The following is a 55,029-nucleotide window of genomic DNA, read 5'->3' as shown; positions in this document are numbered from 1 at the left end:
CAATGCAAGGTTCAGAGAGAAAATCATCCAACAGAGTTGATGACACAAGAACGAAAGGCCGGTGACACACGATGGTCAAAGCTTGTTGCTTTGTCAGCATCAAGACCGGGCAGCTCGCGCCGCCCGGTCTTCGTTTCTATTAATGGCCTCAGCCTTAGGCAGCCAGATCGCGCAGCACCGTCTGCAGGATGCCGCCATTGTTGACGTAGGTGAGTTCGTCGAGCGTGTCGATCCGGCAGAGGATCGGGACGTCCTTGACCGTGCCGTCGGCGAAGGTGACCTTGGCGATCTTGTGCTCGCGCGGCTTGATGTCGGCGAGGCCTTCGATCGAGACGGTCTCGTCGCCCTTCAGGCCGAGGCTTTCCCATGTCGCGCCATCCTCGAAGGTGAACGGGATGACGCCCATGCCGACGAGGTTGGAGCGGTGGATACGCTCGTAGCTTTCGGCGATCACGGCGCGCACGCCGAGCAGGTTGGTGCCCTTGGCCGCCCAGTCGCGCGAGGAGCCGTTGCCATATTCGCCGCCGGCGAAAATGACGAGCGGAACGCCTTCCTTCTTGTATTCCATGGCCGCGTCGAAGATCGACATCTCTTCCTTCGACGGATAGTGGATGGTGTAGCCGCCTTCCTTGCCGTTCGGGCCGAGCATGTGGTTGCGGATGCGGATATTGGCGAAGGTGCCGCGCATCATCACTTCATGGTTGCCGCGGCGTGTGCCGTACTGGTTGAAGTCGGCAACGCCGACGCCGTGGCCGATGAGATATTCACCGGCGGGCGACTGCGCCTTGATCGAACCGGCCGGCGAGATGTGGTCGGTGGTGATCTTGTCGCCGAAGAGGCCGAGAATGCGGGCATCCTTGATGTCGGAAACGGCCGTCGGCGTCTTGCCCATGCCGACGAAGTAGGGCGGGTTCTGGACATAGGTCGAGTTGTCGTCCCAGGCATAGGTCTGGCCGTCGGGAATCTGCACCGCCTGCCAGTTCTCGTCGCCCTTGAAGACGTCGGCATATTTGGTCTCGTAGAGTTCGCGGGTGACGTATTTCTCGATCGTCTCCTGAACCTCCTTCGAGGACGGCCAGATGTCCTTGAGGTAGACCGGGTTGCCGTCCTTGTCCTCGCCGAGCGGCTCGGTGGTCAGGTCCTTTCTGACCGTGCCGGCCAGCGCATGGGCGACGACCAGCGGCGGGGAGGCCAGGTAGTTGGCCTGAACGTCCGGCGAAATGCGGCCTTCGAAGTTGCGGTTGCCGGAGAGAACGCCGGCGGCAATCAGGCCCTTGTCGTTGATGGTCTTGGAGACCGGGCCCGGCAGCGGACCGGAATTGCCGATGCAGGTGGTGCAGCCGAAACCGACAAGGTTGAAGCCGAGCGCGTCGAGATCCTTCTGCAGGCCGGCCTTTTCCAGATATTCGGCGACAACCTGCGATCCGGGCGCGAGCGAGGTCTTCACCCAGGGCTTGGTCTTCAGGCCCTTGGCGACGGCGTTGCGGGCGAGAAGCCCGGCAGCGATCAGCACCGTGGGGTTGGAGGTGTTGGTGCAGGACGTGATCGCGGCAATGGCGACATCGCCATGGCCGAGATCGTAATCGGCGCCTTCGACGGCATAGCGCTTGTCGATCTCGCCCTTGTCCTTCTTGTACATGTCGACCATCGCTTCGGAAAAGCCGGAGGCGATGTTTTCCAGCGCGATGCGGCCTTCCGGACGCTTCGGACCTGCCATCGACGGCACGACGTCGCCGAGGTCGAGTTCCAGCGTGTCGGTGAAGACCGGATCCTCGCCGCCCGATTCGCGGTACATGCCCTGCGCCTTGGTATAGGCATCGACCAGCGCGATGCGCTCCTTGGTGCGGCCCGACATGTCGAGGTAACGCAGGGTTTCGAAGTCGACCGGGAAGAAGCCGCAGGTGGCGCCGTATTCCGGACCCATATTGCCGATTGTGGCGCGGTCGGCGAGCGTCATCGAATCAAGGCCGGCGCCGAAGAATTCTACGAACTTCGAGACGACGCCCTTCTTGCGCAGCATCTGCACGACGGTGAGCACGAGGTCGGTGGCGGTGACGCCTTCCTTGAGCTGTCCGGTAAGCTTGAAGCCGATCACTTCCGGCAAGAGCATGGAGACCGGCTGGCCGAGCATGGCGGCTTCCGCCTCGATGCCGCCGACGCCCCAGCCGAGAACGCCGAGACCGTTGATCATGGTGGTGTGGCTGTCGGTGCCCACACAGGTATCGGGATAGGCGACTTCCGCGCCGTCCTCTTTCTTGGTCCAGACGGTCTGGCCGAGATATTCGAGGTTCACCTGGTGACAGATGCCGGTGCCGGGCGGAACCACGCGGAAGTTCTTGAACGCCTGCTGACCCCATTTCAGGAAGCGGTAGCGTTCGCCATTGCGCTTGTATTCATATTCCACATTGTGGGCGAAGGCCTGCGGCGTGCCGAATTCGTCGACGATGACCGAGTGGTCGATGACCAGGTCAACGGGCACCAGCGGGTTGATCTTTTCCGGATCGCCGCCGAGATTGACGATGCCGTCACGCATGGCGGCGAGGTCGACGACGGCGGGAACGCCGGTGAAGTCCTGCATCAGCACGCGGGCCGGGCGATAGGCGATCTCGGCGCCGGCCGTGCCCTTGTCGTTGAGCCACTTGGCGACAGCGAGGATGTCGTCCTTGGTGACCGAGCGGCCGTCTTCGTTACGCAGAAGGTTTTCAAGAAGCACCTTCATGGAGAAAGGCAGCTTCGAGACGCCCTCGAGCCCGTTCGCTTCAGCCTTCGGCAGGCTGTAATAGACATACTCTTTTCCGTCCACATCAAGTGTGGAACGACATTCAAAACTGTCCAGTGATTTAGCCACGGATAAAACCCCGCTCATTCTGATTGGCCTAGACCAGCCGTGCGAACGCCCATGTACTTACGACATCAGGATGCGGGTACGACCATTTCCGCTGTCCGCACGTGGGACAAATGCCCCAGGTTCGGCGCAAGGATGTGATTCACGCCGGCCGCTGGCGTGGTTGCGCATCTTATAGATAATTTCTAAGAAAGGTGCCAGATCAACTGTGTTGAAATTTGAAATTTTTTTAAATTTGCCGTTCGGGCGGCAGAGACGGCTCCAGGGATAGAGACATCATGACAATTGCCGTCAGGGCCGATGATCTGACCGTGAGCCGGGGCGACATGCTGATCTTCAGCGGGCTTTCGCTGTCGCTTGCGGCCGGTGAGAGCCTAGTGTTCACGGGCCCGAACGGGGCGGGAAAGTCGACTGCGTTGAGGGCAATGCTGGGGCTGGTCGGCGGGGCTGAGGGCAAGGCCTCGTTCCTTGCCGGGGAGGGCGCCGAACCCCTGCCGCTGGCCTTCGCCGCCCACTATCTTGCCCACCTGAACGCCATGAAGCCGGAGATGACCGCGCGCGAAAACCTCGTCTTCTGGAAGGCGCTGACGGGCGATTTCGGCGACGGCGCGGGCGTGGCGGTCGATGATGCCGCCGATGCGGTCGGTCTGATCGACGTGCTCGACCTCCCCTTCGGCTTCCTCTCCGCGGGCCAGAAGCGACGGATCGCCTTTGCGCGACTGCTCAGCAGCCATCGCCCGGTATGGCTGCTCGACGAGCCGACCGCAGCACTCGACAGCGCGGCGAAGACGCTGTTTTCCGGCCTCATGAACGCGCATCTTGCCGCGGGCGGGATCGTGATCGCGGCAACGCATGAGCCGCTCGATCTCGCGCATGCGAAAGAAATGCGCTTTGCCGGCCCGGTGCGTCTTGCCGCCGATCCGTTCATGGATGCGGAGGCTTAGGCGATGTGGGCGCTGTACCGCCGCGATGTGCTTCTGTCTGTCCGTGCCGGTGGTGGCGCGCTGGTGGGGCTGTTGTTTTTCCTGTCGGTGGTCGCGGTGGTGCCCTTCGGGGTCGGTCCCGATCTGGCGCTGCTTGCGCGGATCGGCCCGGCCATGGTGTGGATCGCCGTCCTGCTGTCGACGCTGATCGGGCTCGACCGGATGTTCCGCGCCGAGCGCGACGACGGCTCGCTCGACATTCTGAAGATGCGCGACGAGCCGCTGGTGCTGATCGTGCTGGTCAAATGTCTGGCGCACTGGACGGGCTATGTGCTGCCGCTGGTGATCCTGTCCCCGGCCATGGGGCTGTTGATGAATATCGGCCCGGCCGGGCTTGGCGCGGCCTTCGTCACGCTTCTCGTCGGGTCGCCGGCGATCACCTTCATCGGCGCTGCGGGGGCGGCCATCGCGGTCTCGCTGCCGCGCGGTGGGCTGCTGGTGCCGATCCTGATCCTGCCGCTTGCAATCCCGGTGTTGATCTTCGGCGTCGGCGCGAGCTATGCGGTGACCTCCGATATCGATCCGTTCCTGCCACCCTTCCTGCTGCTTGTCGCGATCACATTGTTTTTTGCGGTGGTCGGCCCGGTTGCGGCGGCTGTGGCCTTGCGCCAGGCGGATGATTGAGCGAAACCATGATCGACAGCAAGCGGTGACGGCGATGAACCAGACGACGGTAAAGGGCGGAATGTTTTCGGGGCTTGCGAACCCGACCCGGTTTCTGGGCCTCGTCCGGCGCGTGCTGCCGGCCATGATCGCCGTCACGGTCGCGCTTTTCGCCGTCGGGCTCTGGCTCTCCTTCACCTCTGAGGCCGATTACCAGCAGGGCGACACGGTGCGGATCATGTATATCCACGTGCCAGCCGCCTGGCTTTCGATGATGTGCTATATGGTGATGGCGATTGCCGCGCTCGGCACGCTGGTCTGGCGCCATCCGCTGGCCGATGTCGCGCATAAGGCCGCAGCCCCGATCGGCGCCGCCTTCACCTTTCTGGCGCTGCTGACCGGCTCGCTCTGGGGCAAGCCGATGTGGGGCGCATGGTGGGTGTGGGATGCGCGGCTAACCTCGGTGTTCATCCTTTTTCTGATGTATCTCGGCATTATCGCGCTGCACCGCGCGGTGGACGAACCCCAACGCGCCGCCCGCCTTGCGGCGATCCTGATTCTCGTCGGCGTCGTCAATATCCCGATCATCAAGTTCTCGGTCGATTGGTGGAACACGTTGCATCAGCCGGCAAGCGTGATCCGGCTGGACGGGCCGACGATCGACCCGGTGTTTCTCTGGCCGCTTGCCGTGATGGCGCTCGCCTATACTTTCGCCTTTTTCACCATGCATCTTGCCGCCATGCACAACGAGATCCTGCGCCGCCGTGTTTCCGCCATGCGCCGGGTCGCGGCCAGCCGGGCGGAAGCGCCGAGGATGACCAATTGAGCCACGCCTTCTTCATCTACGCCGCCTATGGCGCGACCGCGCTGGTATTCGCCGCGCTGGTGCTGTGGCTGCTCATCGACGGCCGCGCCAGACGGCGCGAGCTTGAAGCGCTGGAAAAGGCGGGCGCCGCCCGCCGCAGCGCCCGGGGGCGTTCATGAGCGAAAGCAGGAAGGGCAGAGCGCGCCGCTATCTGGTCGCGGCGATACCGCTGATCGTGGTCGCCGGGCTCTTCGGCGTGTTCGGCTGGCAGTTCGTGTCGGGGCATGACCCGTCGGAAATTCCCTCCGTTCTCATCGGCAAGCCCGCGCCGGCGATCAATCTCCCCCCGCTTGAAGGCAGCAATCGCCCCGCGCTCAACGATGGTGAGATCGAGGGCAAGTTCACGCTGGTGAACGTCTTCGCCTCATGGTGCATCCCGTGTCGCGCCGAGCACCCCTATCTCATGGAACTGTCGAAGGACCCGACGATCAACCTCGTCGGCATCAATTACAAGGACAAGCCCGCCAACGCGCTGAAGTTTCTGAACGAACTCGGCAATCCCTATGCCGCGATCGGCGTTGACGAGAACGGCGCGGAGGCGATCGACTGGGGCGTCTACGGCATTCCCGAGACCTTCGTGGTCGGCGCCGACGGCACCATCATTTTCAAGAAGATCGGCCCGATCGACCAGGCGTCCTTTGATAAGGAAATCCTGCCCGTCATCAATCGCAGCATCGGGCCGGCATCGCGGCTGATGAACTGAGGCTTCAGCCCTCTTCCGCTTCTTCCTCCACCGGGTTAACCGTATGCCGGTTGATCAGCGGCATCTGGAAGAGCGTGAAGGCGATGGTGATCGGCATCGTGCCCCAGACCTTGAAATTGACCCAGAAATCGGCGGAGAAATTGCGCCAGACCACCTCGTTGAGCACGGCGAGAAACACGAAGAACAGGCCCCAGCGGAAGGTCAGCTTGCGCCAGCCCTCGTCATCGAGCCGGAAGGCGGAGTGGAACACGTAGCCGAGCAGAGAACGGCCAAAGACCAGCCCGCCGAGCAGCACGGCGGCGAACAACCCGTTGACGATGGTCGGCTTCATCTTGATGAAGGTTTCGTCCTGCAGCCAGATCGACAGCGCCCCGAACACCATCACCACCGCGCCCGAAACCAGCGGCATCAACGGAATATTGCCGAGCACGATCCGCGAGCCGATCAGCGATATCACGGTCGCGATCATGAACAGCGCCGTTGCCACCAGAAGCGGCGTGCCGAACACGGAAAGCGCCGGAAAGGTGTTCATCAGCCACTCACCGCGGAAATTGGCGAAGAAGAACACCATCAGCGGGCCGAGTTCGAAGGCAAGCTTCAGGAACGGTTCTTCCTTCTGCTCCGTGGTCAGTTTTTTCGTGGTGTCGGTCATCGTCCAGCCGGTTTATTGATCGTGATCTGCTAAGTGGCCTGTCGGCCACGCCTCATCAACCCCAAAAACGGCAAATTTCGGGGCGTTGAACGAAAAGCGACGCCTCAATCCTGCTCTTCCACCTGCCGGCCGGCGATTGCCTCGGCGAATTCCGCGGCTTCGAAGGGTTCAAGGTCGTCGATGCCTTCGCCGACGCCGATGAAATAGACCGGCAGCTTGTGCTTGGCGGCGATCGCCACCAGAATGCCGCCGCGCGCGGTGCCGTCGAGCTTTGTCATGACGAGGCCGGAAACCCCGGCGATATTGCGGAAGATCTCGACCTGGTTCATGGCGTTCTGGCCGGTGGTGGCGTCGAGCGTCTGCAGCACCGTATGCGGGGCGTCGGGATCGAGCTTGCCGAGCACGCGCACGATCTTGGCAAGCTCGTCCATCAGCTCGGCCTTGTTCTGAAGCCGGCCCGCGGTGTCGATGATCACGACATCGGAGCCGTTTTCCTGGCCGCGCTTGAAGGCGTCATAGGCAAGGCCCGCCGCATCCGCGCCCAGCTTGGTGCCGACGAATTCCGCGCCGGTGCGCTCCGACCAGATTTTCAACTGCTCGATCGCGGCCGCGCGAAACGTGTCGCCGGCGCCGAGCGTCACCTTCAGCCCGGCGCGGGTCAGCTTGGCGGCGAGCTTGCCGATCGTGGTGGTCTTGCCGGTGCCGTTGACGCCGACCACGAGGATTACGTGCGGCTTGTGCGACAGGTCGAGCTGCAGCGGTGTGGCGACCGGGGTCAGCACCTTGGTGATCTCGCCGGCCATGATGCGCACGACGTCGTTGCCGCTGACGTCCTTGCCGTAGCGCTCCGAAGACAGCGTATCGGTGATCCGCATTGCGGTCTCGACGCCGAGATCGGCCTGGATCAGCAGGTCCTCCAGCTCCTCCAGCGCGTCCTCGTCCAACTTGCGCTTGGTGAAAAGGGCTGCGATCTGGCCGGAAAGCTGCTGCGAGGTGCGGAACAGCCCGGCGCGCAGGCGCTGGAACCAGCTCTGCCGCTTTGCCGGCTGCGGGGCAGGGGTTTCGACCGTTCTGCCGGTGACGATCTCGAAGCCCTGATTGCGCACAGCGGGCTGTTCAGCGGGCGCTACAACCGGCTCGGGCTCGGCAGGGCTTGCGGCTGCCGGAGCGTCGGCAGTCTCCGCGGTGGGCGCTTCAGCGGAGGCGGTCTCCGCCGGCTCCGCATCCGGAGCGTCTTGCGGCTCTGGCTCGGCCTCATGCGTCTCGGCGACCGGTACGGGCTCGTCCTCGGCCTCCGGCTTGCTGCCCGGGCCGACCACGCCGCCGACAATGCTGTCATCGTCCCAAGGATCGGCGCTCTTCGCCTCGGCAAGCGTTTCCGGCGTTGCGGGCGTTTCTGCGGCGGGAGCAGCCTCGGCGTCTTCGCCGGCTGCAATCGCCTCCGGTTCATCCGGCGCGATTGCGTCTTCCGGCTTGCTCTCCTCGGCGGTCTGTTTTTTGCCGAAGGTGAAGACGTTTTTCATGAAGCCAAGGGCCATGGGAATATTTTCCTGTTTGTTTCAAGCCGGCGCGCCCGCATTGCCCCTATATCCGTGCTGCGGCGGAGGCTTGTCAACGCGTGGCGGCCAAAACCCCTCTCAGACGGGGCTGAAATCCGCGATCAGCCGCTTGCCGTCATGGCCGGTGATGCGGGCGGCCACGAACCGGCCCGGTTCGAGGCCGGGGGTGGCGACCGGCGCGAAATTCTCGGTATGGCCATTGTCGCCGCGTTCGGTGAGCACGGTTGCGGTGCTGCCGATCATGCCGTCGAGATGCCGCGCCCTCAGCTTCTCGCCGGTCTCGCGCAGAAGCCGCGCCCGTTCCTTCACCAGCCCCCGGTCGAGCTGCGGCATGCGCGCTGCCGGCGTGCCGGGGCGGGGGCTGTAGGGGAACACGTGAAGCTGGGCGATATCGGCCTCCTCGGCGAAGCGCACGAGATTATCGAAATGCGCCTCGGTTTCTGTCGGGAACCCCGCGATGAAATCCGCGCCGAATGCGATGCCGGGACGCAGCTCCCGCGCCTTTGCGATGAAAGCCAGCGCATCGGCCGACAAATGCCGCCGCTTCATCCGCTTCAGGATCAGATCATCGCCATGCTGGAGCGAGAGATGCAGATGCGGCATGAAGCGCGGTTCGTCGGCCAAGAGATCGAGAAGATGCCGGTCGACCTCGATGCTGTCGATCGAGGACAGCCTGAGGCGGGCGATCTCCGGCACCTGTTTCAGCAGCGTCTTTGCCAAGAGCCCGAGTGTCGGCTCGCCGGGCAGGTCCGCGCCATAGGAGGTGGCGTCGACCCCGGTCAGCACGACCTCGCGATAGCCCTGCTCGGCAAGCCTGCGGGCCTGATCGATCACTGCGCCCATCGGCACGGAGCGCGAATTGCCGCGGCCATAGGGGATGATGCAGAAGGTGCAGCGGTGGTCGCAGCCGTTCTGCACCTGCAGGAAGGCGCGCACATGGCCGTCAATGCTTTCCACCATCTGCGGCGCGGTATCGCGCACGCTCATGATGTCGTTGACGATAAGCTTTTCCTCCGCCGAAACGCCGAAATCGGGCAGATCGCGATAATGCCGCGCTTCGAGCTTTTCCGCATTGCCGAGCACCGCGTCGACTTCCGGCATGCCGGCGAAGGTCTCCTTTTCGGTCTGCGCAGCGCAGCCGGTGACGACGATGCGCGTGCCCGGGTTTTCCCGCCGCGCCCTGCGGATCGCCTGCCGCGCCTGGCGCACCGCCTCGCCGGTCACCGCGCAGGTATTCACCAGGATCGCATCCTCAAGCCCGGCCTCGGTCGCGGCCTTGAGCATGACTTCGCTCTCATAGGTGTTCAGCCTGCAGCCGAATGTCAGGGTACGGACGGTCATTTCTCTCGGGTTCCGGTTTGCCCGCTATATGGCGCAACCGGCCGCGAAATGAAAGGGTGTCCGCTGGAAAGCGCCTTGAATCAGCGCCGCTCCCACTCGCCCGTTGCCGGATCAACCCGGCCGGTCCATTCGTGCTCCGCGGGGCCGGTCATGATCACGTGGTCGTCGTCCTCGCGCCAGTCGATCTCGAGCGCGCCGGCCGGCACGTAAACCGAGACCTTGCGGCCGGTGCGGCCGGTGCGGGCGGCGGTGACGGCGGCGGCGCAGGCGGCGGAGCCGCAGGCGAGCGTCAGTCCGGCGCCGCGTTCGAAGGTCTTCAGCGATAGCGAGGACGGCGAGGTCACTTGCGCCAGCGAGATATTGGCGCGCTCGGGAAACATTGGATGATGCTCGTAGCGTGGGCCGAAGGCGAGGAGGTCATAGCTGCCGACATCGCGCGGGACGAAGAACACCGCATGCGGATTGCCCATGGAGGCCGCGGAAAAGCGCTGCAGCGCCGGATCTGGCTCGAAGGGTTCGGAGAGCGCGATATGCTTGGTGTCGCCGGGCGAGCCGGCGAGAGGAATCTTTTCCCACGCGAATTCCGGGGGTCCCATGTCCACCGCGATCCGGCCGTCCTCGAACCGGTCGGCGACAAGCGGACCGGCGATGGTGCGGAAATCGAAATGGCTGCGCCCGTCAGCGGAAAACAGGTAGTCGACGACGCATCGCGTGCCGTTGCCGCAGGTCTGCGCCATCGAGCCGTCGGAGTTCAGAATGTCGATCCAGCCGTCGGGCGCATCCGCGCGCGGGTCGTAGATCGCCATGATCTGGTCGAAGGCGGTATCGGGATGGGCATTGAGGCGGATCGCGGCCTGCGGCGTCACCTTGTCGGTCCGTCCGCGCATGTCGATCACCAGGATCTTGTTGCCAAGCCCGTTCATGCGCATCAGCGGCGCCCAGTGTTCGCGATCTTCCATGCCCGGCACTCCTGTCAGTTCCGCGATCTTATATGGGCATATCGGCGCGTCGTCACCAGTCTTGCCGATGAAGACCGGAAAAATCCGCAGACGGAACCGCATAGGCGGTCACCGGCCTTTGCCAAGGCGGCGTTTCATGATTAGGTTTGGCGATAACATGCTGCGTTCCGCCGTTATTGCGGGCCGCGCCGCCTTCGAAAGTCCACTCACCATGCCCATTCGCCCTTCCGGTTCGATGAACCCGCCAGCCCCGGCGCGCAACGCCTGCGCATACACGCCCGGGCGCAGCGCCGGAATGCCGGCATGAGGGTGTCGGGCATTCTGCTGGCCTTTGCGGCGGTCACGATCTTTTCCGCGCAGGATGCGATCACGCGCCATCTCGGCCCGCTCTATTCGCCATTCTTCATCGCCATGGTGCGGTTCTGGGCGTTTGCGGGCTTCGTCGTCGTGCTGGCGGCGCGCCGCCCGGGCGGCTTTGCCGCCGCGATCCGGACGGAGCATCTCGGTCTCCAGATCGTCCGCAGCCTGCTGCTCATCGCCCAGATCCTGATCGCGATCTTCTCCTTCGCGATCGTCGGTCTGGCGCAAAGCCAGGCGATCTTCATGGCGGCCCCGCTGGTCGTGGCGCTGCTATCGGTGCCGATCCTGGGCGAAAGGGTCGGCTGGCGGCGCTGGCTGGCGATCATCAGCGGCCTCGTGGGTGTGATGATCATCATCGATCCGCTCGGCGAACGGTTTTCGCTGGCGACGCTGATCCCGGTGTCGAGCTGTTGCGTCTTCGCGCTCTACTCGCTGCTGACGCGGCTTGCCGGCCGTTATGACAGCGCCGATGTCAGCCTGTTCTATACCGGCGTCGTCGGCATGGCGGTGACCAGCCTGATCGGGCCGTTCTTCTGGGAGAACCCGCTGGCGATTGACTGGTTCTGGCTGACGGCGCTCTGCTTTACCGGGATCGCCGGTCACTACTGCCTCATCCGCGCGTTGGCGATCACCGAGGCGGTCACGGTGCAGTCCTTCATCTATCTGCAGCTTGTCTACGGCCTTCTTTTCGGCGTGCTTTTGTTCAACGAGACGCTGACGATCAACATGCTGGTGGGGGCCGCGATCGTGGTCGGCGCCGGTTTCTTCACCATCTGGCGCGAGCACGCCCTGAAGAAACGCGAGATCGCGGCGTCCACGGGCGCCTCGCTGGCGGGCCGGTGAGATATGAATCGGAGATTTAGAGATGCTGTCACGCAATTCCTCGGCGGATGCCGTCCTGGCCGCTCTTGAGGCAAACGCCGATCCGGCGCTGATTGCGGGCATGGACCGCGTCGGCATAAAGACGGAACACGCCATCGGGCTTTCCAATCCGGCACTGCGCCAGATCGCCCGCGAGATCGGCGTCGATCACGCGCGGGCCTTTCAGCTATGGCAGAGCCCGGTGCGCGAGGCGAAGATGCTGGCGCTGCTGACATTCGATCCCGACAGTCTGACGCCCGATGAGATGTTCGCGCTCGCCGGTGATTTCACCTCCTGGGAAATGGTCGACATGGCCGCCGACCTGTTCGTGGAGGTTGGGCTCGATCCGGCGCTGATCGCGCGGTTTGCCGCCGACGACCGCGAATTCGTGCGCCGCACGGCCTTCGCCATGATCGCGGGCGCGGCGGTTCACTGCAAGAGTGAGCCGAATGAAACCTTCATCGCCTTCCTGCCGCTGATCGAGGCTTATGCCGGCGACGACCGCAATTTCGTGAAAAAGGCGGTCAACTGGGCGCTGCGCAATATCGGCATGCGGAACAGGGCCTGCCATGCCGCCGCCCTCGCGCTGGCCGAAAAGCTGGCGGGAACGGATGACAAAACGAGGCGCTGGGTCGGCCGCGACGCGGTCAAATATCTGAGCGACCCGAAACGCGTGGCGCGGCTGAAGGACTGATCTCAGTCGGTTTCGGGCACGTCGAAGGCCTCGCCGGGTTCGAGCGGGCGGAACCGGTCTTCGGCAATGCCCGCATCCGATAGCGCCGATTTCAGCAGTTCGACAGGGGCGTCGCGTCCCTCGTCGGTGAGCTGGAACGTGCCGAAGTGGTGGCCACAGGCGTGAGCGGCGTTGCAGAGCTGGAAGCCGCTGACGGCCTCGACGGGGTCCTGATGCTCGTTCTTCATAAAGTAGCGCGGCTCATAGGCGCCGATCGGCAGGTTGGCGAGCCGGAAGCCGCCATATTTCTTCGCCGCCGCCTCGTAATTGCGGCCCTCGTGAAAGCCGGTGTCGCCGATATGGTAGATCAGGCCTACCGGCGTCTCGATCACGAAGGCGGACCACAGCGCCATGCGCCGGTCGGCGACCCCGCGCGCCGACCAGTGATGGCAGGGCTCGGCAAAGACCCTGAGGCCGCCTGGCAGCGGCGCCTGCGCGCCCCAGTCGAGCACGGTGATATCGGCCTCGCGCACCTTGGTGCGGATGATCGTGTCATTGCCGAGGGGCGTGACGATGCGCGGCTTGTGGTCCTTGTGCAGCCGGGCGAGCGTTGGCAGGCTCAGATGGTCGTAGTGGTTGTGGGTAACCAGCACGACATCGATCGGCGGCAGATCCTCGAAGGGGACGCCGGGCGCGCACACCCGCTTGGGGCCGGCCGCCTCGAACGGGCTTGCCCGTTGCGTATAGATCGGGTCAGTCAGGATATTGATTCCGGCAACCTGGATCAGCAGCGTGGCATGTCCGATCATGGTGACCCGCAAGCTGTCGCCGTCGACCCGTTCATCGGGCTTGGCGGGCGTGAAGGCGCATTCGACAGTCTTCGGCCAGAGCGACTTCTTGTTGTTGATCTGCCATTTGATGACTTCGCGAAAGCCGGGCGGATTCATCCCGTCGGGGTTGAAAAACAGGGTTCCGTCGAAATGGTCGCTTTTGGGGCCGGTGTAATAGCGGTTCTTCGTCTGCAAAACGGATCTGACCGGAATCATGTAGCGCTTGACCTTCCTTCGCCGGGCGATCCCGGGAGCGTTGCCGATAGCATTATATGCTGTCGGAGCGCGGAAAGTTCCATGGCACGTTGCCCCGGCAGGCTTGACTTTGCCGCAATCTTCCTGTTTATCCGCCCTCAATCAGCTGACAGCGAGACGCTCAGCAGCCGACCGGGGCCCGTGAAGGTATAAAGAGAGCCCGGAGGTCAACATCCGACAGCGCGATGCGCCCTCGGATGGATTTTTGGTTTGCGTCTTGTATTTGCCGGCTGCTGTGCCAACGTTTCGACCTGACGACAAGCCGAAACGAAAAGGGAATGGGCCATGTTTGAAAACCTCCAGGACCGCCTTGGTTCCGTCCTCAAGGGACTGACCGGTCGCGGCGCGCTTTCGGAAGCCGATGTTTCGGCTGCGTTGCGCGAGGTTCGGCGCGCCCTGCTGGAGGCCGACGTCGCGCTGGAAGTGGTGCGCGATTTCACCGCGAAGGTGAAGGAAAAGGCCGTTGGCGCGGATGTTCTGAAATCGATCAAGCCCGGCCAGATGGTCGTCAAGATCGTGCATGACGAACTGGTCGAGATGCTGGGCGCGGAAGGCGTCACCATAGATCTCAACGCCCCGTCGCCGGTCGTGATCATGATGGTCGGCCTGCAGGGCTCGGGCAAAACCACGACCACCGGCAAGATTGCCGCGCGGCTGACGAACCGCGACCGCAAGCGCGTGCTGATGGCCTCGCTCGACACCCGCCGTCCGGCGGCGCAGGAGCAGTTGAAGCAGATCGGCGAGCAGACCAAGGTCGACACGCTGCCGATCATTTCCGGTCAGGATCCTGTCGCGATCGCCAAGCGCGCGGTGCAGGCGGCCAAGCTCGGCGGCCATGACGTCGTGATCCTCGACACCGCCGGCCGCACCCATATCGATGAGCCGCTGATGGTCGAGATGGCGGATATCCGCAAGGTCTCGAACCCGCATGAGATCCTGCTGGTGGCTGATAGTCTTACCGGTCAGGATGCCGTCAATCTGGCGCGCAATTTCGACAGCCGGGTCGGCATTACGGGTCTTGTGCTGACCCGTATGGATGGCGACGGTCGCGGTGGTGCGGCGCTTTCGATGCGCGCGGTCACCGGCAAGCCGATCAAGCTGATCGGTACCGGTGAAAAGATGGATGCGCTGGAGGAGTTTCATCCCAAGCGCATCGCCGACCGCATTCTCGGCATGGGCGACATTGTTTCGCTGGTGGAAAAGGCCGCCGAGACGATCGACGCCGAAAAAGCCAAGGCCATGGCCGAGAAGATGGCCAAGGGCAAGTTCGACCTGAACGACATGGCCGAGCAGCTCAAGCAGATGCAGAACATGGGCGGTATGGGCGGCATCATGGGCATGATGCCCGGCATGGGCGGCATGAAGGACAAGCTTGCGGCGGCCGGCATGGACGATAGCGTGTTCAAGCGCCAGCTCGCGATCATCTCGTCGATGACGAAATATGAGCGCGCCCATCCCGACGTTTTGAAGAATTCGCGCAAGAAGCGCATTGCCGCGGGCTCCGGCACGTCTGCCGCCGACATCAACAAGCTTTTGAAGATGCACCGCCAGATGGCCGACATGATGAAGGCCATGGGCGGCAAGGGCAAAGGCAAGATGAAGCAGATGATGAACATGCTCGGCGGTGGCATGGGCGGGGGCATGCCGGGCGGTCTTCCCGGCGGCATGGGCGGCATGCCCGACCTTTCCAAGCTCGACGCCAACCAGCTTGCCGAACTGCAGAAGCAGGCCGGCAGTCTTCCCGGCGGCGGCCTGCCGTCGGGCGGGCTTCCTGGATTGGGGGGACCGAAACTTCCCGGGCTTGGCGGTTTCGGCAAGGGGAAGAAGTGATGCTTTATCGCTCTCTTGTTTGGCTTGGTTTCGGTTTGTCTGCTGTCACAGGCTTAGCCAGCGCGGAGCAACGTGTCGATCCGCGTGCCTTTGAGATGTGCGCTGCTCGGGACAGCTCGTTCGTTAAAATTAATGATTGTCTTCCGGATATGCACGTCGCGGTGATCACTCTTGACGCGGTGGGCAAGGTTTATGGTCCCGATGCGGAAGTACTGATCAAACGCTGTCGTGAGCTAAATGACGATGAAATAGGTGCGTCGACCTGTGCCCTTGAGGCAATTGACGATGCCGTCGAACTCCAGTCTCGTTTGCCGGAGGGAGCAGTGCTTGATGACGAGCTGTTCCTCTTGCTGGCCGACAAGGCGAAGCTGGAGCAGGTGGAGGCGGCAGCGAAGACTGCACGAGGCGCCTTTCCGGACAAGATGTTCTGGGGTGGGTCTATGTATCACCCATATTCGAAATGAGGTGATGGTTTTGAACGAACCTGAAATCCGCCAGCAGCTTCTGCAATACCGCCAGTCGATCGACAATCTCGATGCGGCGCTGGTGCATATCCTGGCCGAACGGTTTCGCTGCACCAAGGCGGTGGGGCACCTGAAGGCCGAGCATGATCTTCCGCCAGCCGATCCGGCGCGCGAGGAACAGCAGATTTCGAGGCTTCGGGCTTTGGCGAAAAGCGCCGACCTCGATCCCGACTTTGCCGAGACATTCCTGAATTTCATCATCAAGGAAGTCATCCGGCACCATGAGCAGATCGCCGCCCAACATAGCGGCATCGAAGAGTAAAAGGCCAGAAGGCCGTTAAGGAGAAAAGAAAATGGCAATCAAGATTCGTCTCGCCCGCGGCGGCTCCAAGAAGCGTCCGTATTACCACATCGTCGCTGCCGACGAGCGCTCCCCGCGCGACGGCCGCTTCATCGAGAAGCTCGGCCACTGGAACCCGATGCTGCCGAAGGATTCGGAAGAGCGCGTTACCTTCGACGAAGAGCGCGTGAAGTACTGGCTCGGCACCGGCGCACAGCCGACCGACCGCGTGCTCCGCTTCCTCGCCGAAGCCGGCCTTGCCGAGCGCAAGGCCCGCAACAACCCGAACAAGGCAAAGCCGGGCAAGAAGGCCGAAGAGCGCGCCGCCGAGAAGAAGCAGAAGGCCGAAGAAGCCGCCGCTGCTGCTGCCGAAGCGACCGCCGAAGCTTCGGAATAAGGGACGGCCGGCCGAAAGTTGCGAAGCTCGCAACTTTCGCCTATATATATAGCATATCCGCTACGCCCGTAGGCGGGCATTATGCAGCCTCCGCATTTCGGTGCGGAGGCTTTATGCATTTCGGGAGGACAGCATGCGGGTAGCGGTTCTGATTGATGGCGGGCATTTGCGGGTTATTTCGAGGATCGCCGGACACAACTACAACCCCGATTTCATCGAGAAGGTTGCCCATAGCTGCGTTGGCGAGGAGGAGACAGCGCTTCGCATCCTTTATTATGACTGTGCTCCATACAACGGGAAACTCAAGAAGCCGGTCTCCGGAGAAGAGGTTGTCTTCAACGGCTCGGACGGCTGGCTCAAGGAACTTGCGGCCAAGAACCTGTTTGCGGTTCGCCGTGGTGAGTTGAAATTTCGCGGGTTCAAGCCTCGGAAAGTGCCGTCAGGCGAGAAACCGCTCACCGATGATGATTTCAAGCCGGACTTCGAGCAAAAGGGCGTCGACATGCGTATCGGCCTCGACATGGCAAATTTTGCCTATGAGCGTAGCGTTGATCGATTAATCCTTGTGTCCGGCGATACGGATTGTATACCGGCGATGAAACTGGCTCGTATTGCTGGCTTGCAGGTTGTTCTGATCGAATTTGACAATCACAGGCTGGCATCGGAGCTTCTCTGGCATTCGGATTTGAGGCGTCATGTCGGCTGGCCCAACTAAATTAAAAGACCCGGTATTGATGGCGAGCATCGGCGCGGCGCAGGGGCTGCGCGGTGATGTGCGGGTGCGCTGCTTCAGCGCCAATCCGCTTTCCGTCGGCGATTACGGCCATCTTCATGCCGAAGACGGCCGCAGTTTCGAGATTCTCGAAATCCGGCCGGGCAAGAACAATATGGTGGTGATCCGCTTTCGCGGCATCAATGACCGCACCGCCGCCGAGGGCTTGCGCGGTCTCGACCTCTTCATCGAGCGCGAAAACCTGCCTGACGACGAACTCGATGATGATGAATATTTCTACGCCGATCTGGAAGGCCTAGATGTCTTCGACGACGCCGGCAACAATTACGGCGCGGTCAGCGCGGTGTTCGATTTCGGCGCCGGCGACCTCTTGGAACTGAAAGGCCCTGGCCGTCGCCCGGTGCTGATCCCGTTCAACGAGAACGCGGTGCTGGAGGTGGATTTCGAGGACGGGCGCATCCTGATCGATCCGGTCGCGGCCGGTCTGATCGACGAGAACGATGACGACAACCCGGATTTTCCCGGCGCCGGCGGCGCGTGAAGGCCGCCATGAGCTTCAAGGCGACAGTGCTGACGCTTTACCCGGAAATGTTTCCGGGTCATCTGGGCCTCTCGCTCGCCGGTCGCGCGGCCGAGCGCGGCGACTGGTCGCTTGATGCTGTCAATATCCGCGATTTTGCCGAGGACAGGCACAGGAGCGTTGATGACACGCCGGCCGGCGGCGGCGCGGGCATGGTGCTGCGCGCCGATATTCTGGGTAAAGCCATTGATGCCGTTTCCGGCGATGATGCCCGGCCCCGCCTGCTGATGAGCCCGCGGGGGAGGCCGCTGACGCAGGCCCGTGTGCGGGAACTGGCGGAAGGCCCGGGCGTCGTCATCGTCTGCGGCCGCTTCGAGGGCGTCGATCAGCGGGTCATCGACGGGCGCGATCTCGAGGAAGTCTCGATCGGCGACTATATCCTGTCCGGCGGCGAACCGGCGGCGCTGACGCTGCTCGATGCGGTCGTCAGGGTCCTGCCGGGGGTGATGGGCAATGCCGAATCGGGTACGCATGAGAGCTTTGAGAACGGACTTCTGGAACATCCGCATTATACCCGCCCGGCCGAATGGGAAGGGCAGGGCATTCCCGAGGTGCTGACCTCCGGCAATCACGCCGCGATCGACAAATGGCGGCACGAGCAGGCGCTGGAACTGACCCGCAGCCGCAGGCCCGATTTGCTAAAGGGGGATAGTGAGGATGACTGAACCGGTGAGGCTGGTGCCATTTGCCGAGGAGCATTTCGAAACGCTTGCGGGTTGGTTCCCGGACGCCCGTGCGCTTGCCCAATGGGGCGGAACGCGGCTGACCTTTCCGCTTGATGCGATCCAGATGCGCGCCTTGCTCGCGCTTTCTTCCGGTGAGCAGCCTGAATGGCGCTACTTTACGGTCAAACAGGGCGATGCGGTGGTCGGACACTGCGAAATCTGCTTCGACTATTGCGATGGCATCGCCCGGCTCTGCCGCATTGCGGTTGCGCCTGACTGCCGGGGCAGGGGGCTTGCACGGCCGATAATGGTGCTGCTGACGGAGGAGGCGCTGAAGGTGCCTGCAATCGAACGGGTCGAACTGATCGTTTACGATTTCAATGAGACGGCGATCCGCGCCTATCTGGCCTTCGGGTTCCACATGGAAGGGGTTCGCCGCTCGTCGGCGCGGTTTTTGAACGAGCGCTGGGATACGTGTTGGATGAGCCTGTTGCGCTCAGAGTGGGAAAGCGTGGAAAAGGGGTGACAGGCCCCGAAAAATCGTCTATAGGCCCGCCCTGACCGGTGTTTCCGGTTACCCAAATGAAGAACCGCGTAACGCTCCGGCCTTTATCGGCCAATCCGGCGGCTTTGACCAAAGGATGATTGTCGGGCGCTCTGGCTGTTGAAGCAAGACTGACAAGAGGTAAGACCGATGAACATCATCGAGCAGCTCGAAGCTGAAGAAACCGCGCGCATCAACGAACTGCGCGAACTGCCCCCGTTCGAAGCCGGCGACACCGTGCGCGTTAATGTGCGCGTTACGGAAGGCACCCGTACCCGCGTGCAGGCCTTCGAAGGCGTCTGCATCGCCCGTTCCGGCGGCGGCATCCACGAGAACTTCACCGTTCGCAAGATCTCCTACGGCGAAGGCGTCGAGCGCGTATTCCCGGTTTATTCGCCGCAGGTTGAAGGCGTTGAAGTGATCCGCCGCGGTAAGGTTCGCCGCGCCAAGCTCTACTACCTGCGCGACCGTCGTGGCAAGTCGGCCCGTATCGCGGAAAACACCTCGGTCCGTTCGCGCCGCCTGAACGACGAAGCCCGCGAAGTCGCAGCCGCTGCCCGCGCTGCCGCCAAGGCCGAGAAGGAAGCCGCTGCCGCCGAGAAGTCGAGCGAAGCGTAAGCTTTCCATCAGGCACATGTTTTTGAAAGAGCCGCCCTCGCGCGGCTCTTTTGCGTTTCAGGGTTGCGGCGGCTTTGTTTGACAAGAAAAAGTCGAAATGGCTTCCTATCTACGGCGTCCTTGAAACGAAAAGCCGGTTGCCGCCGAAAGACGACCGGCGAAACGGAGCAGAAATGTTCATGAGACGCGCCAAAGTGGCTGGCGCAGCCCCGACGCTGGGCACCATCGCCACGCCCGTCCTCCACGCCAGAACGCTCACGCGCGACGTGTTCGAGTTCCTGCGCGACGATGACGATCCGGACCCTTCCGGCTATCGCCCCGCCGAAGAGGCGCCGAAACAAGGCCGGCTTGCACACTGATATCGCCTGACGGCTTGGCGAAGGAGCGGTTTGGCGCGGCTGCGCCCTTGCGCTTTCCTGCCGGGTTGTGACACCTTGCGGCAATCATCTGCTGCAAGGAGTTATAGCATGCTGTCGAGACGCGCCCTTTGCGCCGCGGTTCTGGTTTCGCTGGGCGCGTTTGCAAGCCCGGTTTTCGCCGCCGAACTGCCCGACCTTGACGGACGGACCGTGACCGTCGTTTCCGAAAACACCTATCCGCCGCTGCAATTCATCGATCCCAAGACCGGCGAGGCGATCGGCTGGGAATACGACGCCGTCGCCGAGATTGCCAAGCGCCTCAACCTTGACATCGAATACACCACGACAAGCTGGGATGCGATGATCCAGGCGATCCATGACGGCCAGTACGACATGGCGATGAACGGCATCACCATCCGCGACGACCGCAAGGAAATGGTGGATTTCTCCGAACCTTACATGCATTCCGAAATGTTGATGCTGGCGCGCGGCGACGAGGACCGGTTTGACGATGCGGAAAGCTTCGCGGCCTTCGAGGATGGCCTGATCGGTTCGCAGCCCGGCACCACGCCGTTCTACACCGCCGTCTATGAGGTGCTGGACGGTGACGAGCAGAACCCGCGCATCAAGCTCTACGAGACCATCGGGGCGGCAATTCAGGCGCTCAGAATCGGCGATGTCGATCTGGCGCTGACCGACAGCACGGCCGCCAATGGCTATGTGAAAGTTTCCAACGGCGCGCTGAAGCTGATCGGCGAGCCGCTCGGCGCCGAGGATTTCGGCTTCATCTTCCCGCCCGGCTCCGATCTCGTGGCGCCGTTCAATGCCGCGATTGCCGACATGGAAGCCGACGGCACGCTCGATGCGCTGAACCAGAAATGGTTCGTCGATTACGCCATGGGCCAGTAGGCGGGTCATGAGCTTCCAGAAACTGCCCGCCGGCAATGCGGGCGAGCGGCCATGGTGGCTCTACGCCTTTTTGGCACTCGCCAGCGCTGCGGGCATCGCGATCGCCCTCAACGGGCTTTATGCCGAGGTCTTCGCCATTGTCGCCAAGGGCATCGGCGTCACTGTGTTCGTGACGCTGGTGGCCTTCGCGCTGGCGACCATCATCGGCATGCTGATCGCGCTGATGGGGCTGTCGGGCCATACGGCGCTGCGCCAGATTGCGCGTTTCTATGTCGAGATCATCCGCGGCATACCGATCCTGGTGCTGCTGTTCTACGTCGCCTTCGTCGGCGCGCCGGCCATGGTGGCGTTCGCCAATTTCGCCCTGACGCCGCTGATCGATGCCGGCGTCATGGACAGGATCGTGGTGCGGGATTTCTCGCTGATGTGGCGGGCGATCATCGCACTCACCATCGGCTATGCGGCCTTCATTGCAGAAATCTTCCGGGCTGGCATCCAGGCGGTTGACGAGGGCCAGATCGAAGCCGCGCAGGCGCTGGGCCTCACCCGGTTTCAGCGGTTCAGGCTGATCGTGTTTCCCCAGGCGATCCGCACGATCTTCCCGCCGCTTTCCAACGATTTCGTGTCGATGGTGAAGGATTCCTCGCTGGTGTCCGTCCTCGGCGTCGCCGATATCACCCAGATGGGCAAGGTCTATGCGGCAAGCTCGTTCCGCTTCTTCGAAACCTATTCGATCGTCGCCTATATCTACCTGCTCCTGACCATTGGCCTGTCGCTGATCCTGCGCGGGATAGAGCGCCGGATGCGGCAGAAGGCCAGGCTTGCGCGCGATGCCTCCCCGGGCGCTTTCCCGCCGGCATGACGGGCTTGGGCGGGATTTGAACCGCGCTCGGAAGTGATTGCCGTCCCCGCGGAAAGCTGTTAATAACCCGGTCCATGAGGACCATAGACCATCGCAATCAGGCCGTATCGCCGCGGCCCTTCGTTCTGCAGGACAGGAAGCGCCTGCCGGGCCGGTTCTTTGCGATGATTTCCGGCGCGCTCAACGCCCGACTTAGCTGATCGCCCTCAGCGTCACAGTCGGCTTCACGCCGTATTTTTCCTTTTATCTCGACATATGGGTCATGAAACCATGAGCAAAGCGCGCACACTTTACGACAAGATTTGGGACGATCATCTGGTCGACAGCCAGGATGACGGAACCTGTCTCATCTACATCGACCGCCACCTGGTGCATGAAGTCACCAGTCCGCAGGCGTTCGAAGGGCTGCGGCTGGCGGGCCGCAAGGTCCATGCGCCGGTCAAGACGCTCGCCGTCGTCGACCACAACGTGCCGACCACGCCGGACCGGGTCAACGGCATCAAGAACGAGGAAAGCCGCATCCAGGTGGCCGCCCTCGCCCAGAATGCGCTCGATTTTGGCGTTGAATACTATTCCGAGAAGGACAAACGTCAGGGCATCGTCCACATCGTCGGACCGGAGCAGGGCTTTACGCTCCCGGGCATGACGATCGTGTGCGGCGACAGCCACACTTCGACGCATGGCGCCTTCGGCGCTCTGGCGCACGGCATCGGCACGTCCGAGGTCGAGCACGTGCTCGCCACCCAGACGCTGATCCAGTCCAAGGCCAAGAACATGCTGGTGCGCGTCGATGGCAAGGCGCCGGAAGGCGTCACCGCCAAGGACATCATCCTGGCGATCATCGGCGAGATCGGCACCGCCGGCGGCACCGGCCACGTCATCGAATTCGCCGGCGAGGCGATCCGCGACCTTTCCATGGAAGGCCGCATGACGGTCTGCAACATGACGATCGAAGGCGGCGCCCGCGCCGGCCTGATCGCGCCGGACGAAAAGACCTTCGAATATATCAAGGGCCGTCCGCGCGCGCCTGAGGGCGAGGCCTGGGACCGGGCGGTCGAATACTGGAAGTCGCTGACGACCGATGAGGGCGCGGAATATGACCGCGTGGTGGTGCTGGATGCCGCCAACCTGCCGCCGATCGTCTCCTGGGGCTCCTCGCCGGAAGATGTCATCGCCGTCACCGGCGAAGTGCCGAACCCGGACGATATCAAGGACGAGAACAAGCGCAGTTCCAAGTGGCGGGCGCTGAAATATATGGGCCTGACGCCCGGCACCAAGATGACCGATGTCGCCGTCGACCGCGTCTTCATCGGTTCGTGCACCAATGGCCGCATCGAGGACCTGCGCGCCGCCGCCGCCGTAGCCAAGGGCCGCAAGGTGGCAAGCACCGTCAACGCCATGATCGTGCCGGGCTCCGGCCTCGTCAAGGAACAGGCGGAAGCCGAAGGCCTCGACAAGATCTTCCTCGAGGCCGGTTTCGAATGGCGCGAACCGGGCTGTTCCATGTGTCTGGCGATGAACGACGACCGGCTGAAGCCGGAGGAGCGTTGCGCCTCGACCTCGAACCGCAATTTCGAGGGTCGCCAGGGCTACAAGGGCCGCACCCATCTGGTCTCCCCCGCCATGGCCGCCGCCGCCGCCATCGAGGGCCATTTCGTGGACATCCGCGATTGGAAATAAGCGGCCCGAAAGGTTCATCCTTTACGACAGATTGAGCAGGGGGCGGAGCGATCCGCCCTTTTCTCTTGTTGATCAAGCTTCTCGATGCCGGGCCTATCCCGGGCATCGAGAGGCTTTTCGTCAGCGTGGGGCGGCTCTTCGCGGCGACGGTTCGCGTGCGGTCGGCCGCCCGGAGGCAGGGGAATTATATACCGGTAAACGAGCAGGCGCCGAGGCAGGGCGATATCTTCCAGTTATTACTGGGCAACCAACTTTCATTATTATTTCATCGATAGCTCGGCCATAGTCCTGCGGAAGGAGCATCCATGAGAACCATTTTCGTCCTGTTTGATAGTCTGAACCGCGCCGCGCTCGGCGCTTACGGCGGAACCGCGGTGAAGACGCCGAACTTCGATCGTTTCGCATCTCGCGCGGTCACGTTCGACAGCCATTATGTCGGCTCGCTGCCTTGTATGCCCGCGCGTCGCGACATGCATTCGGGGCGCCTGAACTTTACCCACCGCTCATGGGGGCCACTGGAGCCATTCGACAATTCCTTTGCCGAAATCATGAAGCGGAGCGGCGTCTATACCCACCTGATCTCGGACCATCTGCATTACTTCGAGGATGGCGGGCATGGGTTCCACACGCGCTTCTCGAGCTACGATTTCATCCGCGGACAGGAATACGACCCCTGGGTCGCCATGGTCGATCCGCCGCTTGAGCGTATCCGGGAAAAGTTCGATGCCCGCCACTACAATACGGAAAAGCCTGACAAGCGACTGCAGCACGCGATCAATCGCGAGACAATCGTGGCGGAAGAGGACTTTCCCGGTCCGCGATGCTTCGCCTCCGCCTTCGAGTTCCTCGACCGCAACCGCGCGGCCGATGACTGGTTCCTGATGCTGGAGTGCTTCGATCCCCATGAACCCTTCCACGCGCCCGACCGTTTCAAGTCAGCCTACGAGACCGGCTACAATGGCGGCGTACTCGACTGGCCGCACTATGACCGGGTGACTGAAAGCCCCGAGGAAATCGCGGAGATCCGCGCGAACTACGCGGCGCTCGTCGCCATGTGCGATGAATATTTCGGCAGGTTGATCGACTATATGGACAAACACGACATGTGGAAGGACACGTGCATCGTGCTGTCGACCGACCACGGGTTCCTGCTTTCCGAACATGACTGGTGGGGCAAATGCCGTATGCCCTATTATGACGAGGTATCCCACATTCCGCTGATGATCCATCATCCCGATCACCGGCAACTCGCGGGCACCCGCCGCCAACACCTGACGCAGACGACCGATCTGATGCCGACCTTCATGGATATCCACGGTCTGGACACGCCATCGGAGGTGACCGGGCAAAGCATCATGCCGCTCCTGGCGCGCGATGAGCCCATCCGCGATGTAGCCGTCTTCGGGGTTTATTCCGGACCCATTGGCGTGACCGATGGCGCTCACGTGCTCCACCATTATCCGCCGAACCTTTCCCGCGAGGGCCTCAGCGAATACACGCTTGTTCCGAACCACATGACGGCCCCGTTCACGATCGAGGAACTGCGCACTGCGCAGCTTCATCCGGGATTTGATTTCACAAAGGGCGTGCCGGTGCTCAAGATCGACGCGCGTCGGGATGCCAAGCGCGTGCCACATAATGACGGCAAGGGCTTTGCCGACCCCGGCACCCGGCTATATGACTTGCAGGCGGATCCGCGCCAGCAGGCGCCGATCGAGGACGCCGCCATCGCCGCAAACCTGTACCGTATGATGATCGATGTGCTGAAAGTCCATGATACGCCGGCGGAGGTCTACCGCTGGTATGAACTTGAAGCCGGGTAGGTACCAAGCATCTGCATCGCTGGCGGCGATGCTGTTCGGCCGTATCGCCCTGGCGTGAGAGCCGTTCAGAGCAAGGCGTGGCTGCGCATCGATGACAGGAGCGTCTGTTTCGAGGTCGTCAGGTGGTCGCGGGCCGCCGCCAGGGCAGCCTGTTCCTCGCGCGCTTTCAGCGCGTCGATGATCCGCAGATGCTCGCCGATCGCGGCGAGGTTGCGGTCGCGCTCGTCCTTCTTGTCCCATTGATAGTGGTAGTGGAAGACGAGCGTGATCACTTTCTGGAACTCAGTGACGAAACGGTTCTTCACGACGCTGCCGATCGCGGTGTGGAACCGCTCATCGAGCAGCGAGAAATCGTGATAGCGCCGATCGATATCCTCGGCGAGCCGGATGTGGTCGTTTCTAAGGTCGTCCAGCTGCTTCCATATGCCATGGGTCGGCGGCAGGGCGACGAGATGCGAGACGGCGTTGAGTTCGAGTATGGCGCGGAAGTCGGAAAGCTCGATCGCGAAATCGCGGGTGAAGCCGACCAGTTCCCATCCGCCCCTGGGCCGCCGGCGCACCAGCCCGAAACGGCTCAGCGAGGCGAGAAATTCCTGCAGCCCATAGGCCTGCACGCCAAACTTGCGCGCCAGTTCCGTCACGTTCAGCGCCGTGCCGGGCGGCACATCGAAGCGCAGGACCCAGTCGAGAAACTGGCGCTCCAGTTCATCCTCCGACGGCTGGGTGGAGTGGACCGCGAGCCTGTCTGTTTCATTCGGAAGCCGGAGCAAGGTTTTCGAGCGGCCTTCCCAACTGATGAGGCCTTCCGCATTGAGCCGTTCTAGGGCGGAGCGCACGACCGTGCGACTGACATCGAGCTGTTGCGCCAGTGCCAGTTCGGCCGGCAGTTGATCGCCCGCCTGCCTGCCGGCGCAATAATCCAGAAGCTGGTTATAGGCTTCCCGGAAACGCTCGTCGGTTCTTGCCATGCCTGTTTCTCCGCAGTTCCCTGCCCTAGCACGTGGATTGTTTTGTCGACAATGATAAAAAACAATTGACAACCGCGTTTCCATGGATAGTTTTGTACTTAATTATATTGCACCGAATTCGGAGGAGCCTATGTCGGTGGCAGCGGAGGAGCCGCATCCCCTGGGAAGAATTGGCAGGATCAGCGCGGGTACGTTTCACCAGCTATCCGCCCTGATGACGCTGGCGATGCTGATCGCGATTTTCGCCTTCGGCAATGCGGCCTTCCTGTCGGTCAATAACGGGTTGACGGTGCTGTTGCAGACGTCGGTGATCGGTCTTCTCGGCATCGGCATGACGATGGTGATCATCACCGGCGGTATCGATCTGTCCGTCGGTTCCGTGCTGGCGCTGTCCGGCACGGCTGCGGGGCTGATGGTCAAGGCGGGTATGCCGGTGCCGGTCGCCATGTCGGCGGCGGTTCTGGTGGGCGCGTTCTGCGGGTTTATCAATGGCGTCGTCATCACCAAGATGCGGATCACGCCTTTCGTCGCCACGCTTGGCATGATGATGATCGCCCGCGGAACGGCCCTGCAACTGACGGGTGCTGCGCCGATTTCGCAGCTTGGCGAGGCTTTCGGCGTTCTCGGCAACGGCGCGCTGTTCCGCCACGTCGAAAAGCTGCCCAACGGTCTTTCCAAGGTCGTGTTTCCGGGGATTCCCTATCCGGCGATCCTGCTTCTGGTTGTTGCCATTGGCGCTGCCTATCTGTTGCGCCGGCGCGCGCTCGGCCGGCATATCTATGCCACCGGCTCCAACGAGGAGGCGGCAAGGCTGTCCGGCGTCAATGTGGATGCGACCAAGATCGCCGCCTATGCCCTGTCCGGCGCGCTCGCGGGACTTGCCGGCAACGTCCTGATGTCGCGTCTCGTGACCGCCCAGCCTAATGAGGGCGTGATGTACGAACTCGACGCCATCGCTTCCGCCGTGATCGGCGGGGCCTCGCTGATGGGCGGCGTCGGCGGCATTTCGGGCACCATGATCGGCGCCTTCATCATCGGCGTGCTGCGCAACGGGCTCAACATGTCCGGCGTATCGGCCTTCATCCAGCAGATCATCATCGGTTTTGTCGTCATTCTGGCCGTCTTCATCGACCAGTTGCGCAGCAACCGCCGATAACCAGTCAAATCATGTCTTTAAAGGGAGGAGAAACCATGAAGACGATTTTGAAAGCAGTGCTTGCAGCCAGTGCCATCGCCGCCGTGCCGTTCGCCACGGCGAGCGCGGCGGAAATCGCGGTCATCGTCAAGACGACCAATTCCAACTTCTGGCAAAACGTCAACAAGGGCGCCACGGCCGCCGTTGACGGCCAGTCGGACATCACCATGACCTTTGATGGTCCGGCTGCGGAGTCCGATATCGCGGCGGAAGTGAACATGGTCGACAACGCCGTCAATAAGGGCGTTGCCGGCATCGTGCTGGCACCGTCCGATCCGGATGCGCTGGTGCCCGCCGTCAAGCGCGCCAATGAATCCGGAATCCCGGTCGCGATCATCGACTCGGCTCTTTCGGACGCCGGCAAGGGCACCTACCAGACCTTCCTGTCGACCGACAATTGCGCGGCCGGCGAGCTTGCCGCCGACAAGATGATCGAACTGACGGGCGGCGAAGGCAAGGTTGCCGTGATGTCCTATGTGGCGGGCGTCGGCTCGGAGATCGGCCGCGTTGGCTGCTTCGTCGATAAGATCAAGGCGGATTCCAAGATCGAGATCGTCGGTCCCTATTACTCGCAGTCGCAGATGGCGACGGCGCTGAACCAGACCACCGACGTTCTGGCCGCCAATCCGGACCTGAAGGGCATTTTCGGCGCCAATGAGCCGACCGCCGTCGGCATGGGCCGGGCCATCAAGCAGGCGGGCAAGGCTGGACAGGTCGCCGCCATTGGCTTTGACGGCAACAAGGACCTGCAGGACTTCGTTAAGGATGGCACGCTCAACGCCATTCTGGTGCAGGGATCGTTCCAGATGGGAGAAAAGGGCGTTCAGGCGATCATGGAGCTGATGGACGGCAAGTCCGTCGAGCCCCAGATCGATACCGGCGTTGTGCTTGTCACCAAGGACAATATCGATAGCGACGAGGCCCAGAACGTTCTCTACTGAGGCAGCAATCTCGCGCGGGGCGTTAACGCCCCGCGCGATCAACCAATGTACGATGACGCAGGACAAGTCCCATGACCCCGCTTGTTGAGATGATTGACATCGAAAAACATTTCGGCGGCATCAACGCTGTCAATGGCGTGTCGCTTAATCTATTTCCCGGCGAGGTCGTTGGCGTTCTCGGCCATAACGGGGCGGGCAAATCCTGCTTGATGCGCATTCTTTCCGGCGCCATGGTGCCAAGCAGCGGAACGATCCGCGTTGGCGGCAAGGACGTGAAACTGGAGACGCCGCATGATGCGCGCCGCCATGGCATTGAAACCATCTACCAGACGCTGGCGTTGGCCGACCATCTCGACGCGCCGGCCAACCTGTTCCTGGGGCGCGAGCTGAAAACCCGATGGGGCAATCTGGACGACCGGCGGATGATGGCGGAGGCGAAAAAGGTGCTGGCCCGGCTCAACCCGAATTTCCGCAATCTCGGCGATCCCGTCGCGCGCCTTTCGGGCGGCCAGCGGCAGGTGATCGCCATCGGCCGCGCGCTTTATTTCAATGCCAAGATCCTGATCATGGACGAGCCCACCGCCGCGCTTGGCCCTTCCGAATCCGCCATGGTTGCCGATCTCATCCGGCAATTGCGTGATGAGGGCATCGGCATCTTCCTCGTCAGCCACGACATGCATGACGTGTTCGATCTGTGCGACCGCGTCATCGTGATGAACCGGGGAGAGCAGGTCGGCGCGCACGGCATCGAGGAGGTCACCAAGGATGATATTCTGAGCCTGATCATCAAGGGCGAACTTCCGCTGGACTGGACACCCCGGAACCAAGGACAATTGCAATGAACCGCCCCGAGAAAATGCAAACCGACGTCATGACCTGCGGCGTCTGCGTCGAACCCGGCCTTTTCGAACTGCGAGAGGCGGCTCTGCCGATAGAGGCGTCTGAAGGCTGGGCGCTGGTGGATATCTGCGCGGTCGGCATTTGCGGCACGGACTATCACATCTTCGAGGGCAAACATCCCTATCTCAACTATCCGCGCGTCATCGGCCATGAGCTGAGCGGCAGGCTTGTTGCCGATGCCGCCGGGCTTTGCGCAGGCGATCTGGTCGTCGTCAATCCTTATGTCTCCTGCGGGGCCTGCCACGCCTGCAAACGAGGCAAGCCCAATTGCTGCGAGAGGATCGAGGTGCTCGGTGTTCATCGCGATGGCGGCATGAGCGCGCGGGTGGCCGTGCCGGAAGGCAATCTCTATCCTGCGGAGGGGCTGACGGAGATACAGGCGGCGATGGTGGAATTCCTGTCCATCGGCGCCCATGCGGTGGCGCGCTCGGGTATAGCGGAAGGCGACCGGGTGCTGGTTACCGGCGCGGGGCCGATCGGCATTGGTGCTGCGCTGTTTGCCCGGCTGGAAGGCGCCGAGGTGCATCTGCTCGACCTGAGCAAGGAGCGTCTGACCATGGCGGCTGATAAATTCGGCTTTGAACATCTGCACAATAACAGCGACCCGGCCAGCATTCTGACGGGCGATCTGGCCTCGGGCTTCGACATCGTGTTCGATGCCACCGGCTCGGCCCGCGCGATCGAGGCCGGGTTTCCGCTTCTGGCCCACGGCTCGACCTATGTGCTCGTCTCCGTGGTCAAGGACGACATCACCTTCAACGACGCGGAGTTCCACAAGCGCGAGACCCGCATTATCGGCAGCCGCAACGCGCTGCAAGCCGACTTCATGCGGGTCATGGAGGCGATCCGCAGCGGAAAGATAGACACCGATGCGCTTCTTTCGGCCGAACTGCCGCTGGCCGACCTGCCGGAGCGCTTCGCCGCGCTCGCCTCCGACCGCAGCGGGCTGATCAAGGCGGTGGTGCGGCCATGAGCGGTGCCCAGATTCTCCGGCTTCATCCCGACGACAATGTCGGCATTGCGCTCGTCGATCTGAAGCCGGGCGAGACAGGGGCGAGCGAAGCCATTCCGCGCGGCCACAAAATGGCGCTTGAGGCCATTCCGCAAGGCGCGTTCGTGCGCAAATATGGCCAGATCATCGGCGTCGCGACCGTCGATATCGCCTCGGGCGCTCATGTGCATACCCAAAATCTCGGCATCGGCACGGAGCGCGGCGGCGATGCGGGCACCTCGGAGATTCAGCCAATCGCGCCTGCATCCGTGCGCGACACCTTCATGGGCTACAAGCGCCCGGATGGACGGGTCGGCACGCGCAACTTCATCGGCATACTAACGACGGTGAACTGTTCGGGCTCGGTTGCCCATTTCATTGCCGAGGAGGCCGAACGCTCCGGCCTTCTGGCCGACCTCGAAAATATCGACGGCGTGGTGCCGATCGCCCACGGTTCGGGCTGCGGCATGGCCGGGCAGGGCGAGGGCTACGAGACGCTGATGCGCACGCTCGCCGGTTACGCCCAGCATCCGAATTTCAGCGCGATCCTGCTGGTGGGGCTCGGCTGCGAGGTCATGCAGCTTCCCGTGCTGGCGGCGAAGAAGGAGCTGCGCGACCCGAGCCGCTTCCAGTTTCTGACGATCCAGAACTCCGGCGGCACGCGCAAGACGGTCGAGGCGGCGCTGCCCGCGCTGCGCAAGCTTGCCGAAACGGCAAACGCGACCAGCCGCGAACCGGTCTCGTCCGAACATCTGGTCATCGGCATGCAATGCGGCGGTTCGGACGGGCTTTCAGGCATCACCGCCAACCCGGCGCTCGGCATCGCCTCGGATATGGTGGTGGCCCAGGGCGGCACGTCGATCCTGTCGGAAACCTCTGAAATCTATGGTGCGGAACACCTCCTGACCCGAAGGGCAAAGCCGGAGGTCGCGGCCGCGCTGATGGAGCGCATCGCCTGGTGGGAGGATTACTGTGCCCGCAATGGCGGCGAGATGGACAACAACCCTTCGCCCGGCAACAAGCGCGGCGGGCTCACCACCATTCTGGAAAAATCCCTCGGCGCGGTCGCCAAGGGCGGATCGGCGCCGCTCGAAGCGGTCTACAAATATGCCGAGCCGATCGACCGGCGTGGCTTCGTGTTCATGGACAGCCCCGGCTACGACCCCTGTTCGGTGACGGGCCAGGTGGCCTCGGGCGCCAATCTTATCGTCTTCACCACCGGGCGCGGCTCTGTTTCGGGCTATCGCCCGGTGCCCTGTATCAAGATCGCCACCAATAACGACCTTTGGGCGCGCATGGGCGAGGATATGGATATCAATTGCGGCGATGTGATCGACGGCGTGCCGCTGACCGACAAGGGCGCCGAAATCTACCGCATGATGCTCGACGTCGCCTCCGGACGCCCGACCAAGAGCGAGGCGCAAGGGTTTGGCCGGGTCGAGTTCATTCCCTGGCAGATCGGCGCGGTGATGTAGCGCGGCAAATTCCGTGCTGTTCGCGGGCTTTTGCCGACAGATTTACAGCCGCTCCGCTTCGCCGCAATGGCGGGTCAGATAGTACTGATTATTGCAAGCATACCTCACCTGGAGGCGCGCATGACAAAAACCCCTATCCTGCAATTCGGCACCAGCCGGTTTCTGCAAGCCCATGCCGATCTATTCATCTCCGAGGCGATGGCAGAGGGATGCGCGCTGGGTCCGGTGACGGTGGTGCAATCAAGCGGCGACCCGGCGCGGCGCAAACGGCTTGAAGCGCTTGCCGCGCCCGGCGGCTATCCGGTGCTCATCAAGGGGATCGAAGAGGGCGCGCCGGTCGAACGGGAGGTGCGGTGCGCCGCGATTGCCCGTGCCTTGACCACGGAAACGGATTGGCCGGAGATTGTCCGCATCGCCGTGGAGGAGGCGCAGATCATTCTTTCCAACACCGGCGACGCGGGCTGGAAGCCGCAAGCCGACGATACTCAGCCGCATTTTTCGCAGGCCATGTCCTATCCCGCGAAACTGACGCAGCTTTTGTTCGCGCGCTTTCAGGCCGGCGGTCGGCCGCTGACGGTCATGCCCGCCGAACTGATCGCCCGCAATGGCGAGACGCTGCGCGCGCGGGTTCTGGACCTTTCCGCCCCGCTATCGGCCGATTTTGCGGCCTGGGTGGCCGAGAACGTGGTTTTCGCCAATTCACTGGTCGATCGAATCGTCTCCGAGCCGCTGGAGCCGGCGGGCGCGGTGGCCGAGCCCTATGCGCTCTGGGCGATCGAGGATGCGCCGAACCTGATCGTGCCCTGCACGCACTCCGCCATCCGGGTGGTGGCCGATCTTGAGCAGATCGAGACGCTGAAACTGCATGCTCTCAACCTCGGCCACACCTATCTGGTCGCAAATTGGCTTGCGCGCGGGGGCAAAGAGGACCGGCTGGTGCGCGACGAGATGGCAGACGCCGCCATCCGCGCCGATCTCGCCGATCTTTATGAGCAGGAAGTTCTGCCGACCTTCTTTGCGGCCGGCTATGGCGATGAGGCGCGCGACTATGTCGAAACCACGCTGGAACGTTTCGCCAATCCGTTTCTGGTGCACCGGCTTTCCGACATCGCGCAGAACCATGGCGAAAAAGTCCGCCGCCGGATCGGCGCATTTCTCGACTGGGGCAGGGGGATCGGCTTTACCGGTGATCAGCCACGACTGAAACGCATTGTGGAAGAGGAGACCCGGCCGTGAAAACCAACCGTATCGGACGCACGGCGGTGGAAGTCACCGAAATTTCCTTCGGGGGCAGCGGGATCGGCAATCTGTTCCGCAAGATCGGGGATGAGGACGCCGAGGCTATCCTCGCCCGCGCCTGGGAGCGCGGCATCCGCTATTTCGACACCGCGCCACATTATGGGCGCGGTCTTTCCGAACAGAGGCTTGGCCGGTTCCTCAGGACGCGCGAGCGGGCCGACTACGTATTGTCCACCAAGGTCGGGCGGCTCCTCTCGCCCGGTCCTGCGCTTGACGAGGCCGATGGATTTGTCGAGCCGCTGCCGAATGCCGTGCGCTATGATTATTCCGGCGACGGCATCGAGGCGGCCTTCGAGCAGAGCTGCGAACGGCTTGGCACCGCGCGCATCGATATCGTCTACGTCCACGACATCGGCGCCTACACCCATGGCGATGACAATGGCCGGCACATGGCGGACCTGATGGGCTCGGGCATCGACCGGCTGCAAAAGCTCAAGGCGGCCGGTCGCATCGGCGCTTTCGGCCTCGGCGTCAACGAAAACCGCGTCTGTCTCGATGTCATGGCCGAGACGGAGATCGATGTGATCCTGCTGGCGGGTCGGCTGACGCTGCTCGACCGGTCGGCGGAAGAGGAGTTGGTGCCGCTCTGCCGCAGCAAAGGGGTAAGCCTCGTGCTGGGCGGCATCTTCAACTCCGGCATTCTGGCGACCGGGCCCGTACCAGGCGCGCGCTACGACTACGGCCCCGCGCCGGACGATATCCTCGTCAGGGTCGGCGAACTGGAGAGCCGCGCCAAGGCCGCAGGCGTATCCCTGCCCCAGACTGCCCTGCGTTTCGCGCTTACCCATCCGCTGGCAGCCTCCGCGCTGATCGGCACGGCGAAGCTCACATCGCTCGACCGCAACCTTGATGCCGCGGAAGCGCATTGGCCGGAAGCCGCCGACGCCGTTTTGCGCTGACCTGCCGGCGGCAGCGCAGGCGAGCTTTGCCGTGACGGGGCCGCACTGCCATGTCGACGCGTTGATCGCCCAGCGTGTCGGGCGCCTTGATATTGGTTTTCCAGCCAGTGATCGCATCCACCTGACCGGCCTTTAGCGGGTTCATGTCGGAGCCGATGATCGCCAGTTCGACCTGATCTTCGGGTATGTCGTTCTTGGCGAGCAGCGCCCTGAACAGAATGCGTCCGGCGGCCCGCGACGGCGTGATTGAAGTCTGTCTGCCAGCGCCGATGGCAAGACGTCCTGTTTCCGGGAACAACCTCCAGCGGGGCCCGTCAGGTGCCGGGATCGTCGATCAGCGGCGTCGGCTTGGCAAGGGTCTTCAGCGCCTTGATGTCGGTAAGCCGGATCGTCGTGCCTTCGACCTCGACGCCGTAGGGCTTCAGCGTGTTGAAGGCGCGCGACAGGTTTTCCGGGGTCATGCCGAGCAGCGAGGCGAGCGTGCGCTTGTCGTAGGGCAGGTCGAACGTGCCGGAGCCATCGCCGAATTCATGGTCCTGGCGCAGCAGCGTATTCGCCAGCCGTTCGACGGAGCTTCGCAGCTTGAGGCCCTTGTGTTCCTTGATGACATAGCGATAGCTGCCGGCCATTTCCAGCACCATGGCCCGGGCGAAGGCGTCGTCGAGCTCGAAGATCGAGCGGACGTTTTCCGAAGGGATCAGCAGGATTTTCGAGCGCGCCCGCGTGCGCGCCGACATCAGATAGACGGCATCCTTCAGCACGGCGGCCAGAATGAAGGCGCTGACCGGATGCACCATCGCCATCGTCGCCTCGCGCCGGTTGGCATTGGCGTAGAGCTCGACGCAACCTTCGATGACCACATAGAGAAAATCCGCCGGGTCGCCTTCATGCACGAGATCGAGCTGCGGCGGGAAGGTCTGGAGATAGGCCGCCTGCATCAGCGCCTCGAAATTCTCCGCACCCATGCTGTTGAACAGCCCCAGCGCCCGCACCTGCGGCAAATCGGATGATCGCATCACTGTGCCTTGATTTTTTTCGTGTCTTCAATTGATAAATTTAGCAGCATCGACCGGCATCTGCAACAGACCGATTTGACGATGATTTCAGCGCGGGAAGGCAATTTCACGCGCAATTCTTGTTTGTCCCGCGCCACCCGTCAACCTTGACTTAGGTCAACTTCGAGCGCCTCCCAATCCCTCTAGCTCTCAGGCAGAATTTCCAATGAGCGGTCTACCGCTTAAGCCTTAGGGGGCAAGTCATGTCTGCAATTGACGGTGTTTCGCGAAGAGACCAGCGCAGGGCGCTTGGTCTCAGCACTGTGGCCTTCACGGTCTGCTTCGCGGTCTGGACGATCTTCGCCATCATCGGGGTCGAGATCAAAAGCGAACTCGGCCTTTCCGAAACCCAGTTCGGCATTCTGGTGGCGACGCCGGTGCTGACCGGCTCGCTTTCGCGGCTGATGCTCGGCATCTGGACCGAGCAATATGGCGGGCGGCTGGTGTTTCCGTTGCAGATGCTGCTGGCCGCCGCGGCGACCTTTCTTTTGACCAGCGCCACGACCTATCCGTTGTTTCTGCTGGCCGCTCTTGGCGTCGGCCTTGCCGGCGGTTCCTTCGCGGTCGGCGTCACCTATGTGTCGCACTGGTATCCGCCAGAGAAACAGGGCACCGCGCTCGGCATTTTCGGCGCCGGCAATGTCGGCGCGGCGGTGACCAAATTCGGCGCGCCCTTCGTCATGGTGGCCTTCGGCTGGCAGGCGGTCGCCAATGTCTGGGCCTTCGCGCTCGCGGCCATTGCCGTCATCTTCTTTGTGTTCTCCAAACATGATCCGGTGTTCGAAGCCCGCCGCCGCTCCGGCGCGAAGGCGACCACGGTCGCGGCCCAGCTTGCGCCGCTGAAGAACCTGCAGGTCTGGCGCTTCTCGCTCTACTATTTCTTCGTCTTCGGCGCCTTCGTCGCGCTGGCGCTGTGGCTGCCGCACTACCTCGTCGATGTCTACGGCGTCGATATCCGCACCGCCGGCATGGCCGCCGCCGCCTTCTCGCTCTCGGCCAGCCTGTTCCGCGCCTATGGCGGTCATCTCTCGGACCGGTTCGGCGCCCGCTCGGTGATGTACTGGACCTTCGGCTTCGCGCTGCTCTTGCTGTTCATGCTGTCCTATCCGCCGACCAGCTACACGATCCATGCCAAGGGCGGCGACATCATCTTTACGACCGCCATGAGCTTCGGCGCTTTCGTGCTGATGATCTTCTGCCTGGGCTTCTTCATGAGCCTGGGCAAGGCGGCGGTCTACAAGCATATCCCGGTCTACTATCCCGACAATGTCGGTTCGGTCGGCGGTCTCGTCGGCATGATCGGCGGGCTGGGCGGCTTCGTCCTGCCGATCGTGTTCGGCACGCTCCTGGATCTGACCGGGGTCTACACCACCTGCTTCGCCTTCCTGTTCGTGCTGGTGCTCGTCGCGCTGACCTGGATGCATCTGTCGATCCGCCAGATGGAACGCCGCAACCGGGCCACGACCGAAACACTGCCGGAACTGCCGGAATTCGAGGGCATGACGCCGAAGACGTCCGCGGCGACGCTGACGGAATGGAACCCGGAAGACAAGACCTTCTGGGAACAGACCGGGCGGAAGATCGCCAAGCGCAATCTCTGGATTTCCATTCCCGCGCTGCTTCTGGCCTTTTCGGTCTGGATGGTGTGGTCGGTCGTGGTCGCGCGGCTTCCCGCGATCGGCTTCGACTTCACCGATGCCCAGCTGTTCTGGCTGGCGGCGCTGCCGGGGCTTTCGGGCGCCACGCTCAGGATATTCTACTCCTTCATGGTGCCGATCTTCGGCGGCCGGCTGTGGACCACGCTTTCCACCGCGTCTCTGCTGCTGCCGGCCATGGGCATCGGCTATGCGGTGCAGAACCCGGAAACGCCTTATCTCATCTTCCTGGTTCTAGCGCTTCTGTGCGGGCTTGGCGGCGGCAATTTCGCCTCGTCCATGGCCAATATCAGCTTCTTCTTTCCCAAGGCAGAGAAGGGCAATGCGCTCGCCATGAATGCCGGTCTCGGCAATCTCGGGGTCTCGGTCATGCAGTTCCTGGTGCCGGTCGTCATCACCATGGGCGTGTTCGGCGCGCTTGGCGGCGAACCGCAGGCGCTGTCGGATGGCGGGCGGCTGTGGCTGCAGAATGCCGGCTTCGTCTGGGTGCCGTTCATCATCGCGGCTACCATCGCCGCCTATTTCGGCATGAACGACATTGCCTCGGCCAAGGCCTCCTTTGCCGATCAGGCGGTGATCTTCTCGCGCTTCCACAACTGGATCATGTGCCTTCTCTATACCGGCACGTTCGGCTCGTTCATCGGCTATTCGGCGGGTTTCCCGCTACTGATGAAAACCCAGTTTCCCGAGGTCAACGCGCTTTCCTATGCCTTCCTCGGCCCGCTGGTCGGCGCGCTGAGCCGGGCGGGCACCGGCTGGATTTCCGACCGTTTCGGCGGCGGACGGGTGACCTTCTGGACCTTCGTCGGCATGTTCGTCGCTGTCATCGGCGTGCTGCAATTCCTGCCGCAGGACGGGGCGGGCGGCAATTTCTGGGCCTTCTTCGCCTGCTTCATGGCGCTGTTCTTCCTCACCGGCGTCGGCAATGCGTCGACCTTCCAGATGATCCCGGCAATCATGCGCCAGGAAGTGCCGCGCCTGATGCCGGAACTGGATGCGGGCGCGCTGCAGAAGCAGACGGATCGCGAGAGCGCGGCGATCATCGCCTTCACCTCGGCGATTGCCGCCTACGGCGCATTCTTCATCCCCAAATCCTACGGCACCTCGATCTCGATGACCGGCGGACCGGATATGGCGCTGTGGGGCTTCGGCATCTTCTACGTGCTCTGCGCCCTGTTGACCTTCTTCTACTACACCCGCCGCAACGCGCCGGTGCCCTGCTAATCGCCCGAAACAAAGGAACGGATCATGTCTCTTCTCCTCGACCGCCTCAACTTTCTGGCGCGCAAGAATGTCGACACCTTCTCCGATGGTCACGGCGTGACCACGAATGAAAACCGCGATTGGGAAGACGCCTATCGCAAGCGCTGGCAGCACGACAAGATCGTGCGCTCCACCCATGGCGTGAACTGCACGGGCTCCTGCTCGTGGAAGATCTACGTCAAGGGCGGGATCGTCACCTGGGAAACCCAGCAGACAGACTATCCGCGCACAAGGCCGGACATGCCCAACCACGAACCGCGTGGCTGTTCGCGTGGCGCCAGCTACAGCTGGTACATGTACTCGGCCAACCGGGTGAAATACCCGCTGATCCGCGCGCGACTTCTGAAGCTCTGGCGCAAGGAACGCGCCGACAAGAGCCCGGTCGCGGCCTGGCGGGCCATTCAGGAGGATCCGGCAAAGCGCGCCGAATACATCAAGGTGCGCGGCCTCGGCGGCTTCGTGCGCGCCACATGGGACGAGGTCAACGAGCTCATCGCGGCGGCGAATGCCTATACCGCGAAGAGGTGGGGGCCCGACCGCGTCATCGGATTTTCGCCGATCCCGGCGATGTCGATGGTCTCTTACGCGGCCGGGTCCCGCTACCTGTCGCTGCTCGGCGGCACCTGCATGTCGTTTTACGACTGGTATTGCGACCTGCCGCCGGCCTCGCCGATGACCTGGGGCGAGCAGACCGACGTGCCGGAATCGGCCGACTGGTACAATGCCGGATTCCTGATGCTCTGGGGCTCCAACGTGCCGCAGACCCGCACGCCGGATGCGCATTTCTACACCGAAGTGCGCTACAAGGGCACGAAGTCGGTCGTCGTCTCGCCGGACTATTCGGAAGCCGCGAAATTCTCCGATCTCTGGCTGCACCCGAAGCAGGGGACCGACGCAGCACTTGCCATGGCGCTCGGCCACGTGATCCTGCGCGAATACCATCTCGACCGGAAGGTCGACTATTTCGATGACTACTGTCGCCGCTACACCGACATGCCGATGCTGGTGCGGCTGGTGAAGAAGGATGGTCGCCTCGTGCCGGAACGCTTCCTCCGCGCCTCCGATTTCAAGGACGGTCTCGGCGAGAGCAACAATCCCGAATGGAAGACTGTCGGCTTCGACGCGAGGACCGGCGACGTCGTCGCGCCGCGCGGGTCGGCGGGCTATCGCTGGGGCGAGAAAGGCAAGTGGAACCTCGAGCAGAAGGATGGCGCGGGCACCGACATCGATCTGGTGATGAGCCTTGCGGAGAAGCATGACGGCGTCGAAGACGTTGCCTTCCCCTATTTCGGCAGCCGGGCCCACGACTATTTCCAAGGCACCGACCACGACAGCGTTCTGGCGCGCAAGGTGCCGGTCCGCCGTGTGGCGCTGGCAGAGGGCGAGGCGGTGGTCGCGACGGTGTTCGACCTGTTCGTTGCCAATTACGGCCTCGATCGCGGCTTCGGCGGCGAGAATGTCGCAAGTTCGTTTGATGATGGAACGCCCTATACGCCGGCCTGGGCGGAGAAGATCACCGGCGTGCCGCGCGAGCAGATCATCGCGACCGCCCGCGCCTTTGCGGGCAATGCCGAAAAGACCAATGGCCGCTCCATGGTCATTCTCGGGGCCGGTCTGAACCACTGGTACCACATGGACATGAATTACCGCGGCATCATCAACATGCTGGTGATGTGCGGCTGTATCGGCCAGTCTGGCGGCGGCTGGAGCCACTATGTCGGCCAGGAAAAGCTGCGCCCGCAGACGGGATGGCTGCCGCTCGCCTTCGGCCTCGACTGGCAGCGCCCGCCGCGCCACATGAACTCGACCTCGTTCTTTTACGCCCACACCGACCAGTGGCGCTATGAAACGGTGAAGGTCGATGAACTACTGTCTCCCACCGCACCGGAGGGCCCGTGGGATGCGACGCTGATCGACTACAATATCCGCGCCGAACGGATGGGCTGGCTGCCGTCCGCCCCGCAATTGCGCACCAACCCGTTGGAGGTTGCCCGTGCGGCGGAAGCCTCCGGCCAAAAGACTGCGGACTATATCGCCGATGCGCTGAAATCCGGTACGCTTTCCATGTCTTGCGAGGACCCCGATGCGGAGGAAAACTGGCCGCGCAACATGTTCGTCTGGCGCTCCAACCTGCTCGGCTCATCGGGCAAGGGCCACGAATATTTCCTCAAGCACCTGCTCGGCACATCCCATGGCCTGCTCGGCAAGGATCTGGGCGAGGAGGGGCGTCAGGAGGTGAAGGAAGCCGTGTGGCATGACGAGGCGCCGGACGGGAAGCTCGATCTGCTGGTCACGCTCGACTTCCGCATGTCGACCACCTGCGTCTATTCCGACATCGTGCTGCCGACGGCGACATGGTACGAGAAGAACGACCTCAACACCTCCGACATGCACCCCTTCATCCACCCGCTGACCAGTGCGGCCGATCCGGCCTGGCAGTCGCGCTCGGATTGGGAAATCTTCAAGGGCATCGCCAGGACGTTTTCCGAAGTCGCGCCGGAAGTGCTGGGCGTGGAAAAGGACGTCGTCCTCGTGCCGACCCTGCACGACACCCCCGGCGAACTGGCCCAGCCCTTCGATGTGAAGGACTGGAAACAGGGCGAAACCGATCCGGTGCCGGGCAAGACCATGCCGACAGTCGCGGTGGTCGAGCGGGATTATCCCAATCTCTACAAGCGCTTCACCTCCGTCGGGCCGCTTCTCGATAAGCTCGGCAATGGCGGCAAGGGTATTTCATGGAACACCGAGCATGAGGTCGGCCTGCTTGGCAAGCTGAACGGCACGGTGACGGAAGAGGGGACCTCGAAAGGCCGTCCGAAGATCGAGACCGATATCGACGCCACCGAGGTGATCCTTTCGCTCGCGCCGGAAACCAATGGCGAGGTCGCGGTCAAGGCCTGGGAAGCGCTCTCGGCGATCACCGGGCGCGATCACACCCATCTCGCCCTTCCGAAAGAAGACGAAAAGATCCGCTTCCGCGACATCGTCGCCCAGCCGCGCAAGATCATTTCCTCGCCGACATGGTCGGGGCTGGAATCGGAAAAGGTCTGCTACAACGCCTGCTACACCAATGTTCACGAACTGATCCCGTGGCGGACTCTTTCGGGCCGGCAGCAGCTTTATCAGGACCATTTGTGGATGCGGGCCTTCGGTGAGGCCTTCTGCGTCTACCGCCCGCCGATCGACACCGGAACCGTGACGCCGGCGATCGAGGCGCGTCTCGACGGCCAGCCGCATCTGGTGCTGAACTTCATCACCCCGCACCAGAAATGGGGCATCCACTCCACCTATACCGATAACCTGTTGATGCTGACGCTCAATCGCGGCGGCCCGGTGGTGTGGATTTCCGAGCCGGATGCCGCCCGCGCCGGCATTGTCGATAATGACTGGGTCGAGGTCTACAACGCCAATGGCGCGCTGGTCGCCCGCGCGGTGGTCTCCCAGCGCATGAAGGACGGGACGATCTTCATGTACCACGCGCAGGAGAAGATCGTGAACACGCCGGGTTCGCCGCTGACCGGCCAACGCGGCGGCATTCACAACTCCGTCACCCGCGTGATCCCGAAACCGACCCACATGATCGGCGGCTACGCCCACCAGTCCTACGGTTTCAACTACTACGGAACCGTGGGCGCCAACCGCGATGAATTCGTCGTCGTCCGCAAGCTCGAAAATGTCGACTGGATGGACGAGACCCCAAGCCTTGCAGGAAAGGAGGCCGCAGAATGAAGGTCCGCGCACAGATCGGCATGGTGCTCAATCTCGATAAATGCATCGGGTGCCACACCTGCTCCGTCACCTGCAAGAATGTCTGGACGAACCGCGAGGGCGTTGAATACGCCTGGTTCAACAATGTCGAGACCAAGCCGGGGATCGGCTTTCCCAAGGAATGGGAAAACCAGAAGAAGTGGAATGGCGGCTGGGTTCGCAAGAAGAACGGCCGGATCGAGCCGAAGATGGGCGCCAAATGGCGCATCCTCGCCAAGATCTTCGCCAATCCGGACCTACCGGAAATCGACGACTATTACGAACCCTTCGATTTCGACTACGGCCATCTCCAGACCGCCGGCGAAAGCAAGACCATGCCGACGGCCCGGCCGCGCTCGAAGCTGACCGGCGAGCGGATGGAGAAGATTGAATGGGGCCCGAACTGGGAGGAAATCCTCGGCGGCGAATTCGAAAAGCGCTCGAAGGATGTGAATTTCGAAGGGGTCGAGAAGGAAATCTATGGCCAGTTCGAAAACACCTTCATGATGTATCTTCCGCGCCTTTGCGAGCACTGTCTGAACCCCACTTGCGTGGCGGCCTGTCCATCGGGCGCGATCTACAAGCGCGAGGATGACGGTATCGTTCTGATCGACCAGGAGAAATGTCGCGGCTGGCGCATGTGCGTTTCCGGCTGCCCCTACAAGAAGATCTATTACAACTGGAATTCCGGAAAATCGGAAAAATGCATCTTCTGCTATCCGCGCATCGAAGCCGGACAGCCGACGGTCTGCTCGGAAACCTGTGTCGGCCGCATCCGCTATCTCGGCGTCATTCTTTACGATGCCGACCGGATTTCGGAAGCCGCCTCGACGGCGAACGAGCAGGATCTCTATGAAGAACAGCTCAAGGTGTTCCTCGATCCGAACGACCCGGCCGTCATCGAGCAGGCCCGCAAGGACGGCGTGCCGGACGACTGGCTGAAGGCGGCGAGGAACTCGCCGGTCTACAAGATGGCGATCGACTGGAAAGTGGCATTTCCGCTGCACCCGGAATATCGCACGCTGCCGATGGTCTGGTATGTGCCGCCGCTTTCGCCGGTGCAGTCCGCCGCCGAGGCCGGCAAGCTCGGTCTCGACGGCGATATGCCGGATGTCAAGTCGCTGCGCATTCCCGTGCGCTACCTCGCCAATCTGCTGACGGCGGGCAAGGAGGAGCCGGTGGTGAACGCGCTGGAACGCATGCTGGCCATGCGCGCCTATATGCGTTCGAAAACCGTCGATGGCGTCGATGACAAGGCGATTGCCGAACGCGTCGGCCTCACCGGCCAGATGATCAAGGACATGTACCACGTGATGGCGATCGCCAATTACGAGGACCGTTTCGTCATCCCGACCACCCATCGCGAGGTTTCCGAGGACGCCTACGATGTGCGCGGCTCCTGCGGCTTCTCCTTCGGCAATGGCTGCTCGGGCGGCAACAGCGACACCGAACTCTTCGGCGCCGGACGCCGCAAGGTGGTGCAGACGCCGACCGATATCTTCAAGGAGCAGGTCTGATGAATATCGCGCTGAAAATCACCTCCCTGCTTCTGTCCTATCCGGAGCGGGAACTACTGGACGACCTGCCGGAACTGAAGGCCGCGCTGGCCTCCTCGGCGGTGCCGGAAGCGGTTGCCGTCGCGCTCGGCAGGCTGATCGACGACCTTTCGGGCCGCGATCTCTACGATGCCCAGGAACGTTACGTCCACCTTTTCGACCGCACCCGCGCGCTGTCGCTGCATCTCTTCGAGCATGTCCATGGCGAAAGCCGGGATCGCGGCCAGGCCATGGTCGATCTGATGGCGCTTTACGAGGCTGGCGGTTTCGAAATCGACGCGAAGGAACTGCCGGATTACCTGCCGCTGTTCCTGGAGTTCCTATCCACGCGTCCCAGAGCTGAGGCGGAAGACCTGCTCGGCCAGACGGCGCACATCACGGAGGCGATCGGCGAGCGGCTGAGGAAGAGGGAATCCGTCTATGCCTCGGCCTTCGCCGCGCTCTCCCTGCTGTCATCGGCCGAGGCCGATCAGAAGCTCCTGAAGGAGCTGATGGCCGCGCCCGAAGACGACCCCGACGACCTGAAGGCGCTCGACCACATCTGGGAGGAAGAAGCCGTCACCTTCGGCGGCAATGCCGGCGAGGGCGCCTGCGGGCCGGACCGGCTTCGAACTCGTATGCGCGCGGCAGACCGCCAACCCGGCGATGTCGCCGGTTCCGTTTCGAATTAGGAGACAGACCATGTCAGCCTATCTCAACACCCTCGTTTTCGGCATCTATCCCTATATAGCGCTCACGGTGCTGATCCTGGGAACGGTCATTCGCTATGATCGCGAGCCCTATTCGTGGCGCTCGGGTTCGTCGCAATTGCTGCGGCGCAAGCAGCTTATCTGGGGTTCGGTGCTGTTTCACCTCGGCGTGCTGGTGATCTTCGTCGGCCACCTCGTCGGGCTTTTGACGCCGATCTGGATTTTCGATGCGCTCGGCATCAGCCACGGGGCCAAGCAGCTGCTGGCCGTCGTCGCCGGCGGCATTGCCGGGGTGATGGGCATTGTCGGCGCGACGCTGCTGGTCCATCGCCGGCTGTTCGATGCGCGGGTGCGCGCCGCCTCGACCTTCAGCGACACGATGATCATCATCCTGCTCTGGCTGCAGCTTCTGCTCGGCCTCGGCACGATCCCGGTGTCGCTGCACCATCTCGACGGCCATGAAATGGTGAAATTCATGAGCTGGGCGCAGGGCATCTTCACCTTCAATTTCGCAGCTTCTTCCTACGTCGCCGATGCGGCCTGGATCTTCAAGGCGCATATTTTCCTGGGCCTCACCATTCTGCTCGTCTTCCCCTTCACCCGGCTGGTGCACATGCTGAGCGCGCCGGTGCGCTATATCTGGCGTCCCGGCTATCAGGTCGCCCGGCAGAAGGGCGACGGATCGCGCATCAACGGCACACCGGCGGAGTGACGAGAAATGGTCAACCTTTTCACACCGCAACAGCCGCAAACGTCCGGCGCCGGGCCGGAGCCGGGCAGCGGCTATCAGGCCGTCGACACGAAAATACCGCCCAAGGCGCGGCCGGTGTTTTCCGAGATTTTCGTCAACGGGGTGGCAATTTCCGAAAGCGCCATCCTTGCCGAAGCCCAGAACCACCCGGCCGACAATCCCGGCGCGGCGCTGAGGGCTGCCGCCGAAGCGCTCGTCATCCGCGAGCTGCTGCTGCAGAAGGCCGCAGAGCAGCAGGTGACCGGCACGCCGCAGGCAACTGTCGACGGCAAGACCGAGACCGCCGAGGATGCGGCGATCCGGGCGCTGATCGAGGCATCGGTCGACGTGCCCTCTGCCGGCGAGACGGAATGCCGCCGGTTCTACGATAACAACCGGAGCCGCTTCCGCTCAGAACCGATCTTCGAGGCGCGCCATATCCTGCTTGCCGCAAATCCGACGGACGAGGCCGCCAGGCGGCAGGCGCGTGCCGAGGCGGAGCAGATGATTGCGGACCTTCAAGCAGGCGCCGTTCGCTTCAGTGAGCTGGCGCGGGCGCGTTCGGCCTGTCCGTCGGCGGAACAGGGCGGCAATCTCGGCCAGCTTTCGCCGGGCAGTACCGTGCCGGAATTCGAGGCAGTGCTGATGCGGCTACCGGAGGGCGAATTGGTCGGTTCGCCGGTTGAAACCCGCTACGGTTTCCACATCATCCGCATGGATCGCCGGATCGAGGGTGCGCAATTGCCGTTCGAGGCGGTCCAGCCGCGCATCGCCGCCTGGCTGGAGGCGGCGGCCTGGTCGAAGGCGGTCGCGCAGTTCATCGCGGTTCTGGCGGCGGAAGCCGAAATCGAGGGCATCGATATCGCCGGCGCCGATGGGCCGCTGGTGCAGTAAGGCAAAGAGGTTTGTGATGGCGGACGGAACAGGAGCGATGGGTCAATGCAAGCCGCTGGGCTTCATCCCGTTCATGCAGGATGACGCCGCCGACCGGGTTCTCGAAGCGGTCGCCCGGTGGCTCGTGGCCAAGGGGTATCGGGTCGAAGGCTTCGTTCAACATGCCGAAAAGGACGAGGGCCAGTGCTGCGGCGCGGTCGATCTGGAAGATATCGCCACCGGCCAACGCTGGCAGATCATGCAGGCGCTCGGCGCGCATGCGCGCGGCTGCAGGCTGGATTTCAATGCGCTTTCGGACGCCGCCGTTTTCGCCGAGGCGCGGATCGGGATGCGGCCCGACCTCCTGATTCTCAACCGTTTCGGCAAAGGGGAAGAGCAGGGCGGCGGGTTGCGCTCGGTTTTCGAGGCCGCCTTCGTGGCGTGCGTGCCGATCCTGACCTCGGTGAAGCAGCCTTATCTCGATGGCTGGCTGGCGTTTTCAGGCGGTCTGTCAAAAGCTTTGCCGCCCGACACCGATGCTGTCCTGCAATGGTGTTGCGACACCACCGCTCGTGCAAGGCAGGTGCGCGATGCGGCATGAACGCATGACAACACAGGTCGTGCCGCGCCCGCTCGTCGACGGCTTCGGCCGCACCGCAACCTATCTCCGGCTTTCGGTGACGGACCGCTGCGACCTGCGCTGCACCTATTGCATGTCCGAGAACATGACGTTTCTGCCACGCCGTGAAATCCTCGACCTTGAGGAACTCCACCGGCTGTCGCGCATCTTCATGGCGCGCGGCGTGCGCAAGATCAGGATCACCGGCGGCGAGCCGCTGGTGCGCAAGAATATCATGGCGCTGTTCGCCATGCTTGGCGCGGATCTGAAGCGCGGCATGCTCGATGAGCTGACGCTGACGACCAACGGCACGCTGCTGGATCGTTACGCGGAAGCGCTGTTTGCCCATGGCGTGCGCCGGGTCAACGTCTCGCTCGACACGCTCGACCCCGAGCGCTATCAGGCGATCACCCGCTGGGGCCGGATCGAACGGGTCTTCGCCGGCATCGCGGCGGCGCAGGCGGCGGGCCTCAGGGTCAAGATCAACGCTGTCGCCATGCGCGGTGCCTTCGAGCAGGAGGTGGACGACCTGATCCGCTTTGCCCATGAACGAGACATGGACCTGACGCTGATCGAGGAAATGCCGCTCGGCGAGGGACGGCATGACCGCCGGGAGAGTTTTCTGTCGCTTTCGCAGCTTCGCGAAACGCTTTCGAAGCGCTGGACGCTTCAGCCGCTTGCCTTGAAAAGCGGTGGCCCGGCGCATTATGTGCGGGTCGCCGAAACCGGCGGTGTTCTGGGGTTCATCACGCCACTTTCCTGCGGTTTCTGCGCCGCGTGCAATCGCCTGCGCGTCAGCGCCACCGGCGATCTTTACACCTGTATGGGCGATGAAGGTCGGGTCGGTCTCAGGGAGACCCTGCGAACGAGCGAGGACGACACGCCGGTCGATGCGCTGATCTCGCAAGCGGTGGCGATGAAGCCCGAGGGGCATGCATTTTCGATTACGAGTGACCATGTCGAGGGCATCGGGCGGACGATGTCCGTGCTAGGAGGTTAAAATGCTGATCGTTGCACTGACCATTTCAGATCGCGCCAGCCGCGGCGAATACGAAGATCAAAGCGGCGCCATGATCGAGACCTGGCTGGCGGAAACCGTCACGTCACCTTATGCCCTGAACCGCGTCGTCATCCCGGACGGCGTCGCCTCGGTGCGGGATACGCTGACGGAGTTGTGCGACACTGTTCGCGCCGACCTGATCCTGACCACCGGCGGCACGGGCCCTGCGCCCCGCGACGAGACGCCGGAGGCGATGCAGGCGGTGATGGAGAAGGAATTGCCGGGCTTCGGCGAGCTGATGCGGCGCATCAGCCTGGAACAGGCGCCGACCGCCATCCTCTCCCGCCAGACCGCCGGCGTGCGCGGAAAGAGCCTGATCGTCAACCTGCCGGGCCGCCCGGCGTCAATAAGGCTTTGCCTCGATGCGGTATTCCCGGCGATCCCCTATTGTCTCGACCTGATCGGCGCCGGCCGCATCGAGACCGATCCGGCGCGGATCAAGGCCCATCGTCCGCCGGGCTGAGGTCGGTCGTGGTTTGCAAGAAGGAGTTTTGGACATGAGAGGACGTCCCGCGCCGGAGCGCACCGTGATCATCGACGGCAAACCGCTTCCCGAGGTTCTGGACGAGGCGATGATCCGCGATGTGGTGCACGGCTTTTACGACCGGATCCGCGAGGACCCGCTGCTCGGACCGGTGTTCAACAGCCGCATCGCCGCCGATGACTGGCCGCGCCATCTTCAGCGGATGTGCGATTTCTGGTCGGCGACGCTGTTGCGCACCGCGCGCTATCAAGGCCGCCCGCTGCCGCCGCATCTGGCGATCCCTGAAATCGAGGAGCGGCATTTCCGCCGCTGGCTGCAGCTCTTCGCCGAAACCGTGGATGCGACCTGCCCGGAAGAAGTGGCTTCGCTGTTTCTCGACAGGGCCATGCGCATCGCTCATTCCTTCCGTCTGGCCATCGGCTTTCATCGCGGCGAAGATACGACCGGCCTGTGCCCGATCGGCCATGCCGACCTTGCCCGCCCGGCAAACGGTGCGAGATCATGAGCGCTGAGGAAACCGGGACCTTCATCGAACGCAATGCGGAAGGCCAGTTCGAAATCGGCGCGGAGCGGCTCGCCCGCCGCTTCGGCCTCGGCGTCGATGAACTGCGCGCGATGACGGCGCGCGGGCAGGTGCGGTCGTCGGTGGAGCGCGGCGACGGCGAGGACGCGGGGCGCTGGCGCCTCTCCTTCCGTATCGGCAATCGCCGCTGGCGGCTGACCGTGCGCGAGGATGGCAGGGTCGAAGACGACGAGTTCACCATCGTCACCTCCGGCGGGCGTTCGCTCTGAGCGCTATTCCGGGCCGCCGGTTTTCTTATGCGAGGGCTGTTGGTCGGCTTCCGGATCGGCCGTTTCGCCGTCGCGGCTTTCCGTTCCCAGCCAGGCCGGGTCGAGTTCGTGCAGAAAGCAGGGCGGGGACGACACTTCCACCGCGCCTTCGTCCGACTGATCTGTCTCTGCGTGGCGGTCGCTCCTTTCCGCGATGACGGCCGCGAGCACCCGCGCGTGGTTGATGCATTCGTCGCGGGCGGCGTAGAGCAAGGTTACGGTGTGTTTCTCGCTCTTTGCGCAAAGCTCATCAAGCGCGGCGTTTTCCGCAAGCTCCGCGCGGTAGCGCCGTTGAAAATCCTCCCACCGGTCTTTTCTGTGCGCAAACCATTTGCGCAGGTCGCCTGAGGGCGCGACCTCCTTGGCCCAGAGATCGACGCGGGCCTTGTCCTTCGCAAGGCCGCGCGGCCAGAGACGGTCGACGAGGACGCGCAGGCCGTCCGCCTTGTCGGGTTCGTCATAGACCCGTTTGATCTTCACCGGCATCGCGCTGTCATCCTCCCTTGTGGCGGCCCGCTTCCGCAATTCAACCGGCGGACTTGAAAGTCGCCGCGTGTCGGACTATCGTTGAACCTATCAATGTCCAATGGCGGGCATTCCATCGCAAAGCTGCGGATCCGAGAACCGTTTCCTTCAAGGAAGCGCTTCGAACGATGCCGTGGCTTTTTTGTTTTCATTTTAGACAGCGAGGAAAGCCGATGCCATCCCGGCCTATGATCCATTCTGCGCGTCATCTCCGGTACTCGTCAATCGTCGGCCCTTTTCAGGACGGGGGACGGCGATGGGCGTAGAGACCGTCAAGAGCGTCTGTCCCTATTGCGGCGTCGGCTGCGGCGTGGTGCTCGATGTCGAGGACGGGCGGATTGTCCGGCTTTCCGGTGACAAGGACCATCCTGCCAATCGCGGGCGGCTCTGCACCAAGGGCAAGACCGCGCATGAGGCGATCGCCGCGCCCGGCCGGCTCGAAACCGCGCTTGTCCGGGGCGAGGGCGTTGCGCCGGAAGCCCTATCCATCGATGCGGCGATTGCCGAAACGTCTAGAAGGCTGCGCTCTATTGCCGATGAACACGGGCCGGACGCCGTGGCGCTCTATGTCTCCGGCCAGATGTCGATGGAGGCGCAGTATCTTGCCAACAAACTCGCCAAGGGTTTCTTGCGCACGCGCCATATCGAATCCAATTCCAGGCTGTGCATGGCCAGCGCCGGGTCCGGCTACAAGCTGTCGCTGGGGGCGGACGCGCCGCCGGGATCCTATGACGACATCGAGAAGGCCGATCTGTTCCTCGTGATCGGCTCGAACATGGCCGATTGCCATCCGATCCTGTTTCTCAGGATGATGGACCGGGTGAGGGCAGAAGCGAAGCTGATCGTCATTGATCCGCGTCGCACCGCCACCGCCGAGAAGGCCGATTTGTATCTCGCGCCGAAACCCGGGACCGATCTCGCGCTCCTCAACGGCATCCTGCATCTGATCGTCGAAGCAGGCGGCATCGATGAGGCCTTCATCGACGCCCATACGGAGGGCTGGGCGGATATGCCCGCCTTTCTCGCCGACTATCCGCCGGAGCGGGTCGCGACGGTCACCGGGCTTGAGGTTGAGGACATCAGGGCCGCGGCCGATATGCTGCTTGCCGTCGGCGATTTCATGACCTTCTGGACCATGGGGCTCAATCAGTCGGTGCAGGGCACGTTCAACACCAATGCGATCTGCAATCTGCATCTTGCAACGGGCAAGATCTGTCGCCCCGGCAGTGGTCCCTTCTCTCTGACCGGGCAGCCGAATGCCATGGGCGGGCGCGAGATGGGCTATATGGGGCCGGGCCTGCCGGGGCAGCGTTCGGCGCTGGTAGCCGAGGATCGGCGCTTTTGCGAAGAGGAGTGGGGCCTTGCCCCCGGAGCCATCCGCGCCGAGGAGGGCACCGGCACCATCGCCACGTTCGAAGCGATGGCGGCGGGCGACATCAAGGCGGCGTGGATCATCTGCACCAATCCGGTCGCAAGCGTCGCCAATCGCAAGATGGTGACGGCGGCGCTCGATCGGGCGGCGTTCGTGGTGGTCCAGGATGCCTTTGCCGAGACCGAGACAACGCCCTATGCCGATATCCTCCTGCCGGCGGCGGTGTCGTTCGAAGCCGACGGCGTCATGGTCAATTCCGAGCGCAACATGGCGTTGACGGCGGCGGCAGCGAAAGCTCCTGGCGCGGCGTTGCCGGACTGGCAGATCATCGCGAAAGTCGCCTGCGCCATGGGCTATGAGGACGCCTTCACCTATGACTGCGCGGCAGAGGTGTTCGAGGAAATCCGGCAGTTTTCCAATCCCGCGACCGGCTACGATATTTCCGGCGTCACTTATGAGCGTCTGCGCGAAGGCAGCATCCAGTGGCCGGCATCCGGGGCGGGGCAGACCACGCGCAACCCGATCCGCTACCGAGCGCCTGATACAGGATTGAATTTCGCCACCGAAAGCGGCCGGGCGAAATTCTGGCCGCGGCCGCATGCCGGTCCGCGCGAAATGCCGGATGGCGACTATCCGTTCATTCTCAACACCGGCAGGCTGCAGCACCAGTGGCATACGATGACCAAGACCGGCAAGGTCGCCCGGCTGAACAGGCTCAACGCCGCGCCCTTCGTCGAGATCAATCCGGCCGATGCGGCGGCGCTTGAGATCAGCGACAATGACCGGGTGTCCATCACCTCGCGCCATGGCAGCGCGGTGCTGCCCGCTATCGTGACCGATCGGGTTTCGCCGGGCGCGCTGTTTGCGCCGTTTCACTGGAACGATGTGTTTGGCGATCAACTAGCGGTCAATGCGGTGACCGGTGATGCCCTCGATCCGATATCGCTGCAGCCGGAGTTCAAGGTGACGGCGGTTTCGCTCGCCCGCGTGGCGGCGGCGGAACCCGATGCGCCGGTGGTTGCGTGGGGCAAGGTCGAGGCCGTGCCGGTGTTGGCGGAAGGCAAGGACGCGCAGCCGGACGCGGACCCGTCAAAGCCCGGTGTCGCGGTGTTCTTCGCCTCGCAGACGGGGACTGCGGAAATGGCGGCCTCCGATCTCTGTGATGCGCTTGGCGCGGCCGGTTATCGCGCGGCGTTGCGTCCGCTCGACGCGGTCTCGCCGCGTGACCTTGCGACAAAGGACCCGGCGCTCTTCATCGTCAGCACCTTCGGCGATGGCGATCCGCCCGATCATGCGGCCGATTTCTGGGCAGCGCTTTCGCGCGAGGATTCACCTCGCCTTGAGGACCTCAGCTACGCCGTGGTGGCGATGGGCGACAGTTCCTATAACCAGTTCTGCGGCTTCGGCCGGAAGCTGGATGCCCGGCTTGAAGCGCTCGGCGCGGCGCGTCTGGCGGCCTGCCGCACGCTGGATGCGGGCGAGGAGACGGACGCGGTTGCAGCGGCGATGGCCACTCTTTCCGTGCCTTCGAAAGGCGCGGCCGCTGCGGAGCCCGGCACCCGGCCCAATGGGCGAAAGCCAACCGAAACCCTGGCGGCCAGGCTCAGCGTCAACCGGCTTCTGAGCGGGTCCGGCAGCGCCAAGGAGGTGCGCCAGTTCGGTCTCCGGGTCGATGGCGCGGCGGATTATGAGGCGGGCGACGCGCTTTCCATCATGCCGCGCAACTGTCCCGAGCTTGTCGATGAAATCCTGACCTCTCTGCAATTGCCGGCGGAAACGCCGATTTCCGGCATCAATGGCCACGATATCGGCATCGGCGAGGCGTTGCGCGATCATTTCGAGATCGGTCAGCCGCATCCGGATTTCCTCCAATGGTGGGCGGATGTCAGCGGGCATGAAACGCTGAAGACCCTGACAAGTTCGGCCGACCGGAAAGCCCTCAATGACTGGCTCTGGGGCCGGCAGATCGCCGATATTGTCGCCATGGCGCCGAAACCCGTTACCGGGCAGGCGTTCTGCGACCATCTGAAGAAGCTCAAGCCGCGGCTCTATTCGATCGCCTCCAGCCCCAAGGCGAGCCCGGACGAAATCCATCTGACGGTTTCGGTGCTGCGCCATGCCCGCCACGGGAAAAGCCGCAAGGGCGTGGCCTCGGCGTTTCTGGCCGACAGGGCGGCGGAGGCGCCGGTGCGCGTTTCGGTGAAGAAACAGGCGCATTTCCGCCCGCCGGCGGACCCCGCAACGCCGGCGATCATGGTCGGGCCGGGTACCGGCATCGCGCCTTTCCGCGCCTTTTTGCAGGACCGCGAGGCGGCGGGCGCGGGTGGGGCGAACTGGCTGTTCTTCGGCGAGCAATCGCGCGACAGCGGCTATTACTATCGCGACGAGATCGAGGCCTGGCTGAAGGGCGGGGTGCTCACGCGCTTCGACACCGCCTTTTCGCGCGACCAGGCGGAGAAGATCTATGTCCAGCACCGTATGGCGGAGAACGGGCGGGAAATCTGGAAGTGGCTGGAGGAGGGCGCGCATTTCTATGTCTGCGGCGATGCAAGCCGGATGGCGAAGGATGTGGATGCCGCACTTCGGGCGATTGCCGAGACCCATGGCGGGCTTTCGCAAGCCGCCGCTGAAGGCTACGTTAAGACGCTCGTCCGGGAAAAACGCTATATGCGCGATGTCTACTGAACCTTTTGCGGAAGCCGCCTCATGAACACCAGTGATCTGGCGATCCTTGTCATCGATGAAAACGCGATCCGCGCCGCCATCATCAGGGACGGCCTGCTCAAGGCCGGCCACCATAATGTCACCGTGGTGGAGGAACTGGTCGGCGTCGCCCGGACGATCGAGCGTCTGTCGCCGGATGTGATCGTGATCGACATCGAAAACCCCAACCGGGACATGCTCGAAAGCCTGTTCGTGCTGTCGCGCACCGTGAAAAAGCCGATCGCGATGTTCGTGGACCGTTCGGATGCAGAGACAATCCACGCCGCCGTGGAAGCCGGGGTTTCGGCCTATGTCGTCGACGGGCTGAAGCAGGAGCGCGTCAAGCCGATCCTCGACATGGCGATTTCCCGTTTCAACGCGTTTTCGCGCATGGCGCAGGAGCTGGAGGCGGCGAAAAGCCAGCTCGAAAACCGCAAGGTGGTCGACCGCGCCAAGGCGCTTTTGATGAAATCGCGCGGCATGGACGAGGAAAAGGCCTATGCGCTGCTGCGGCGCACGGCGATGGACCAGAACCGTAAGATTGCCGATGTGGCGCAGAGCCTGATCATGACGTTCGAGATGCTGGAGAGATGAAGATGCAGGACCTTTCAATCGGATTTGTGCCGCTTCTCGACAGCGCCATCGTTCTGGCCGCCGAGGCGAGAGGCTTTTTCGTCGAGGAGGGGCTGAATGTCCGCCTGACGCGGGAAACCTCGTGGAGCGCGATCCGCGACCGGCTGGCTGTCGGCAGCTTGCAGGCCGCCCATGTGCTGGCGCCGATGCCGATCGCGGCCAATCTCGGCCTGTTTCCGCTGGCGCCGAAACTGGTGGCGCCGATCGCACTCGGGCTCGGCGGCAATGCGGTGACGGTGTCGGCGGCGCTCGGCGCTGCGATGGAGGCGGAGGGCGATGAAAGCGATCTTGACCCGGCCAAAGCGGGGGCAGCGCTGAGACGGGTGATTGCGGCCAGAAAGGCTGAGGGCCTGCCGCGGCTGCGCTTCGGCGTCGTCTATGTGTTTTCCGGGCACAATCTCGAACTGCGCTACTGGCTGGCGGCCAACGGCATCGATCCCGACCGGGATATCGAGATCGTCGTGCTGCCGCCGCCCTTCATGCCGGATGCGGTGGAAGCCGGACGGATCGACGGCTATTGCGCCGGCGAACCGTGGAACACGATTGCCGCGCGGCGCGGCGCGGCGCGAATCGTCACCGTCAAGGCGAAGATCTGGCGCTCCAGCCCGGAAAAGGTGCTGGCGCTGCCGGCCGATTTCGTGGACGCCAACGAGGAGACCGTGGCGGCGCTGCTGCGCGGCCTCTACCGGGCCTCGCAATGGGCGGCCGCGCCGGAAAACCACCCGGAACTGGCCGCGATCCTCGCCGAGCCGGGCCATCTCGATGTCGACCGGGCGATGCTCGAGCCGCTGTTCTCCGGCACGCTGGCGGTCAGCGAAAAGGCGCAAACCACGGTCGAGGATTTCTTCCTGACCTCCGCCAAGGCCGCGACCTTTCCCTGGCAGAGCCATGCGCTATGGTTCTACAGCCAGATCGTGCGCTGGGGGCTTTGCGATCACTCGGCCGAAAATGCCGAGATCGCGAAAATGAGCTACCGGCCGGATATCTATCGCAAGGCCCTGCAATCGCTGCACACGCCGCTGCCGGGGGCGAGCCTCAAGGTGGAGGGCGCGCTCAAGGCGCCGACGCCGGTGGGCGCCAGTGCCGGCGGTCTTATCCTCGGTCCCGACGGCTTCTTCGACGGGCAGACCTTCGATCCCGATCGGGTGGGCGCCTATATCGAACAGCAAAAGGCGGCGATCTGAGCAGACTGCTGACAAAGCCCGCGCCAGCCACCTCCGTCATCAACTCTGTTGGATGATTTTCTCTCTGAACCTTGCATTGAGGGTCACGA

Annotated in this window: 52 protein-coding genes; 42 read left to right on the top strand and 10 right to left on the bottom strand. The window is 63.1% G+C overall.

What is annotated here, in order from left to right; translation table 11 throughout:
* Window positions 1-154: 154 nt before the first annotated feature.
* Window positions 155-2,848, bottom strand: a complete 2,694-nt coding sequence (gene acnA, locus V6766_RS20460; protein ID WP_448469644.1) for an aconitate hydratase AcnA — start codon at window positions 2,846-2,848, stop codon at window positions 155-157.
* A 281-nt stretch (window positions 2,849-3,129) separates the two neighbouring features.
* Between acnA and ccmA the strand changes: the two genes are divergently transcribed.
* Genes ccmA through V6766_RS20435 form a run of 5 tightly spaced genes read left to right on the top strand, consistent with a single transcriptional unit; the run spans window position 3,130 to window position 5,999 of the window.
* Window positions 3,130-3,789 (top strand): heme ABC exporter ATP-binding protein CcmA, encoded by a 660-nt coding sequence (gene ccmA / locus V6766_RS20455; protein ID WP_448469646.1) that lies wholly within the window; start codon window positions 3,130-3,132, stop codon window positions 3,787-3,789.
* A 3-nt stretch (window positions 3,790-3,792) separates the two neighbouring features.
* On the top strand, window positions 3,793-4,452 hold the full coding sequence (gene ccmB, locus V6766_RS20450) for a heme exporter protein CcmB (protein ID WP_448469642.1): 660 nt from the start codon (window positions 3,793-3,795) through the stop codon (window positions 4,450-4,452).
* Between the two features lie 34 nt (window positions 4,453-4,486).
* Complete coding sequence (locus V6766_RS20445) at window positions 4,487-5,257, top strand: heme ABC transporter permease (RefSeq protein ID WP_448469640.1); 771 nt, start codon at window positions 4,487-4,489, stop codon at window positions 5,255-5,257.
* Entirely contained in the window at window positions 5,254-5,415 is a 162-nt protein-coding gene (ccmD, locus tag V6766_RS20440; RefSeq protein WP_448469638.1) for a heme exporter protein CcmD, read from the top strand. The genes V6766_RS20445 and ccmD overlap by 4 nt, the downstream gene beginning before the upstream one ends.
* Window positions 5,412-5,999 carry a DsbE family thiol:disulfide interchange protein gene (locus V6766_RS20435; protein WP_448469636.1) on the top strand — a complete coding sequence of 196 codons (588 nt, stop codon included), beginning with the start codon at window positions 5,412-5,414 and terminating at the stop codon, window positions 5,997-5,999. Before ccmD ends, V6766_RS20435 begins: the two co-directional genes overlap by 4 nt.
* Before the next feature lie 4 nt (window positions 6,000-6,003).
* Here the strand turns inward: V6766_RS20435 and V6766_RS20430 are convergent, their stop codons facing one another.
* The 4 genes from V6766_RS20430 to dapF form a co-directional block, all read right to left on the bottom strand.
* On the bottom strand, window positions 6,004-6,651 hold the full coding sequence (locus tag V6766_RS20430) for a septation protein A (protein WP_448469634.1): 648 nt from the start codon (window positions 6,649-6,651) through the stop codon (window positions 6,004-6,006).
* Window positions 6,652-6,755: 104 nt separating this feature from the next.
* On the bottom strand, window positions 6,756-8,189 hold the full coding sequence (ftsY, locus tag V6766_RS20425) for a signal recognition particle-docking protein FtsY (protein ID WP_448469632.1): 1,434 nt from the start codon (window positions 8,187-8,189) through the stop codon (window positions 6,756-6,758).
* Between the two features lie 99 nt (window positions 8,190-8,288).
* Window positions 8,289-9,551, bottom strand: a complete 1,263-nt coding sequence (mtaB, locus tag V6766_RS20420; RefSeq protein WP_448469630.1) for a tRNA (N(6)-L-threonylcarbamoyladenosine(37)-C(2))-methylthiotransferase MtaB — start codon at window positions 9,549-9,551, stop codon at window positions 8,289-8,291.
* Window positions 9,552-9,631: 80 nt separating this feature from the next.
* Window positions 9,632-10,510: a diaminopimelate epimerase gene (gene dapF / locus V6766_RS20415; protein WP_448469628.1), complete on the bottom strand. Its 879-nt coding sequence runs from the start codon at window positions 10,508-10,510 to the stop codon at window positions 9,632-9,634.
* A 303-nt stretch (window positions 10,511-10,813) separates the two neighbouring features.
* On the opposite strand from dapF, the gene V6766_RS20410 reads away from it, so the two are divergent.
* The gene (locus tag V6766_RS20410; protein WP_448469626.1) at window positions 10,814-11,713 is read left to right on the top strand and encodes a DMT family transporter; all 900 of its coding nucleotides are present in this window, start codon (window positions 10,814-10,816) and stop codon (window positions 11,711-11,713) included.
* Window positions 11,714-11,735: 22 nt separating this feature from the next.
* Window positions 11,736-12,425 (top strand): DNA alkylation repair protein, encoded by a 690-nt coding sequence (locus tag V6766_RS20405; protein WP_448469624.1) that lies wholly within the window; start codon window positions 11,736-11,738, stop codon window positions 12,423-12,425.
* A gap of 2 nt (window positions 12,426-12,427) precedes the next feature.
* Here the strand turns inward: V6766_RS20405 and V6766_RS20400 are convergent, their stop codons facing one another.
* A complete protein-coding gene (locus V6766_RS20400) occupies window positions 12,428-13,450 on the bottom strand; it encodes an MBL fold metallo-hydrolase (RefSeq protein WP_448469622.1) in 1,023 nt (340 codons plus the stop codon).
* A gap of 324 nt (window positions 13,451-13,774) precedes the next feature.
* On the opposite strand from V6766_RS20400, the gene ffh reads away from it, so the two are divergent.
* The 14 genes from ffh to V6766_RS20330 all read left to right on the top strand — a co-directional run bounded on the left by ffh (window position 13,775) and on the right by V6766_RS20330 (window position 25,293).
* The gene (ffh, locus tag V6766_RS20395; RefSeq protein WP_448469620.1) at window positions 13,775-15,319 is read left to right on the top strand and encodes a signal recognition particle protein; all 1,545 of its coding nucleotides are present in this window, start codon (window positions 13,775-13,777) and stop codon (window positions 15,317-15,319) included.
* On the top strand, window positions 15,319-15,783 hold the full coding sequence (locus V6766_RS20390) for a hypothetical protein (RefSeq protein ID WP_448469618.1): 465 nt from the start codon (window positions 15,319-15,321) through the stop codon (window positions 15,781-15,783). The genes ffh and V6766_RS20390 overlap by 1 nt, the downstream gene beginning before the upstream one ends.
* Before the next feature lie 10 nt (window positions 15,784-15,793).
* Window positions 15,794-16,105 carry a chorismate mutase gene (locus V6766_RS20385; RefSeq protein WP_448469616.1) on the top strand — a complete coding sequence of 104 codons (312 nt, stop codon included), beginning with the start codon at window positions 15,794-15,796 and terminating at the stop codon, window positions 16,103-16,105.
* A gap of 31 nt (window positions 16,106-16,136) precedes the next feature.
* The gene (rpsP, locus tag V6766_RS20380; protein WP_448427020.1) at window positions 16,137-16,520 is read left to right on the top strand and encodes a 30S ribosomal protein S16; all 384 of its coding nucleotides are present in this window, start codon (window positions 16,137-16,139) and stop codon (window positions 16,518-16,520) included.
* 133 nt (window positions 16,521-16,653) lie between these two features.
* The gene (locus tag V6766_RS20375; RefSeq protein ID WP_448469613.1) at window positions 16,654-17,235 is read left to right on the top strand and encodes an NYN domain-containing protein; all 582 of its coding nucleotides are present in this window, start codon (window positions 16,654-16,656) and stop codon (window positions 17,233-17,235) included.
* Window positions 17,236-17,254: 19 nt separating this feature from the next.
* Window positions 17,255-17,794 carry a ribosome maturation factor RimM gene (gene rimM / locus V6766_RS20370; RefSeq protein WP_448469611.1) on the top strand — a complete coding sequence of 180 codons (540 nt, stop codon included), beginning with the start codon at window positions 17,255-17,257 and terminating at the stop codon, window positions 17,792-17,794.
* An 8-nt stretch (window positions 17,795-17,802) separates the two neighbouring features.
* Window positions 17,803-18,498 carry a tRNA (guanosine(37)-N1)-methyltransferase TrmD gene (trmD, locus tag V6766_RS20365; RefSeq protein ID WP_448469609.1) on the top strand — a complete coding sequence of 232 codons (696 nt, stop codon included), beginning with the start codon at window positions 17,803-17,805 and terminating at the stop codon, window positions 18,496-18,498.
* Window positions 18,491-19,024 carry a GNAT family N-acetyltransferase gene (locus V6766_RS20360; RefSeq protein ID WP_448469607.1) on the top strand — a complete coding sequence of 178 codons (534 nt, stop codon included), beginning with the start codon at window positions 18,491-18,493 and terminating at the stop codon, window positions 19,022-19,024. Before trmD ends, V6766_RS20360 begins: the two co-directional genes overlap by 8 nt.
* A 168-nt stretch (window positions 19,025-19,192) precedes the next feature.
* Window positions 19,193-19,660, top strand: a complete 468-nt coding sequence (gene rplS, locus V6766_RS20355; RefSeq protein WP_448469605.1) for a 50S ribosomal protein L19 — start codon at window positions 19,193-19,195, stop codon at window positions 19,658-19,660.
* 179 nt (window positions 19,661-19,839) lie between these two features.
* Window positions 19,840-20,019 carry a hypothetical protein gene (locus V6766_RS20350; protein ID WP_448469603.1) on the top strand — a complete coding sequence of 60 codons (180 nt, stop codon included), beginning with the start codon at window positions 19,840-19,842 and terminating at the stop codon, window positions 20,017-20,019.
* Between the two features lie 108 nt (window positions 20,020-20,127).
* Window positions 20,128-20,928, top strand: coding sequence for a transporter substrate-binding domain-containing protein (locus V6766_RS20345; RefSeq protein WP_448469601.1), 801 nt, complete (start codon window positions 20,128-20,130; stop codon window positions 20,926-20,928).
* 7 nt (window positions 20,929-20,935) lie between these two features.
* Window positions 20,936-21,790, top strand: a complete 855-nt coding sequence (locus tag V6766_RS20340) for an amino acid ABC transporter permease (protein ID WP_448469599.1) — start codon at window positions 20,936-20,938, stop codon at window positions 21,788-21,790.
* A gap of 270 nt (window positions 21,791-22,060) precedes the next feature.
* Window positions 22,061-23,470, top strand: a complete 1,410-nt coding sequence (gene leuC / locus V6766_RS20335) for a 3-isopropylmalate dehydratase large subunit (protein WP_448469597.1) — start codon at window positions 22,061-22,063, stop codon at window positions 23,468-23,470.
* Between the two features lie 305 nt (window positions 23,471-23,775).
* A complete protein-coding gene (locus V6766_RS20330) occupies window positions 23,776-25,293 on the top strand; it encodes a sulfatase (RefSeq protein WP_448469595.1) in 1,518 nt (505 codons plus the stop codon).
* Window positions 25,294-25,358: 65 nt separating this feature from the next.
* Here the strand turns inward: V6766_RS20330 and V6766_RS20325 are convergent, their stop codons facing one another.
* Window positions 25,359-26,261, bottom strand: a complete 903-nt coding sequence (locus V6766_RS20325; protein ID WP_448469593.1) for a GntR family transcriptional regulator — start codon at window positions 26,259-26,261, stop codon at window positions 25,359-25,361.
* Between the two features lie 130 nt (window positions 26,262-26,391).
* Here V6766_RS20325 and V6766_RS20320 point away from each other — a divergent pair, with 130 nt between their 5' ends.
* The 7 genes from V6766_RS20320 to V6766_RS20290 all read left to right on the top strand — a co-directional run bounded on the left by V6766_RS20320 (window position 26,392) and on the right by V6766_RS20290 (window position 33,961).
* Window positions 26,392-27,417: an ABC transporter permease gene (locus tag V6766_RS20320; protein WP_448469591.1), complete on the top strand. Its 1,026-nt coding sequence runs from the start codon at window positions 26,392-26,394 to the stop codon at window positions 27,415-27,417.
* A 35-nt stretch (window positions 27,418-27,452) separates the two neighbouring features.
* Window positions 27,453-28,397: a substrate-binding domain-containing protein gene (locus V6766_RS20315; RefSeq protein WP_448469589.1), complete on the top strand. Its 945-nt coding sequence runs from the start codon at window positions 27,453-27,455 to the stop codon at window positions 28,395-28,397.
* 71 nt (window positions 28,398-28,468) lie between these two features.
* A complete protein-coding gene (locus V6766_RS20310; protein ID WP_448469587.1) occupies window positions 28,469-29,239 on the top strand; it encodes an ATP-binding cassette domain-containing protein in 771 nt (256 codons plus the stop codon).
* Complete coding sequence (locus tag V6766_RS20305) at window positions 29,236-30,270, top strand: zinc-binding alcohol dehydrogenase family protein (RefSeq protein WP_448469585.1); 1,035 nt, start codon at window positions 29,236-29,238, stop codon at window positions 30,268-30,270. The genes V6766_RS20310 and V6766_RS20305 overlap by 4 nt, the downstream gene beginning before the upstream one ends.
* Entirely contained in the window at window positions 30,267-31,763 is a 1,497-nt protein-coding gene (locus tag V6766_RS20300; protein ID WP_448469583.1) for a UxaA family hydrolase, read from the top strand. The genes V6766_RS20305 and V6766_RS20300 overlap by 4 nt, the downstream gene beginning before the upstream one ends.
* A gap of 120 nt (window positions 31,764-31,883) precedes the next feature.
* Window positions 31,884-32,999 carry a mannitol dehydrogenase family protein gene (locus V6766_RS20295; protein ID WP_448469581.1) on the top strand — a complete coding sequence of 372 codons (1,116 nt, stop codon included), beginning with the start codon at window positions 31,884-31,886 and terminating at the stop codon, window positions 32,997-32,999.
* Entirely contained in the window at window positions 32,996-33,961 is a 966-nt protein-coding gene (locus tag V6766_RS20290; protein WP_448469578.1) for an aldo/keto reductase, read from the top strand. The genes V6766_RS20295 and V6766_RS20290 overlap by 4 nt, the downstream gene beginning before the upstream one ends.
* Here the strand turns inward: V6766_RS20290 and V6766_RS20285 are convergent.
* Both V6766_RS20285 and V6766_RS20280 read right to left on the bottom strand, forming a co-directional pair.
* The gene (locus tag V6766_RS20285; protein WP_448469576.1) at window positions 33,888-34,259 is read right to left on the bottom strand and encodes an ABC transporter substrate-binding protein; all 372 of its coding nucleotides are present in this window, start codon (window positions 34,257-34,259) and stop codon (window positions 33,888-33,890) included. The two genes, V6766_RS20290 and V6766_RS20285, sit on opposite strands and share 74 nt — an antisense overlap.
* Before the next feature lie 16 nt (window positions 34,260-34,275).
* Entirely contained in the window at window positions 34,276-34,977 is a 702-nt protein-coding gene (locus V6766_RS20280) for a helix-turn-helix domain-containing protein (protein WP_448469574.1), read from the bottom strand.
* A gap of 242 nt (window positions 34,978-35,219) precedes the next feature.
* Between V6766_RS20280 and V6766_RS20275 the strand changes: the two genes are divergently transcribed.
* From V6766_RS20275 to V6766_RS20225, 11 genes are read left to right on the top strand one after another with little or no spacing between them, the layout of a single operon-like run.
* Window positions 35,220-37,895 (top strand): nitrate/nitrite transporter, encoded by a 2,676-nt coding sequence (locus V6766_RS20275; RefSeq protein ID WP_448469572.1) that lies wholly within the window; start codon window positions 35,220-35,222, stop codon window positions 37,893-37,895.
* A 24-nt stretch (window positions 37,896-37,919) separates the two neighbouring features.
* The gene (locus V6766_RS20270) at window positions 37,920-41,663 is read left to right on the top strand and encodes a nitrate reductase subunit alpha (RefSeq protein ID WP_448469570.1); all 3,744 of its coding nucleotides are present in this window, start codon (window positions 37,920-37,922) and stop codon (window positions 41,661-41,663) included.
* Window positions 41,660-43,198 carry a nitrate reductase subunit beta gene (gene narH, locus V6766_RS20265; RefSeq protein WP_448469568.1) on the top strand — a complete coding sequence of 513 codons (1,539 nt, stop codon included), beginning with the start codon at window positions 41,660-41,662 and terminating at the stop codon, window positions 43,196-43,198. The genes V6766_RS20270 and narH overlap by 4 nt, the downstream gene beginning before the upstream one ends.
* Window positions 43,198-43,908, top strand: coding sequence for a nitrate reductase molybdenum cofactor assembly chaperone (gene narJ / locus V6766_RS20260; protein WP_448469566.1), 711 nt, complete (start codon window positions 43,198-43,200; stop codon window positions 43,906-43,908). Before narH ends, narJ begins: the two co-directional genes overlap by 1 nt.
* 10 nt (window positions 43,909-43,918) lie before the next feature.
* On the top strand, window positions 43,919-44,638 hold the full coding sequence (narI, locus tag V6766_RS20255) for a respiratory nitrate reductase subunit gamma (RefSeq protein WP_448469564.1): 720 nt from the start codon (window positions 43,919-43,921) through the stop codon (window positions 44,636-44,638).
* A gap of 6 nt (window positions 44,639-44,644) precedes the next feature.
* On the top strand, window positions 44,645-45,550 hold the full coding sequence (locus V6766_RS20250; RefSeq protein WP_448469562.1) for a peptidylprolyl isomerase: 906 nt from the start codon (window positions 44,645-44,647) through the stop codon (window positions 45,548-45,550).
* A 16-nt stretch (window positions 45,551-45,566) separates the two neighbouring features.
* Window positions 45,567-46,130: a DUF2478 domain-containing protein gene (locus V6766_RS20245; protein WP_448469561.1), complete on the top strand. Its 564-nt coding sequence runs from the start codon at window positions 45,567-45,569 to the stop codon at window positions 46,128-46,130.
* A 4-nt stretch (window positions 46,131-46,134) separates the two neighbouring features.
* Window positions 46,135-47,148, top strand: a complete 1,014-nt coding sequence (gene moaA, locus V6766_RS20240) for a GTP 3',8-cyclase MoaA (protein ID WP_448469559.1) — start codon at window positions 46,135-46,137, stop codon at window positions 47,146-47,148.
* 1 nt (window position 47,149) lies between these two features.
* Window positions 47,150-47,671 (top strand): molybdopterin adenylyltransferase, encoded by a 522-nt coding sequence (mog, locus tag V6766_RS20235; protein WP_448469557.1) that lies wholly within the window; start codon window positions 47,150-47,152, stop codon window positions 47,669-47,671.
* A gap of 34 nt (window positions 47,672-47,705) precedes the next feature.
* The gene (locus V6766_RS20230) at window positions 47,706-48,197 is read left to right on the top strand and encodes a group III truncated hemoglobin (RefSeq protein ID WP_448469555.1); all 492 of its coding nucleotides are present in this window, start codon (window positions 47,706-47,708) and stop codon (window positions 48,195-48,197) included.
* Window positions 48,194-48,484, top strand: a complete 291-nt coding sequence (locus V6766_RS20225) for a DUF6522 family protein (RefSeq protein ID WP_448469553.1) — start codon at window positions 48,194-48,196, stop codon at window positions 48,482-48,484. Before V6766_RS20230 ends, V6766_RS20225 begins: the two co-directional genes overlap by 4 nt.
* Before the next feature lie 3 nt (window positions 48,485-48,487).
* Here the strand turns inward: V6766_RS20225 and V6766_RS20220 are convergent, their stop codons facing one another.
* Window positions 48,488-49,009 carry a DUF488 domain-containing protein gene (locus tag V6766_RS20220; RefSeq protein ID WP_448469551.1) on the bottom strand — a complete coding sequence of 174 codons (522 nt, stop codon included), beginning with the start codon at window positions 49,007-49,009 and terminating at the stop codon, window positions 48,488-48,490.
* A 295-nt stretch (window positions 49,010-49,304) separates the two neighbouring features.
* Between V6766_RS20220 and V6766_RS20215 the strand changes: the two genes are divergently transcribed.
* From V6766_RS20215 to V6766_RS20205, 3 genes are read left to right on the top strand one after another with little or no spacing between them, the layout of a single operon-like run.
* On the top strand, window positions 49,305-53,105 hold the full coding sequence (locus tag V6766_RS20215) for a molybdopterin-dependent oxidoreductase (RefSeq protein ID WP_448469549.1): 3,801 nt from the start codon (window positions 49,305-49,307) through the stop codon (window positions 53,103-53,105).
* Between the two features lie 21 nt (window positions 53,106-53,126).
* The gene (locus tag V6766_RS20210; RefSeq protein WP_448469547.1) at window positions 53,127-53,717 is read left to right on the top strand and encodes an ANTAR domain-containing response regulator; all 591 of its coding nucleotides are present in this window, start codon (window positions 53,127-53,129) and stop codon (window positions 53,715-53,717) included.
* Window positions 53,718-53,719: 2 nt separating this feature from the next.
* Entirely contained in the window at window positions 53,720-54,940 is a 1,221-nt protein-coding gene (locus tag V6766_RS20205; RefSeq protein WP_448469544.1) for a CmpA/NrtA family ABC transporter substrate-binding protein, read from the top strand.
* Window positions 54,941-55,029 lie beyond the last annotated feature (89 nt).

The sequence above is a fragment of the Martelella sp. AMO21009 genome (genome assembly GCF_053484295.1).
Note: the sequence above shows the minus strand (reverse complement) of the source record. Positions and strands in the feature narration are given on the sequence as shown.

Coding starts and splice junctions, on each gene's coding strand:
- ccmB (WP_448469642.1), top strand. CDS start 3,793: ATGTGGGCGCTGTACCGCCGCGATGTGCTTCTGTCTGTCCGTGCCGGT.
- V6766_RS20445 (WP_448469640.1), top strand. CDS start 4,487: ATGAACCAGACGACGGTAAAGGGCGGAATGTTTTCGGGGCTTGCGAAC.
- V6766_RS20435 (WP_448469636.1), top strand. CDS start 5,412: ATGAGCGAAAGCAGGAAGGGCAGAGCGCGCCGCTATCTGGTCGCGGCG.
- V6766_RS20430 (WP_448469634.1), bottom strand. CDS start 6,651: ATGACCGACACCACGAAAAAACTGACCACGGAGCAGAAGGAAGAACCG.
- ftsY (WP_448469632.1), bottom strand. CDS start 8,189: ATGGCCCTTGGCTTCATGAAAAACGTCTTCACCTTCGGCAAAAAACAG.
- mtaB (WP_448469630.1), bottom strand. CDS start 9,551: ATGACCGTCCGTACCCTGACATTCGGCTGCAGGCTGAACACCTATGAG.
- dapF (WP_448469628.1), bottom strand. CDS start 10,510: ATGGAAGATCGCGAACACTGGGCGCCGCTGATGCGCATGAACGGGCTT.
- V6766_RS20410 (WP_448469626.1), top strand. CDS start 10,814: ATGAGGGTGTCGGGCATTCTGCTGGCCTTTGCGGCGGTCACGATCTTT.
- V6766_RS20405 (WP_448469624.1), top strand. CDS start 11,736: ATGCTGTCACGCAATTCCTCGGCGGATGCCGTCCTGGCCGCTCTTGAG.
- V6766_RS20400 (WP_448469622.1), bottom strand. CDS start 13,450: ATGATTCCGGTCAGATCCGTTTTGCAGACGAAGAACCGCTATTACACC.
- ffh (WP_448469620.1), top strand. CDS start 13,775: ATGTTTGAAAACCTCCAGGACCGCCTTGGTTCCGTCCTCAAGGGACTG.
- V6766_RS20390 (WP_448469618.1), top strand. CDS start 15,319: ATGCTTTATCGCTCTCTTGTTTGGCTTGGTTTCGGTTTGTCTGCTGTC.
- rpsP (WP_448427020.1), top strand. CDS start 16,137: ATGGCAATCAAGATTCGTCTCGCCCGCGGCGGCTCCAAGAAGCGTCCG.
- V6766_RS20375 (WP_448469613.1), top strand. CDS start 16,654: ATGCGGGTAGCGGTTCTGATTGATGGCGGGCATTTGCGGGTTATTTCG.
- rimM (WP_448469611.1), top strand. CDS start 17,255: ATGGCGAGCATCGGCGCGGCGCAGGGGCTGCGCGGTGATGTGCGGGTG.
- trmD (WP_448469609.1), top strand. CDS start 17,803: ATGAGCTTCAAGGCGACAGTGCTGACGCTTTACCCGGAAATGTTTCCG.
- V6766_RS20360 (WP_448469607.1), top strand. CDS start 18,491: ATGACTGAACCGGTGAGGCTGGTGCCATTTGCCGAGGAGCATTTCGAA.
- rplS (WP_448469605.1), top strand. CDS start 19,193: ATGAACATCATCGAGCAGCTCGAAGCTGAAGAAACCGCGCGCATCAAC.
- V6766_RS20350 (WP_448469603.1), top strand. CDS start 19,840: ATGAGACGCGCCAAAGTGGCTGGCGCAGCCCCGACGCTGGGCACCATC.
- V6766_RS20345 (WP_448469601.1), top strand. CDS start 20,128: ATGCTGTCGAGACGCGCCCTTTGCGCCGCGGTTCTGGTTTCGCTGGGC.
- V6766_RS20340 (WP_448469599.1), top strand. CDS start 20,936: ATGAGCTTCCAGAAACTGCCCGCCGGCAATGCGGGCGAGCGGCCATGG.
- leuC (WP_448469597.1), top strand. CDS start 22,061: ATGAGCAAAGCGCGCACACTTTACGACAAGATTTGGGACGATCATCTG.
- V6766_RS20330 (WP_448469595.1), top strand. CDS start 23,776: ATGAGAACCATTTTCGTCCTGTTTGATAGTCTGAACCGCGCCGCGCTC.
- V6766_RS20325 (WP_448469593.1), bottom strand. CDS start 26,261: ATGGCAAGAACCGACGAGCGTTTCCGGGAAGCCTATAACCAGCTTCTG.
- V6766_RS20320 (WP_448469591.1), top strand. CDS start 26,392: ATGTCGGTGGCAGCGGAGGAGCCGCATCCCCTGGGAAGAATTGGCAGG.
- V6766_RS20315 (WP_448469589.1), top strand. CDS start 27,453: ATGAAGACGATTTTGAAAGCAGTGCTTGCAGCCAGTGCCATCGCCGCC.
- V6766_RS20310 (WP_448469587.1), top strand. CDS start 28,469: ATGACCCCGCTTGTTGAGATGATTGACATCGAAAAACATTTCGGCGGC.
- V6766_RS20305 (WP_448469585.1), top strand. CDS start 29,236: ATGAACCGCCCCGAGAAAATGCAAACCGACGTCATGACCTGCGGCGTC.
- V6766_RS20300 (WP_448469583.1), top strand. CDS start 30,267: ATGAGCGGTGCCCAGATTCTCCGGCTTCATCCCGACGACAATGTCGGC.
- V6766_RS20295 (WP_448469581.1), top strand. CDS start 31,884: ATGACAAAAACCCCTATCCTGCAATTCGGCACCAGCCGGTTTCTGCAA.
- V6766_RS20280 (WP_448469574.1), bottom strand. CDS start 34,977: ATGCGATCATCCGATTTGCCGCAGGTGCGGGCGCTGGGGCTGTTCAAC.
- V6766_RS20275 (WP_448469572.1), top strand. CDS start 35,220: ATGTCTGCAATTGACGGTGTTTCGCGAAGAGACCAGCGCAGGGCGCTT.
- V6766_RS20270 (WP_448469570.1), top strand. CDS start 37,920: ATGTCTCTTCTCCTCGACCGCCTCAACTTTCTGGCGCGCAAGAATGTC.
- narH (WP_448469568.1), top strand. CDS start 41,660: ATGAAGGTCCGCGCACAGATCGGCATGGTGCTCAATCTCGATAAATGC.
- narJ (WP_448469566.1), top strand. CDS start 43,198: ATGAATATCGCGCTGAAAATCACCTCCCTGCTTCTGTCCTATCCGGAG.
- narI (WP_448469564.1), top strand. CDS start 43,919: ATGTCAGCCTATCTCAACACCCTCGTTTTCGGCATCTATCCCTATATA.
- V6766_RS20250 (WP_448469562.1), top strand. CDS start 44,645: ATGGTCAACCTTTTCACACCGCAACAGCCGCAAACGTCCGGCGCCGGG.
- V6766_RS20245 (WP_448469561.1), top strand. CDS start 45,567: ATGGCGGACGGAACAGGAGCGATGGGTCAATGCAAGCCGCTGGGCTTC.
- moaA (WP_448469559.1), top strand. CDS start 46,135: ATGACAACACAGGTCGTGCCGCGCCCGCTCGTCGACGGCTTCGGCCGC.
- mog (WP_448469557.1), top strand. CDS start 47,150: ATGCTGATCGTTGCACTGACCATTTCAGATCGCGCCAGCCGCGGCGAA.
- V6766_RS20230 (WP_448469555.1), top strand. CDS start 47,706: ATGAGAGGACGTCCCGCGCCGGAGCGCACCGTGATCATCGACGGCAAA.
- V6766_RS20225 (WP_448469553.1), top strand. CDS start 48,194: ATGAGCGCTGAGGAAACCGGGACCTTCATCGAACGCAATGCGGAAGGC.
- V6766_RS20220 (WP_448469551.1), bottom strand. CDS start 49,009: ATGCCGGTGAAGATCAAACGGGTCTATGACGAACCCGACAAGGCGGAC.
- V6766_RS20215 (WP_448469549.1), top strand. CDS start 49,305: ATGGGCGTAGAGACCGTCAAGAGCGTCTGTCCCTATTGCGGCGTCGGC.
- V6766_RS20210 (WP_448469547.1), top strand. CDS start 53,127: ATGAACACCAGTGATCTGGCGATCCTTGTCATCGATGAAAACGCGATC.
- V6766_RS20205 (WP_448469544.1), top strand. CDS start 53,720: ATGCAGGACCTTTCAATCGGATTTGTGCCGCTTCTCGACAGCGCCATC.